Raw genomic sequence first — 57671 nt, forward strand, 5'->3', positions numbered from 1 at the left:
TAAGAAACCCTAAACTTGGCTCAGCAATCTCAAATGACTATGTGATTTCTCGCATGGCCACTTGTGATGCTGATAATCTTGGCGACTATCAGTCCATACTCACAAGCACCCACACGAATTGCTTGATTCAATTTGTTAAAGAGCGGTTGGCTAAGCGCTTTTCGTCTCAACCGAGGCGCGCATTCTACGCTTTCCTCATTTCGTGTCAAGCGTTTATTTTGAAGTATTTTGCGAGAAACCCGTTCAACTTCAAACACTTGACTCGCTGCGACCTCTCGTAGCGGGAGGCGAATCATACAGCGTTACAACCTGCTGTCAACTGCCTTTTTCACCGCTACCGATCTGACGACCGAAGCACTTCCGGAACCTTTCCAAACAATCAACTCTTTGATATTCAAGGAGTTTTTCGTTCCGATGTCGCTGGAAGTGGGGCGCATTATAAGGGGATCTGAAAGCCCGTCAACCTTTTATTTCAGGAATATGAAAAGGACCGCGTCAGGGCTACCAGGTGTTCGCCGAAAGCCTTGCAGCGCCTATAAGATCGAGCGCCGCCCGCGCGGCGCATCGCGGATGAATCCGCTCCTACATCTGTTGCAACGTGGCCATGCCTGATAGGTCATGGTAGTTAGCCTTGTTTGCACGACGCGGTTTTTCGGTGGGCATTGCCGGCGCCCCACCTGGCTTGCGCCCTGCGCCAAGGCTGGCAACCATGGCCTGACAGGTTCGGTACGTTGCAATAAATGTAGGAGCGGATTCATCCGCGATGCGCCGCGCGGGCGGCGCTCGATCTCATAGGCGGCGAATCTCTATCGGCGAACCCCCACCAGCCGTGGAACACGCCGCCACACCGGGGGTATACGCAGCACCAGGAGAAAGACCCCGATAGCGGCATACACCGCCCACTCCTTCAGGTCCGAGCGTACTATCCACAGGAAGTGCAGCAGCCCAAGCCCGAGAATCACATAAACCAGCCGGTGCAGCTTCTTCCACCGCGCCCCAAGGCGCCGCTGGCTATACCGGTTGGACGTGACCGCCAGCGCCAGCAAGCCAAGAAAACCCAATGCACCGACAATGATGTAAGGCCGCTTGCGCAGCTCGACGCCAAACTGCCCCCAGTCCAGCCCCAGGATGAACACCAGGTACGCCGTCAGGTGCAGCACTATATAAGCAAAGCACCACAGCCCCAGCTGGCGCCGTACCACGATCCACCCCGACCACCCCGTCAACCGCTGCAGCGGTGTCATGCTCAGGGTGATCAACAGGAACACCAGTGCACCCAGGCCAAGGCGATCGACCATGATCTTTCCCGGATCCGGGCCGAGCAAACCCATGGCTGCCTCATACAACCACCACACGGGAAACAGGCACCCGATCACGAAGATCGCCAGGCGCAGCCACGGATAGCGCATCAATAGTTCTTCCGCAGATCGAGGCCGGTATACAGCGACGCCACTTCATCGGCATAGCCGTTGAACATCAGCGTATCGCGCACATTGGGGCTGAACAGCCCGCTGGGCAGGCGCCGCTCGCGGGCCTGGGTCCAGCGCGGGTGGTCGACCGTCGGGTTGACGTTGGCATAGAAGCCGTACTCGTCCGGCGCCAAACCCTGCCAGGTAGTCGCAGGCTGCTCGGCCACCAGGCTGATGCGCACGATCGACTTGATGCTCTTGAAGCCGTACTTCCATGGCACCACCAGGCGCAGCGGCGCGCCGTTCTGGTTGGGCAGCTCACGGCCATACATGCCAACCGCCAGAATCGCCAGCGGGTTCATCGCCTCGTCCAGTCGCAAGCCCTCCACATACGGCCAGTCGATCAGGGCGAAGCCGGAGCGCTGCCCAGGCATGCTCTTGGAGTCTTCCAGGGTTTCGAAACGGATATAGCGCGCCTTGGAGGTTGGCTCGACCTGCTTGAGCACCTCGGCCAACGGGAAGCCCAGCCAGGGAATCACCATCGACCAGGCCTCCACGCAGCGCAGGCGATAGACGCGCTCCTCAAGCTGGTAAGGCTTGACGAAATCCTCCAGCGCATAACGCCCGGGCTTGGCCACTTCGCCATCGACCACCAGGCTCCACGGCTCGGTCTTCAGGCTGCCGGCATTGGCCGCCGGGTCGCCCTTGTCGGGCCCGAACTCATAGAAGTTGTTGTAGTGGGTCGCGTCCTTGAACGGCGTGATCGCCTCGCCGCTGACGGTGACCGCCTGCCAGCGCGTGGCGCCGAGCTTGTCGGTGAACCAGCTTGGGGCGCTGCCCGCCTCGACATCGGCATAGCGGGAAACCTCCGCCGCGGCGCCCAATCGGGGCAAGGCGCCCAGGGCTGCACCTGCAAGGCTGGCGCCCAGCAGCTTGCGACGGGAGAGGTAGAAACTTTCGGGGGTGATCTCGGACGACTTGCAGTCGCTGGATCGGGGAAGCTTGATGAGCATGGCGGCTCCACAGTACGGGTCACTGATGTACACGTAAGACTATGGAGCCGGCAGGTTATTCCGCGATTAAATCCTTGTCAGGATTTGCGACGGCGCGCCCGCAACAGAAACTGGATCGGCCCCGATGCAGCATAGGCGAGGAAGATCAGCAGCAGGATGCGCGGCGGATCGCTGAACACCACGGCGAACACCAGCACCACGGCGAGGATCGCGACAAAGGGTACGCGGCCCTTGAGGTCGAGCTCCTTGAAGCTGTTGTACTTGATGTTGCTGACCATCAGCATGCCGGCGGCAGCCACCAGCAAAGCCACCAGGAACGACAGCTTGGAACCCTGGATGCCGTAGTCGCTGAACGCCCAGACGGTACCGGCCACCACGCCGGCCGCCGCCGGGCTGGCCAGGCCGATGAAGTAGCGCTTGTCGGCGGTGCCGACCTGGGTGTTGAAGCGCGCCAGGCGCAGGGCCGCGCCGGCCACATAGATGAAGGCGACCATCCAGCCGACCTTGCCCATGTCGCCCAGGGCCCAGCCGAACGCCAGCAGCGCCGGGGCCACGCCGAAGGCGACCATGTCCGACAGCGAGTCGTACTCGGCACCGAAGGCGCTTTGCGTATTGGTCATGCGCGCCACGCGGCCGTCGAGGCCGTCGAGGACCATGGCGACGAAGATGGCGATGGCGGCGAAGGCGAAGTACTTGCTCGCCTCGCGTGGATCACCCGCGCTCAGGGCGCTCTGCGCGCTCATCGAGCTGATGATGGAATAGAAGCCGGCGAACAGGTTCGCGGTGGTGAACAGGTTGGGCAGCAGATAGATACCGCGGTGACGCACCTTGCGCCCTTCGGCGTCGTGGCCTTCTTCAACGTGCTCATCGACAGGTAGCAGGCTTTCGGCGTCGGAGGGCTTGTTCGGCTCTTCGGGACGTTCGCTCATGAAAAGTACCTTGCAACAGGGTGGAATATGTTCGACATGGGCTCTGCAAAACGGTTCTGACAGCGAGCCACTGGTCGCTTTATACCAGAAGCTGACCGCGCAAACGAAAAAACGCGGCCGAAGCCGCGTTTTTCATTATCGACGCAAGACTCAGTTCTTGGTCTTGTCGACGATCTTGTTGGCCGAGATCCACGGCATCATCGAACGCAGCTGCTCGCCGATGATCTCGATACCGTGGGCGGCGTTGTTGCGACGCTTGGCGGTCATCGAAGGATAGTTGGTGGCGCCTTCGCTGATGAACATCTTCGCGTACTCGCCGTCCTGGATGCGCTTCAGAGCGTTGCGCATGGCCTTGCGGGATTCTTCGTTGATGACTTCAGGGCCGGTGACGTACTCACCGTACTCGGCGTTGTTGGAGATCGAGTAGTTCATGTTGGCGATACCGCCTTCGTACATGAGGTCAACGATCAGCTTCAGCTCGTGCAGGCACTCGAAGTAGGCCATTTCCGGGGCGTAGCCCGCTTCGACCAGGGTTTCGAAACCGGCCTTGACCAGCTCGACAGTACCGCCGCACAGAACGGCCTGCTCACCGAACAGGTCGGTTTCGGTCTCGTCCTTGAAGGTGGTTTCGATGATGCCGGTACGGCCACCGCCAACGCCAGCGGCGTAGGACAGGGCGACGTTCTTGGCGTTGCCCGAGGCGTCCTGGTAGATGGCGATCAGGTCAGGGATGCCGCCACCTTTGACGAACTCGGAGCGCACGGTGTGGCCCGGGGCCTTCGGCGCGATCATGATCACGTCGAGGTCGGCACGCGGAACGACCTGGTTGTAGTGGATCGAGAAACCGTGGGAGAAGGCCAGGGTGGCGCCTTTCTTGATGTTCGGCTCGATCTCGTTCTTGTACAGCTGGCCTTGGAATTCGTCCGGGGTCAGGATCATGACCAGGTCGGCGGCAGCGACGGCGGTGGCCACGTCGGCTACTTTCAGGCCGTGGGCTTCTGCCTTGGCAACGGTCGCCGAGCCTTTACGCAGACCGACGGTAACGTCCACACCGGAGTCCTTCAGGTTGCACGCCTGGGCGTGACCCTGGGAGCCGTAGCCGATGATGGCGACTTTCTTGCCCTGGATGATGGAGAGGTCGCAGTCTTTGTCGTAGAAAACTTTCATGAAAATACCCCTGGTTATATCTCGGCCCCTGTGGAGCCATCGCTATTTTTGAAGTTAGATGCTGAGCACTTTGTCGCCACGGGCAATGCCGGTGACGCCACTGCGCACGGTTTCGAGAATCGATGCGGTGCCGATGGCCTGGATGAAGCTGTCCAGTTTGTCGCTGGTGCCGCTCAGTTGCACGGTGTACACGCTGGCGGTCACGTCGACGATCTGGCCACGGAAGATATCCGTGGTGCGCTTGATCTCGGCGCGCTGGGCACCGGTGGCCTTGACCTTGACCAGCATCAGTTCGCGCTCGATGTGGGCGCTTTCCGACAGGTCGACAAGCTTGACCACTTCGACCAGCTTGTTGAGGTTCTTGGTGATCTGTTCGATCACTTCGTCATGGCCAACGGTGGTCAGCGTCAGACGCGACAGGGTCGGGTCTTCGGTCGGAGCCACGGTCAGGCTTTCAATGTTGTAGTTGCGCTGGGAGAACAGGCCGACCACGCGAGACAAGGCACCGGGTTCGTTTTCCAGCAGCAGGGAGATGATGTGCCGCATGTCAGGTACGCTCCGTCTTGCTCAGCCACATGTCACGCATCGAGCCGTCCTTGATCTGCATCGGATAGACGTGCTCGGTCCGGTCGACCGCGATGTCAATGAACACCAGGCGGTCCTTCATCGCGAAAGCCTCTTCCAGTTTCGGCTTGAGGTCTTTCAGGCTGGTGATGCGAATGCCCACATGGCCATAGGCCTCGGCCAGCTTGACGAAGTCCGGCAGCGACTCGACATAGGAGTGCGAGTGGCGACCGTTGTAGGACATGTCCTGCCATTGGCGAACCATGCCCAGCACACCGTTGTTCAGGTTGACGATCTTCACCGGCAGGCCGTACTGCATGCAGGTGGACAGCTCCTGGATGTTCATCTGGATGCTGCCTTCACCGGTGACGCAAGCCACGTCCTGATCGGGGAAGTTGAGCTTGATGCCCATGGCCGCCGGGAAACCGAAGCCCATGGTGCCCAGGCCACCGGAGTTGATCCAGCGGTTGGGTTTGTTGAAGCGGTAGTACTGCGCCGCGAACATCTGGTGCTGGCCCACGTCGGAGGTGACGAAGGCATCGCCCTTGGTCACTTCGCACAGGGTCTCGATGACCTGTTGCGGCTTGATGATGTTGCCGTCGCCCTTGTCGTAGGGGAACAGCTCACCGTCGCCACGCCATTCGTCGATCTGCTTCCACCAGGCGTCGAGCGCCGCCTTGTCGGGCTGCTCGCCGATTTCCTTGAGGATGCCGAGCATTTCGCTCAATACGCTCTCGACCGGACCGACGATCGGTACGTCGGCCTTGATCATTTTCGAGATCGACGCAGGGTCGATGTCGATGTGGATGATCTTGGCATTCGGGCAGAACTTGGCCGGGCCGTTGACCACGCGGTCGTCGAAACGCACACCGACAGCGAAGATCACGTCGGCGTTGTGCATGGCCAGGTTGGCGGTGTAGCTGCCGTGCATGCCGAGCATGCCGAGGAACTGGCGGTCGGTGCCCGGGTAGCCACCAAGGCCCATGAGGGTGTTGGTGACCGGCAGGTTCAACGACTTGGCGATTTCGGTCAGGGCTTCGGAGCCGCCGCCGAGAATGACGCCGCCGCCGGAGTAGACCACCGGGCGCTTGGCCGCGAGGAGCATTTCGGCTGCCTTGCGGATCTGCCCGGAGTGGCCGCGCAGGGCCGGGCTATAGGAACGCAGCTTGACCTTTTTCGGGTAGATGTACTCGAACTTCTCGGCCGGGTTGGTCATATCTTTTGGAATGTCGACCACGACCGGACCGGGACGGCCGGACTGCGCCAGATAGAAGGCTTTTTTCAGGACTTCGGGGATTTCCGAGGCGTGCTTGACCATGAAGCTGTGCTTCACGATCGGCCGGGAGATACCGATCATGTCGGTTTCCTGGAACGCATCGGTGCCGACCATGGTGCTGGGCACCTGGCCAGACAGGATGACCATCGGGATGGAATCCATGTAGGCGGTGGCAATGCCGGTGATGGCATTGGTCGCGCCTGGGCCGGAAGTCACCAGTACCACACCGGCCTTGCCGGTGGCACGGGCGTAACCGTCCGCCATATGGGTGGCAGCCTGCTCGTGACGAACCAGGATGTGCTGGACTTCCGGTTCCTTGAACAAGGCATCGTAAACATGAAGGAGAGCACCGCCAGGGTACCCGTAGATGTGCTTAACGCCTTCGTCGCGCAAAAAGCGGACGACCATTTCAGCGCCGGATAAGAGCTCCACGTTGTTCACCTCTAAAACGCCAGAATACCGCCCTCACTGAGCGGGTCTTATTAGGTTTACTGCCAAGCAGAGCATGAGCGAACGTCAGCACTGACTGAGCAAGTATTGGGAATACCCTGGTGTGTTGCGGGCCTTCCCACCCAGCGCGAGGTAACGCGTTGCGGGGTGTTACAAGTCGGCGCGGGTGTGCGCCTCATGATCTGCTTAGCGGGTCTGCTTCTGGCAGTCCCTCTACAGCGGAATCTGGATTCTTGTGATTCGGCGCTCACAAGTCAAGAGAAATTATTGCCAATTTTTCATCAAGATGAATTCTCACCACCACTAATGGCGCGAGCAGCAGCAGGAAAAATAAGATTTCCATAAAAAAGGGCCACAATCTGCGGCCCTTGAAGGAAAAACGGTAGAAATCAGGCGGAAGGCGCGATCAATTGGTCGAAAGTTGCGAGCAAACGCCGTAGCTCGCGGCTTTGTTCCGGGCGGTCGACGAACACCGTCTCGGCCATCACCAGAATGCCCGAGGCGTTGGGCAACGGGTGCCCGTGCTCGAGGATCAGCTTCATGCGCGGCAGGAATATCCACTGCAACCACTGTTCGAAGGCCATGCGGTCCACCGCGAACGGTTCCACGCTGGCCAACGCCTCGGCACTGGGGGTGGCGTCGCTCCACCAGCCCTGGACCTTGAGCTCCTGCTCGATCAACAGCAGCTGGTCGGCAATATCGAGAATGCGCTGCTCCATCACAGGTTGACCCGCGCCTTCTGCCGCGCCAGGGCGGCACCTGCGCTGTCACCCTGTTTTTCACGGGCCTGGGCGATGGTGTTCCACAGCTGGGCCTGCAGGTCTGGGCGACCGTTGGCGTAGGTCAGGGCACGGCGCGCCAGTTGCTCGGACTGCGCGGCATCGCCCTGGGACAGACGCACCTGGGCCAGGCGGAACAACACCTGCGGCTCACGCGGGGCAATGCGCTGGGCACGCTCCAGGCTCGACGCGGCGCCGTTGAAGTCGCCGCTGCCCTGCTGCTGCTGGGCAGTGGTGAGCAAGGCCAGCACCGGGCCGTCGAGCTGCTCGTCGGCCGACAAGCCACCACTGGACGCGTTGCCACGCGGAATACCGGTCGGGGCGCTGGTCACCGGCGCCGGGTTGCTCATCGAGGCGATGTCGAACGGTTCGTCGGCAATCGGGTTGGGGTTGGTCGTGATCGGCCCACTGCTGACCGGGCCCGGGGTGATCGGACCGGTGCTGATCGGTGCGGGGCCCGTGCCTGCCGGGAACGACTGGATCGGCGCCCCGCCTGTCCCTTGCGGGATCATCACGGTGACGCCGGAGTCTTCCGGCAATGACTGGGCCTGGCTGCTGCCGCCGCTGGTCGGATAAGCCGACGTGCGGTTGGCCGAGACGCGCTCGCTGTTGGAGACCCGGGTGCTCGAATCGACCACCGGAATATTGCCACGCGGGACGCTGGTACAGCCGTGCAGAACGGTCACTGCCGCCACGGCAGGAATCCACCACTTGTTCACTTCACACCCTCTTCAGAAGCTCGCGCTCAATTCATCCAGCCCTTGACCCAGTCCATCACCTCTTCGGCCGGGTTCTGCTCGCCGCCACAAGCGGCGCCTGCGGGCGGTTCACTGCCACGAATATACGGCATCTGCACCGCTCCCGGACAGCTGCCGTCGGAACCCTGGCCGCTGTAAGGGTCGATCCAGGCCTGCACCACGTTGTCCGGCTGCGGCATATCCAGCGGCAGCGGGTCGGCCTTCTTCATGAAGCTGGTCCACACCTGCAACGCGCCGGTGGCACCGGTGAACGGCGTCTTGCCGTTGTCGTCGCGGCCCAGCCAGACCACCGCCAGCAGGTCCTGGCTGAAACCGGAGAACCAGCTGTCGCGCGAGTCGTTGCTGGTGCCGGTCTTGCCGGCCAGGGTCAGCGAGCTCGGCAGCGTGCTGTACACCGAGCGCCCGGTACCTTCACGCATCACCCGCTGCATGGCGTTCTGCACCAGGTAGATCGAGCCTGGGTCGAAGGTCTGCTGGATCTGGAACGGGTAGCGCTTGAGCGGCTCGCCTTCGGCGGTGAGCACGCTGCGGATGCCGCGCATCGGCGTATTGAAGCCGCCGTTGGCGATGGTCTGGTACATGGTTGCCACCTGCATCGGCGACATGCCGCCGGCGCCCAGCAGCATCGACGGGAACGCCTGCCAGTCGACCTGCACGCCGAGCCGGGCGATGGTCTTGATCACGTTGGGCACGCCCACTTCAAGCCCCAGCTTGGCGGTGGACAGGTTGTAGGAGTTGGCCAGGCCCTGGTACAGATAGATGGTGCCATGTGGGCGGCGGTCGTAGTTCTGCGGCCGCCATACCTGGCCATCGGCGCCTTTGACCGAGAACGGCTCGTCATGCACCCAGCTGGTGAGGGTGAACTTGCTCGGCTGTTCCAGCGCGGTCAGGTAGACCGCCGGCTTGACCAGCGAACCGATCGGCCGCACTGCATCGATGGCGCGGTTGAAACCGGCGAAGCCCGACTGACGGCTACCGATCAGCGCCTGCACCTCACCGGTTTCCGGGTTGGTGACGACCATCGCCGACTCGACTTCGTCGGCGCCCTTGCGCCCGGCCAGGCGTTTGAAGGTCTCGCTCATGGCGGTTTCGGCCTTCATCTGCAGGATCGGGTCGAAACTGGTGAAGATGCGCAGGCCTTCTTCGGTCAAGTCTTCGTCGCGGTAATCCTGGCGCAGCTGACGCTTGACCAGGTCGAGGAAGGCCGGGAACGAGCTGTCGGCCAGGCTGCCGCGCTTGGTCACGCCCAGGGGCATCTTCTTGGCCGCGTCGACCACGTCCTGAGGGGCCACGCCTTGCTCGGCGAGCAGGTCGAGCACCAGGTTGCGCCGTTGCAGGGCGCGCTCGGGGTGGCGGCGCGGGTTGTAGTATGACGGGCCCTTGACCATGCCCACCAGCAGGGCGATCTGGTGCAGCTTGAGCTCCTGCAGCGGCTGGCTGAAGAAGAACTGGCTGGCCAGACCGAAGCCGTGCACCGCGCGCTGGCCGTCCTGTCCGATGAACACTTCGTTCAGGTAGGCCTCGAGGATCTCGTGCTTGTCGTAGTGCACTTCCAGGAGCAGCGACATCATCGCTTCGGTCAGCTTGCGGCTGAGACTGCGCTCGTTGGTGAGAAAGAAGTTCTTCACCAACTGCTGAGTCAGGGTACTGCCGCCCTGGCGCATGGCGCCGGACGAAGTGTTGACCCACACCGCGCGGGCGATGGACTTGGGCGACACGCCGAAGTGGCTGTAGAAGTCGCGGTCCTCGGTGGCGATCAGGGTTTCCACCAGATACGGCGGCACCTGATCGATCTTGATCAGGATGCGGTCTTCGAGGTTCTTCGGGTAGATGCCGCCAATCATCAGCGGCTCAAGGCGCACCACGTCGAGCTTGCCGCCGTTGGCACCACTGAGGCCCGCGACATAATCGCCGGAGAAGCGCACGCGCACGAACTGCGCCGGCTCCATGCCCTCGTAGAACTGGAAGCCACGGGTATTGAGGTCGACGGTATTGCCGTTGACCGACGCCGCCCCCGGGCCGTTGGCCGCGCTTTCCCGACGGTAGCCGAGGGCATCGAGCTCGGTGAGGAAGTCGTTGCGGCTCAGCTTCTGGCCGACGAACAGCTCCAGCGGCCGGGCATACACCTTGGCCGGGATGGTCCAGCGCTTGCCGGAGAACTTCTCCTGGACAGTGGCGTCGAGGTAGACCGCGAAGCCGGCGATCAGTACCAGGCCGACCAGGCTGAGCTTGAGCGCCCAGCCCAGCCAGGCACGGGCACGGCCGGTCGGGCGTTTTTTAGGAGTGCGGGAATTTCGGGTACGAGTCATGGCGGCGGATTATACGCACTTTGGAAAAGGGAGGCAGACGCCCCTCGGCGGTTTGCAGGGACGGCACCATTGACCATAATGTTCGATTCGAATTCCCTGACCCCTGAAGGATGATCCGTGAGCCAAGCCCTGATCAGCGCGCTACAGAACCCCGCCCTCTATCCGCACCCTGTCGCGGGCTTCGAGCTCATCGAGACGCATATCTCCTGGGTCCTGCTTACCGGCGAGTTTGCCTACAAGATCAAGAAACCGATGAACTTCGGCTTCCTCGACTTCACCGGCCTCGACCAGCGCGGGCATTTTTGTAATGAAGAGCTGCGCCTGAACCAGCGCCTGACCGAAGGTCTGTACCTGGAAGTGCTGCCGATCACCGGTAGCGTCGAAGCGCCGCAGATCGACGGCGAAGGCCCGGCGATCGAATACGCGCTGAAGATGCGCCAGTTCCCCCAGGGCCAGATGCTCAGCACCCTGCAGGCCAACGGCGAGCTGAACGCCGGCCATATCGACCAGATGGCCCGGCAGATCGCCGAGTTCCACCTGCAGGCGCCCAAGGTGCCGGTCGAACACCCCCTGGGCACCCCGGACGCGGTGATGGCACCGGTGGAGCAGAACTTCGAACAGATCCGCCCGTTCCTCAGCGACAAGGCCGACCTGCAGCAACTGGACGCACTGCAAGCCTGGGCCCAGGACAGCTTCAAGCGCCTGCACGGCCTGCTCGAAGCGCGCAAGGCCAATGGCTTCATCCGCGAATGCCACGGTGACATCCACCTGGGCAACGCCACCCTGATCGACGGCCAGGTGGTGATCTTCGACTGCATCGAGTTCAACGAGCCCTTCCGCCTGACCGACGTCTACGCCGACGTCGGCTTCCTGGCCATGGACCTCGAGGACCGCGGCCTGAAGTGCCTGTCGCGGCGCTTCATCAGCCAGTACCTGGAGCTGACCGGCGACTACCAGGGCCTGGAACTGCTGAATTTCTACAAGGCCTACCGCGCCCTGGTGCGGGCCAAGGTCGCGCTGTTCAGCATGCCGGCCGAGGCCGATGGCGTGCAGCGCGCCACCACCCTGCGCACCTACCGCAACTATGCCAACCTGGCCGAGAGCTACAGCGCCATCCCTTCGCGCCTGCTGGCCATCACCCAGGGCGTCTCGGCGGTGGGCAAGAGCCACGTGGCGATGCGCCTGGTCGAGGCGCTCGGCGCAGTGCGCGTGCGCTCGGACGTCGAGCGCAAGCGCCTGTTCGGCAAGCAATCGGCGGCCGATGCTGGTCATCTGGAGGCCGGCATCTACGACAAGCAGGCCAGCGTTGCCACCTACCAGCGCCTGCACGAGCTGGCAGCGATCATCCTGCACGCCGGGTTCCCGGTGGTACTCGACGCCACCTACCTCAAGCATGAGCAGCGCAAGGCAGCGGCCGAGGTCGCCAGCGAGACCGGCGTGCCGTTCCTGATCCTCGACTGCCAAGCCCCGGACGCGGTGATCGCCAGCTGGCTGGCGCAACGCCAGGCCGAGGCCGTCGACCCGTCGGACGCCACCCTGGAGGTGGTCAAGGCGCAACAGGCCAGCCGCGATCCACTGGATGCCGAGGAACTGGCGCAAAGCACCCGCGTCGACACCCAGGACGCCAACAACATGAACAAGGTGATCGAGCAGATTCGCCAACGCCTGCCCGGCCTCTGACCCGCCAGGCGTGAAGCAGTCGACAGTTCACGCCTGAAGTCCGGTGCCCCTCCAGTGATGGCATTACAATATCATCACACCCCACGGAGGAGGCGCCGCCATGAATCAACCCCGTCAGCTGGACAACGTACTGTTTGCGATGATCCGCGACGAGAAGATCGCGGCGTTCAACCGCGAGAAGCCCACCGACTCGCTCATCGACTTTCGCGGCGGTGATTTCCGTGGCCTGGACCTGCGCGACCTGGATGTGCGTGGCATCGACTTCACCGATGCCTACTTCCGCGCCGCCGACCTGCGTGGGCTGGACCTGCGGGAAAATGGCCTGGAAGGGGCGAGCCTGGCGCATGCGCAAATCTCCGGGACGTATTTCCCGGCCGAGCTGAGTGCCGACGAGATCCTGATGTCGGTGAAGTTCGGGACGCGGATGCGTTATCGCAGCCCACGCCACGGGTAAGCGTCTGGCCTGCACAAGGCTGTGGCCACAAGCCTTGCGGGAACGGATACACGTGGGAGCGGGCTTGCCCCGCGATAGCATCAGCCCCTGCGATCGCCGTCGTGGGGCCAGCCCGCTCCCACGTTTGCCCGCTCCCGTTCAGCCAGAACGCTACATCCCGTCGGCCCCGATGGCAAAAGGCCGCGTAATCCACAACCCCCGCTACACTCCTCATTGACCTGCTCGCGATTTATCCCCACGACCCGTTCAGCCATCGCCAGGAGGCTCGATGAACGATGAATTGCAGCATCTGAAAAACCTTGGCAAGACCTCCGCGCAATGGCTGCATGCTGTCGGCATCCACAGTGCATCGGACCTGCGCCGACTTGGCGCGGTGGGTGCCTATCAGGCCGTGAGAACGCGAGGGTTCCGGGCTTCGAAGGTGTTGTTGTATGCCATCGAGGGCGCCCTGCTGGACATGCACTGGAATGACCTGCCGGTCGAACGCAAGCAGGCGTTGAACCAGCAGCTCGATGCCAAGTGCCCAGCCCAATCACAAAAGAACGAAAAATAATTGTGCAAAGACATTGACTACGAAATGAGAATCGTTATGATTATCACAACTGGTCGCGAGACCGGTTGGGTAACCTGAATGCTCCCTGGTTCGGACGCTCAGATTATCTCCTCATCAGGCTAATCACGGTTATTGACCCGGCTTTTTGCCGGGTCTTTTTTTGCCTGCGATTCAGTGGCCCTTGCGCAGCTGGGCGCAGTAGTCCTGCTCCGGTGTCGCCGGGGTGTACCAGACGAAGTCCGCCATGGCCGGCTCGACCGTTTCCCCCACTTCCGCCAGCAACAGCACCTTGTCCTCGGGCTTGGCGTCCAGGTCGGCCAGGTGCAGCGGCACGCCGAGATCCTTGCGCGCATGGTAGCTGCCAGTGAGCAACAGCGCCGGCTGCGGCGCGGCCAGCAAGCGCTCGGCGATGCGCCGGTCACGCTGCTGCTGCACCGCCAGCATCGCCGGTAGCTGGCTTTCCGGCAGCAGGTTGCAGTGGCCGGCACGCACCTGTGCCAGCAACGCCTGCACCACTGCCGGCGCATTGGAGCGCTCGCCCGGAGGTGGCGCCGGTTGGCGATAGGCTTGGCGGATTTCATCGGGCGACAGGTTCGCCGCCAGTAGCGGGTATGGCTGGCCAAGGGCCTCGCGCACGATAGGCCCGTACAGCGCCCAATCCCAGCCGGGTTGCCAGGCGAGCGCCTTCGGTAGGTCTGCTGCAGGCGTTACCTTGCCCTTCTGCGCATCGACCAGCGCCTGCTGTTGCGGCTCAAGCATTTCCAGCAGCAGGCTGCCCTGCGCGCGGCGGCTCTCCAGGGCGCGCAGCAACCAGAGCTGCAAGCGGTGGTGGTCGGGGTTGTCGTGCTTTTCACCCACCAGCACGCGTGGCGCATCGGCCAGGCGCTGGACCAACTGCCCAGGGCTCAATGCCTGGCCGGTGGACAACTCGATGATCTGCCCCAACTGGACGTTGTCGCGGCCTTCGGCCCCCTGCCAGGCAGGCACGGGTGGCAGGCTCGCCTGGCAACCGCCGAGCGCCAGCGCCAGGCAGATGGACAAGCCGGACAGCAAAGGATGGCGCATGGCGAATGGCTCCTAGCGAGTGATGATCAACGGATGGCCGCGCTCCGGGTGAGGTTGCACCAGGACGTCAATGCCGAACACCGCCCGCAGCGCCGTCGGTGTCAGCACTTGTTGCGGTGTGCCCAGTGCATGGCTGCGGCCCTGCTCCAACAAGAGAATATGGTCACAGTAGCGCGCCGCCAGGTTCAGGTCATGCAGGATCACCAGCACCGACGCGCCACGGTCGGCGAAACTGCGTACCGCCTGCAGCGTGGTGTGCTGATGCAGCGGGTCCAGCGCAGAAGTGGGTTCATCCAGCAACAGCGTGGTGCCGGGCTCGCCCGGCCACAGCTGGGCCAGCACCCGCGCCAGGTGCACGCGCTGCCGTTCCCCACCGGACAGCGCCAGGTAGCTGCGCTCGACCAGGTGCTGGGCATCCGCCGCCTCCAGCGCCGCCTCGATGATTTCCCGGTCGCGCTGACGGCCGCTGGCATGGGGCAGGCGGCCGAGGCCGACCACTTCCGCGACACTGAAGGCAAAGCCAAGGCTGGACACCTGTGGCAATACCGCCAGGCGTTGCGCCCGCGCCTGGCCCGACCAGGCGTCCAGTCCGCGCCCATCGAGCTGCACGCGCCCGGCGCTGGGCGCCAGTTCGCCACACAGCACGCCGAGCAGGCTGCTCTTGCCGGCGCCATTGGGCCCGAGCACACCGAGCACCTGCCCTGGCCGCAACGTGAGGTTGATGTCGTGCAGCACCTGGCTGCCACCACGTTTGAGAGACAGCCCTTGGACGTCGAGCATCAGTTGCGCACCTTCACCAGCAGGAACAGGAAGAATGGCGCCCCGATAAAGGCGGTGACGATGCCGATCGGCAACTCTGCCGGGGCCAGGGCCAGGCGCGCGACCAGGTCGGCGAACAGTAGCAAGGTACCGCCCGCCAGCAACGAGGCCGGCAGCAGCACCCGATGATCCGGCCCCGCCACCAGCCGCACCAGGTGCGGCACCACCAGGCCGATGAAGCCGATCAGACCGGCGGCGGCAACCGCCGCCCCTACGCCGAGCGCGGTGCAGAACACCAGCTCGCGCTTGAGCTTTTCCACCTCGATGCCAAGGTGCCGCGCCTCCGACTCGCCTAGCAGCAACGCGTTGAGCGCCTGCGCCCGGCGCGGCAGCCACAAGGCCACGGCCGCCGCCACCAGCAGCAAGGGCCACAGTCGCTCGTAGCTGGCGCCGTTGAGGCTGCCCAGGTTCCAGAAGGTCAGGGTACGCAAAGTGGCGTCGTCGGCCAGGTAAGTGAACAGGCCCACCGCCGAGCCGCCCAGCGCGGTCATCGCGATACCGGCCAGGAGCATGGTCGCCACGTTGGTCTGGCCGTCGCGGCGCCCCAGGCGATAGACCATCGCCGTTACGCCCAGGCCACCGACGAAGGCACACAACGACAACAGGTAAGGCGCAAACCAGTCAGGAATGCCGCCCAGCCAGCTGCCACCGACGATCGCCACCGCAGCCCCCAGGGCGGCGCCGCTGGCGACACCGACCAGCCCCGGATCGGCCAGCGGGTTGCGGAACAACCCCTGCATCGCCACGCCGGACAATGCCAGCACGGCGCCGACCGCCAGACCCAGCAGGGTTCGCGGCAGGCGGATCTGGCCGAGGATCATCTCGGCCTGCTCCAGGCCCTCGCCACTGACCGGCAACCCGACCAGGCGCAGGCCGGCGCGCAGGGTATCGAACAGCGGCAGGCTGACCGGCCCCAGCGCCAGCGACAGCCACACCGCCAGCAGGCACAACAAGGCCAGGGTAATGAACAACGTACGTGGACGAACCCGCGGCATCATGGATTGAGGCTGGCCTTGGCGGCGGGATAGAAGCTGGCTGCCAGCTCATGCAGGGTGGCCGGCAGGCGCGGGCCGAGGCCGCCGACCAGCAACGTCGGGTCGAGCGACAGCAGGCGCTTGTCGCGCACCGCGCGGGACGTCGCCAGGGCCGGGTTTTCCTTGATCAGTGCCTGCAAGGCCTGTTCACCGCTGAGGGCACGGTCAGAGAACACCACCACGTCCGGATTCAGCGCGGCGAGGGCTTCCACCGAGAAGTTCTTGTAGCCCTGGTGATCGGCAAGATTGCGCCCACCCGCCTGGCGCAGCACCCAGTCCCCGGCAGTGCCCTGCCCGGCGATCATCGGCTTGGCGCCGGCATGCCCGACCAGCAGCAACACCCCAGGCGCCTTCTGCCCGGCCTGGGCCTGCTCGACCTGTTTGTGCAACGCCTCCAGTTGCTGGCGGTAATCGGCGGCCAACGTCTTGGCCTTGTGCTCGTCGCCGAGCAATGCCCCCAGGTGCTTGAGGTTCTCGTCAACCGCGCCCACTTCGGCCTTGCTGGAGAACAGCTCGACCCGCACCCCGGCCTTGCGGATCTGCGCCAGCACCGGCGGTGGCCCCATTTCCTCGGTGCCCACCAGCACGTCAGGACGCAGGCTGAGGATGCCTTCGGCCGATAACTGGCGCTGGTAACCGATGCTGGGCAGCGCCTTGAGCGACTCGGGGTGCTGGCTGGTGGTATCGACGCCGACCAGGCGCTGCTCACCGCCCAAAGCGCTGATCCACTCACTCAAGGCTCCGCCGGCGCTCACCCAGCGCTGTGGCAGCTCGGCGGCCATGGTGTGGGTAGACAGGGCAAGACCGGCGCACAGGGCAATCAAGGCAGCGGGACGGCGCATCATCGGATTCCTTTGCAGAGGGCGGGCAGCACACCTTGTGGCGGGCGGCACAAGTGCGCACCATAGACAGCCTGGCGCGACGAATGCGGGCAATTTGATAATTATTCGCATTGAAGCGTCAAGCCATCCCTTTGTCACACGGCTTAACCGGAAGACTCCGCTGCGATGCATTTTCTCTGCGCCTCCAATGACCTCGCCGAGGGCCACAGCCGCGCCTTCAGCGTAGCCGGCATAGCGCTGTTCGGCGTGCGCCGCCAGGGCACGGTCCACCTCTACCGCAACCGCTGCCCGCACCGGGGCATCCCGCTGAACTGGGCGGCGGACAGCTTTCTCGATGACAGCGCGAGCCTGATCCAGTGCGCCCATCACGGGGCCCAGTTCCTGATAGAAAGCGGCGAATGCATTACTGGCCCCTGCGCGGGCGACTGGCTGGAGGCCCTGGACTGCCGGGAAGACAGCCAGGGCATCTGGTTCACGGATTGAGCAATACCGGCAGTGGCCGGTCGATGACCAGTTGTTGGGCATCCAGGCGCGTGCCATAAGCCAACACCTCGACACCTTCCGCCACCGCGGCGCGCAGTGCCTGGGCGTAGGCGGCGTCGATCTCCTGGGCCGGGCGCACGGCCTCGATGCCGGTCAGATTCACGCAATACAGCTGCACCGCGCGGATGCCCTGGCGTGCCAGGGCGGCCAGCTCGCGCAGGTGCTTGGCGCCGCGCTGGGTGACGGCGTCAGGGAACGCCGCCACGGCGGTATCGGGGTAACCAAGGGTCACGCTCTTGACCTCGACATAGGCTTTGTCGCCATTGGCGAACTCCAGGTAGAAGTCGATACGGCTACGTTCCTCGCCATACGCCACTTCACGCTTGAGCGTGGTGAACCCGGCAAGCTCCGTGATCACCCCGGCCCGCAGCGCTTCCTCCACCACCGCATTGGCGCGCCCGGTGTTGACACAGGCCAGCCGCCCCTGGGGCGTTTCGCTGATCTCCCAGGTACCGGGCAGCTTGCGCTTGGGATCGCTGGAGCGGCTGAACCAGACCTGCCCGCCCTCGCGCATGCAATTGAGCATGGAGCCAGTGTTGGGGCAGTGAATGGTCAACTGCTCGCCAGTTGCCAGCTCGATGTCGGCCAGGAAGCGTTTATAGCGGCGTAGCAGTCGCGCCTGTTCCAGTTGCGGAAACAGCATCCGTCAGCCCTGCCAGCTTTTCAGGCCACGGGCGATGCGCTGCACCGCCTCCTCCAGACGTGGCAGGTTCTGGGTGTAGGCAAAGCGCACGTGGTGGCCGGCCTGGTAACGACCGAAGTCCAGCCCCGGGGTGAATGCCAGGTGCTCGGTTTCGAGGAAGTGCCTGCAGAACGCGAAGGCATCGCCGCCGAACGCGCTGATATCGGCGTACAGATAGAAGGCGCCTTGCGGCTCCACGGCGATGCCGAAGCCCAACTCGCGCAACGCCGGCAACAGGTAGTCGCGGCGGCGGGCAAACTCGGCGCGGCGCTCCTCGAGGATGGCCAGGGTTTGCGGCTCGAAGCAGGCCAGTGCGGCATGCTGGGCCATGCTCGGAGCACTGATGTAGAGGTTCTGCGCCAGCTTTTCCAGGTCCGCCACCGCCGACGGCGGCGCCACCAGCCAGCCCAGGCGCCAGCCGGTCATGCCAAAATATTTGGAAAAACTGTTCAGGACAAAGGCCTCATCGTCGACTTCCAGCACGCTTGGCGCATCCATGCCGTAGGTGAGGCCGTGGTAGATCTCGTCCACCACCAGATGCCCATTGCGCTCGCGGGTAGCCTTGGAAAGGCTGGCCAGCTCGTTACGGTCGAGCACCGTGCCGGTCGGGTTGGCCGGCGACGCCACCAGGGCACCTACCGTGTCCTTGTCCCAGTGACGCTCGACCAGATCGGCGGTCAGCTGGTAATTGACCTCCGGCCCCACCGGCACCAGCTGCGCGCCGCCTTCGACCAGGCGCAGGAAGTGGCGGTTGCACGGGTAGCCCGGATCGGCCAGCAGCCAGTGCTTGCCCGGATCGACCAGCAGGCTGCTGGCCAGCAGCAGCGCGCCGGAACCGCCTGGGGTGATGAGCACGCGCTCGGGGTCGAGGTCCACACCGTAGCGTTGGCCATAGAACCCGGCAATCGCTTCACGCAGTTGCGGCAGCCCGCGGGCTGCGGTGTAACGGGTGTGACCATCGGCCAGTGCCCGCTGGCCCGCGGCGACGATCGGCGCGGCGGTGGTGAAGTCCGGCTCGCCGATCTCCAGGTGGATCACGTCATGGCCCGCAGCCTGCAGCTCGTTGGCGCGCGCCAGCAGGGCCATCACGTGGAAGGGTTCGATGGCGCGACTGCGCGCACTGTGTGGCTGAGCCATGGGCCTTCTCTCAATTGGGTCTAAACTGGTGATTCTACCTGTGCACCGCAGCGAACGTGCCGCCCGCCCTGCTGTCAATAGCAGGCATAGGGCGGGGTAGCGCACCCCGGATCTATCTGGTAAGTTCGGCGGCTCGCAGTCGCAGGGCCGGCGGGTGCCGGCGATGGAAGCAAGCCTGCGCATTGGATCAGATGAGTGAGAGGCGGTCTATTCATGTCCACCGTAGAAAAGCAAAAAACCAGTCAGTCCATGTACGGTGTAGAGCCCTATAAAGAAACCAAGGGCGAAGAGTACATGGGGGAGCCCATGCGCAAGCACTTCACCAAGCTTCTGGGAGCATGGAAGCTTGAGTTGATGACGAGCGTGGACCAGACCGTGACGCACATGAAGGACGAGGCAGCCAACTTCCCAGACCCGGCTGACCGTGCCAGCCAGGAAGAAGAGTTCGCCCTGGAACTGCGCAACCGCGATCGTGAGCGTAAGCTGATCAAGAAGATCGACAAGACCCTGCAGAAGATTCAGGACGAAGAGTACGGCTGGTGCGACTCCTGTGGCATCGAGATCGGCCTGCGTCGCCTCGAAGCCCGTCCGACCGCCGACCTGTGCTTCGACTGCAAGGAAATTGCCGAGAAGAAGGAAAAGACTGTCGGTAAAGGCTGATTCCAGAACCTCGCAGACGGGGCGTACTGGTTGTGGAGGCGGGCTTGCCCGCTCCTGCAATCGGTACGCCCCGTCTTCATTTATATAGCTGTGCAATCCATGAACGACTCCCGCTACATCGGCCGCTTCGCCCCCACCCCCAGCGGCTTTCTGCACTTCGGCTCGCTGGTGGCCGCCCTCGCCTCCTGGCTCGACGCCCGCGCGGTCGATGGCCGCTGGTTACTGCGCATGGAAGACACCGACCCGCCCCGGGAAATGCCTGGGGCACGCGATGCGATCCTGCAGACCTTGGAGCGCTACGGCCTGGAATGGGACGGCGAAGTGGTGTTCCAGAGCCAGCGCCACGAGGCCTATGCCGCCGTGGTCGACCGTTTGTTCAGCATGGGCCTGGCCTATGCCTGCACCTGTTCGCGCAAGCAACTGGAAGGGTACGACGGTATCTACCCAGGCTTTTGCCGTAACGCCGGGCATCCCCGGCAAGACGCGGCCATTCGCCTGCGCGTGCCGGAACTGATCTACCGCTTCACGGATCGCGTCCAGGGTACGTTCGAACAGCACCTGGGGCGCGAGGTGGGCGACTTCGTCATCCAGCGCCGCGACGGGCTCTATGCCTACCAGTTGGCGGTGATACTGGACGATGCGTGGCAGGGCGTCACCGACATCGTGCGCGGCGCCGACCTGCTGGACAACACGCCCCGCCAGTTGTACCTGCAGGAGCTGCTGGGGTTCTCGCAGCCGCGTTACCTGCACATTCCATTGATCGTGCAGCCCGACGGGCACAAGCTGGGCAAGTCGTATCGCTCGCCGCCACTTGAGGCGGACCAGGCGACGCCGTTGCTGCTGCGAGCATTGCGGGCATTGGGGCAGCAGACCGATCCGGCACTGGCGGGGGCCAGCCCGGCCGAGGTGCTGGCGGTGGCGCGCCAGCAGTGGCGGCCGGAGCACATTGCGCGGCAGATGACGGTGCCCGAGGCTGATTTGCGCTGAGGCAGTAGCTGCCCTATCGCGGGGCAAGCCCGCTCCCACGCAATCCACTTCGCGGGCTTGCCCTGCGATAGGGCCAGAACAAGCAAAACCAGGCTCAAAAGCCCAACAAATTCAAACCCTTGGCTAACAGCCCCGATTCCCGCTAGCATCGCCCCAGCCATTTGCGCCAATAATAAGTCCAAACCGCAGCGCCCAACCCATCGAGGCCAGCATGTACATCTATCGTTTGGTCCTGCTTCTGGTGGTGGGGATCTACCTGTTCTCCCCCGCCATCATGGACTGGTGGATCGAGCCGACCGGTGCCTGGTACCGTCCCTACCTGCTCTGGCTGATCCTCATCGTCGTCACCTTCATCCTGCAGAGCCAACGAGATGCCGATGAGCTTTAGCCTGACCCAGATGATCCTGATCAGCGCCGCCTACCTGCTGGTGCTGTTCAGCGTGGCCTGGATCAGCGAGCGCGGGCTGATCCCGCGGGCGATCATTCGCCACCCCCTGACCTACACCTTGTCGCTGGGCGTCTACGCCAGTGCCTGGGCCTTCTATGGCTCGGTCGGCCTGGCCTATCAATATGGCTACGGCTTCCTTGCCTGTTACCTGGGGGTGTCCGGGGCCTTCCTGCTGGCCCCGGTACTGCTCTATCCGATCCTCAAGATCACCCGCACCTACCAGCTGTCGTCACTGGCCGACCTGCTGGCGTTTCGCTTTCGCAGCACCTGGGCCGGCGCGCTGACCACCATCTTCATGCTGATCGGCGTGCTGCCCCTGCTGGCCCTGCAGATCCAGGCGGTGGCCGATTCGATCAGCATCCTCACCGGCGAGCCGGTCAAGGCGCGGGTGGCGTTCGCCTTCTGCGTGCTGATCATCCTGTTCACCATCTTCTTCGGCTCACGCCATATCGCCACCCGCGAAAAACACGAAGGCCTGGTGTTCGCCATCGCCTTCGAGTCGGTGATCAAGCTGTTGGCGCTGGGCGGTATCGGCCTTTATGCGCTGTACGGCGTGTTCGGTGGCCCGCATGGGCTGGAAGTCTGGCTGCTGCAGAACCAGACCGCCCTCGCCGCCTTGCACACGCCGTTGCAGGAAGGCCCCTGGCGCACCCTGCTGCTGGTGTTCTTCGCCTCGGCGATCGTCATGCCGCACATGTACCACATGGCCTTCACCGAAAACCTCAGCCCGCGCTCACTGGTCAGCGCCAGCTGGGGCCTGCCGCTGTTCCTGCTGCTGATGAGCCTGGCCGTGCCGCTGGTGCTGTGGGCCGGCCTGCGCCTGGGCGCCAGCACCAACCCCGAGTACTTCACCCTGGGCCTGGGCATCGCCGCCAACAACGAAGCGCTGGCGCTGCTGGCCTATGTCGGTGGCTTGTCGGCCGCCAGCGGGCTGATCATCGTCACCACCCTGGCGCTGTCGGGCATGGCCTTGAACCACCTGGTGCTGCCGCTGTACCAGCCGCCGGCCGAAGGCAATATCTACCGCTGGCTGAAGTGGACCCGCCGGGCGCTGATCGTCGCCATCATCACCGCCGGCTTCGTCTTCTACCTCACCCAGAACAACCACCAGAGCCTGGCCAACCTGGGCATCGTCGCCTTCGTCGCCACCTTGCAGTTCCTGCCCGGGGTGCTTTCGGTGCTGTACTGGCCGACCGCCAACCGACGAGGGTTCATCGCCGGCCTGCTGGCCGGCATGCTGGTGTGGATGGTGACCATGCTGCTGCCGCTGCTGGGCAACCTGCAGGGCTTCTACATCCCGTTGCTGGACATGATCTACGTGCTGGACGACACCAGCTGGCACATGGCGGCCATCGCCTCGCTTGCGGCCAACGTCCTGCTGTTCACCCTGATTTCGCTGTTCACCAATGCCAGCAGCGAAGAGGTCAGCGCCGCCGAGGCCTGCGCGGTGGACAACGTGCGTCGCCCGCAACGCCGCGAACTGCATGCCGCCTCGCCCCAGGAGTTCGCCACCCAGCTGGCCAAGCCGCTGGGCGCCAAGGCTGCGCAAAAAGAGGTGGAGCAGGCCCTGCGCGACCTCTACCTGCCCTTCGACGAGCGCCGCCCCTATGCCCTGCGGCGCCTGCGCGACCGCATCGAGGCCAACCTGTCCGGCCTGATGGGGCCGAGCGTGGCACAGGACATGGTCGAGACCTTCCTGCCTTACAAGTCCGGCAACGAGAACTACGTCACCGAGGACATCCACTTCATCGAGAGCCGCCTCGAGGACTATCACTCGCGCCTGACCGGCCTTGCCGCCGAACTCGACGCCCTGCGCCGCTATCACCGCCAGACCCTGCAGGAACTGCCCATGGGCGTGTGCTCGCTGGCCAAGGACCAGGAGATCCTGATGTGGAACAAGGCGATGGAGGAGCTCACCGGCATCGCCGCCAAGCATGTGGTCGGCTCGCGCCTGGTGACCATCGCCGAACCCTGGCGCGGCCTGCTGCAAGGCTTCATCAACGTGCCCGACGAACACCTGCACAAGCAGCGCCTGGTCCTCGATGGCCAGCCGCGCTGGCTGAACCTGCACAAGGCGGCCATCGACGAGCCGCTGGCCCCGGGCAACAGCGGCCTGGTGCTGCTGGTCGAGGACCTCACCGAGACCCAGGCGCTGGAGGACAAGCTGGTGCATTCCGAGCGCCTGGCCAGCATCGGCCGCCTCGCCGCGGGCGTGGCCCACGAGATCGGCAACCCGATCACCGGCATCGCTTGCCTGGCGCAGAACCTGCGCGAAGAACGCGAGGGCGACGGCGAGATCATCGAGCTGTCCAGCCAGATCCTCGAGCAGACCAAGCGCGTGTCGCGCATCGTCCAGTCGCTGATGAGCTTCGCCCACGCCGGCGGCAGCCAGCAGAACAGCGAGGAGCCGGTGTGCCTGGCCGAGGTGGCGCAGGATGCCATTGGTCTGCTGGCGTTGAACCGGCGCAATTTCGAAGTACAGTTCTTCAACCTCTGCGACCCGCAACACTGGGTCGAGGGCGACCCGCAACGCCTGGCCCAGGTGCTGATCAACCTGCTCTCCAACGCCCGCGACGCCTCGCCGCCCGGCAGCGCCGTGCGCGTGCGCAGTGAGATCAACGAGCACACCGTCGACCTGGTGGTCGAGGATGAAGGCAGCGGTATTCCGAAAAGCATCATGGACCGCCTGTTCGAACCCTTCTTCACCACCAAGGACCCGGGCGAAGGAACCGGACTGGGGCTCGCTCTGGTCTATTCCATCGTGGAAGAGCATTATGGGCAAATCACCATCGACAGCCCGGCCGACATCGAGCGCCAACGTGGTACCCGGATCCGCGTGACCCTGCCCCGGCATGTCGTAGCGACGTCCCCTGAAATTCGAGACCGTCGAGAGAATTGAATCAATGCCGCATATTCTGATCGTCGAAGACGAAACCATCATCCGCTCGGCCCTGCGTCGCCTGCTCGAGCGGAACCAGTACCAGGTCAGCGAAGCCGGCTCGGTGCAGGAAGCCCAGGAACGCTTCAGCATTGCCACCTTCGACCTGATCGTCAGTGACCTGCGCCTGCCGGGTGCCCCGGGTACCGAGCTGATCAAGCTCGGCCAGGGCACGCCGGTACTGATCATGACCAGCTACGCCAGCCTGCGCTCGGCGGTGGACTCGATGAAAATGGGCGCGGTGGACTACATCGCCAAGCCCTTCGACCACGACGAGATGCTCCAGGCCGTGGCACGTATCCTGCGCGACCGGGTGAACGCCCCGGCCTCGGCGCCGGCCGGCGAGCCCCGGGCCGCCAATGGCAAGGCCAGCACGGACAAGGCCAGCCCCGCCGCCGCCAACGGCGAGATCGGCATCATCGGCTCCTGCCCGCCGATGCAGGACATGTTCGTGAAGATTCGCAAGGTCGCGCCAACCGACTCCAATGTGCTGATCCAGGGCGAGTCCGGCACCGGTAAAGAGCTGGTCGCCCGCGCCCTGCACAACCTCTCGCGCCGGGCAAAGGCACCGATGATCTCGGTGAACTGCGCGGCGATCCCGGAAACCCTCATCGAGTCGGAACTGTTCGGCCACGAGAAGGGTGCCTTCACCGGCGCCAGCGCGGGTCGGGCGGGGCTGGTCGAAGCCGCCGATGGTGGCACCTTGTTCCTCGACGAAATCGGCGAGCTGCCACTGGAAGCCCAGGCCCGCCTGCTGCGGGTGCTGCAGGAAGGCGAGATCCGCCGGGTGGGTTCGGTGCAATCACAGAAGGTCGACGTGCGCCTGATCGCGGCCACCCACCGCGACCTGAAGAACCTGGCCAAGGCCGGGCAGTTCCGTGAAGACCTGTACTACCGCTTGCATGTGATCGCCCTGAAATTGCCAGCCCTGCGCGAGCGCGGCAGCGACGTCAACGAGATCGCCAATGCCTTCCTTGCCCGCCAGAGCGCACGGATCGGCCGCGACGACCTGCATTTTTCCCACGATGCCGAGCAAGCCATCCGCCATTACAGCTGGCCGGGCAACGTGCGCGAGCTGGAAAACGCGGTGGAGCGCGCAGTGATTCTCAGCGAAAGCGCGGAAATTTCCGCCGACCTGCTGGGCATCGACATCGAGCTTAGCGACCTGGAAGACGACGACATGCTGGACAATCTGCCGGCGCTTGCCAGCAGCAACAGCGCCAGCCATGAGCCGACCGAGGACCTGTCGCTGGAGGATTACTTCCAGCACTTCGTGCTCGAGCACCAGGACCACATGACCGAAACCGAACTGGCCCGCAAGCTGGGCGTCAGCCGCAAATGCCTGTGGGAACGCCGCCAGCGCCTGGGCATCCCGCGGCGCAAGAGCAACGCCACCAGCGACAACTGATCCAGCCTGGATACATCGCGGGGCAAGCCCGCTCCCACAGCGCGTGGGGGCAGGCTTGCCCCGCGGTCGTTAGGGGGTAACACATCAGTTACCGCAAAAATCTGTTACCTACCCTGCCGGGCGTAACATCCCCCGAGGCGTAAGGTAACGAAATTTCTACATTTGCCCCGCGGCAAAACCTGCCTGAAGCGCTGAAACCCCCGATTTCATTGGGTTTTCAAAAGTTGGCACGGCACCTGCTATATGTCTGGTACAAGAACAATAACAAGCACTGCAACTCAGAATAAGAACAAGACGAAACGGCTCACGCACAATAAAAACAAGACGGCGGAGGCGCAGCTAACTGATTCTTTTGGAGAGGCGTTGTGTTTGGGGCTTGCCCCACGATCAGGCAGAGAACAACAAAAACTGCACTCAAAAGCAGCACCTGAACTGATTGGATCGACAGATCAACATCAACTCGGCGACCAAAGCAATCCGTTTGCTCTTCACCCCCGGTTTGGGGGTCGTCCACAAGCTTCGAGATTTGTGGACAGGGCATTCAACAAAAACAAGAAGCCCGGCAGAAGAACAATAAGAGCACGCAACGACTTGATGGGGAGCTTCGGCTCCCCATGTCGTTTCTCACTTCTGCATCACGCTTGGCACACCGCCTACACCATTCCCCCAGTAAATGCTAGAATCCCCGCCCATCATGCGGCCATTCTCCTATCCTTGGCCGATCATTCCTTCAAACAGTGCATCCCATGCTGAAGAAGCTGTTCCAGTCGTTCCGCCCGCCCGTTCGTGGCCAGCACCACAGGCGCACCACGCCTGAAGTGATCAACAAGAGCCAGCACTCGCTGCAGCGCAGCCAGTTCAGCCGCCATGCCGTGGGCATTGTCGAGCGCCTGCAGGCGGCCGGTTACCAGGCCTACCTGGTCGGTGGCTGCGTGCGCGACCTGCTGCTGGGCATCACGCCCAAGGACTTCGACGTGGCCACCAGCGCCACCCCCGAGCAGATCCGCGCGGAGTTCCGCAACGCCCGTATCATCGGCCGGCGCTTCAAGCTGGTCCACGTGCATTTCGGCCGTGACATCATCGAGGTCGCCACCTTCCGTGCGCCCCACTCCGATGACGACCAGTCCGATAGCCACCGTTCGTCGCACAATGCCAGCGGTCGCATCCTGCGCGACAACGTGTACGGCACTTTGGAAGAAGACGCGCAACGCCGCGACTTCACCATCAACGCCCTGTACTACGACCCGGTCAGCGAGCGCATCCTCGACTACGCCAACGGTGTCCACGACATCCGTAACCGGCTGCTGCGCCTGATCGGCGATCCGCCCCACCGTTACCAGGAAGATCCGGTACGCATGCTGCGCGCCGTGCGCTTCGCCGCCAAGCTGGACTTCGGCATCGAGAAGCACACCGTGCAGCCGATCCGCGAGCTGGCGCCGATGCTGCGCGACATCCCACCCGCGCGCCTGTTCGAGGAAAGCCTCAAGCTGTTCCTCAACGGCCAGGGGGCGATCACCTTCGAGATGCTGGTCGACCTGCAACTGTTCGAGCCATTGTTCCCGGCCAGCAGCCATGCCTTGGAAGAACGTCCGAGCTACACCCACAGCTTGATCAGCCAGGCATTGGCCAACACCGACCTGCGCGTCAAGCAGGGCAAGCCGGTGACACCCGCCTTCCTGTTCGCCGCGCTGCTCTGGCCAGCCCTGCCAAGCCGCGTACTGTACCTGCAGAGCCAAGGCGTGCCGCCGATCCCGGCCATGAACGGCGCGGCCCACGACCTGATCGCCGAACAGTGCGCACGCATCGCCATCCCCAAGCGCTTCACCCTGCCGATCCGCGAGATCTGGGACATGCAGGAGCGCCTGCCACGGCGCAGCGGCAAGCGCGCCGACATGCTGCTCGACAACCCGCGTTTCCGCGCCGGCTACGACTTCCTGCTGCTGCGTGAAAGCGCCGGCGAGGAAACCGATGGGCTGGGCCAATGGTGGACCGACTACCAGGACGCCAACGACAGCCAGCGCCGCGACATGATCCGCGAACTGGGCAACCGTGACGACGCCGCTGGCGCCGGTGCCGGCCCACGCAAGCGCAAACGCAGTGGCGGCAAGCGCAAGCGTGACGACGAGCAGGCGTGGGACTGAGCATGACCACCCGTGCGTACATCGGCCTGGGCAGCAACCTGGATGAGCCCGCCGAGCAGCTGCGCAGCGCCCTGCAGGCGCTGGACCTGATCGCCGAGACGCGCCTGACGGCGGCCTCGGCGCTCTACACCAGCGATTCGCTGCTGCCGGGCCAGCCACGCTACACCAACGCCGTGGCGGCCATCGACACGGCACTGACACCGCTGGACCTGCTGGACGCCCTGCAGGCCATCGAAAACGGCCAGGGCCGCGTACGCAAGGAGCGCTGGGGCCCACGCACCCTCGACCTGGACATGCTGCTGTTCGGCGACCAGGTCATCGATGCGCCGCGCCTGAAAGTGCCGCACTACCACATGCACGCCCGCCCCTTCGTGCTGTACCCGCTCGCCGAGCTGGTGCCCGCCAGCTTCCGCCTTGCCGACGGCCGCCCCCTCGCGCAACTGCTCGAGGACTGCCCGTTCGTCGGCCTGGAACGCCTGTAAATCGGGCGTTTCAGACGGCGGTAACGCCAGTAACACCCACGCCGTAACAATGCGGTAACACGGCTGGTTGACTTCCCCCACCTCGCTCACGACTATAGGCGTCCCGCGGCGCTACTGTGCCGCAATCACCCATTTAGGCTCGGACGGATCTGTGCCCGAACATCACGACCGATGATGTGCCGCTCCGGAAGATGAATACACGCGTTGTACGCAGTTGTTGTTCACAGCGCCTGAACGAGGACTCCCCTACATGCCTGAAGTAACCCTGACCACCCTGCACGGCCTGAAGGCCAAGGGTGAAAAAATCACCATGCTGACCTGCTATGACGCGACCTTCGCCAAGGCAGCCAGCCAGGCCGGCGTGGAAGTGCTGCTGGTGGGCGACTCCCTGGGCATGGTCCTGCAGGGCCATGACAGCACCCTGCCCGTCACCAACCGTGACATGGCCTACCACACCGCCTGCGTCAAACGCGGCAACGATGGGGCGTTGATCCTCGCCGACCTGCCGTTCATGGCCCACGCCACACCCGAGCAGGCTTTCGCCAACGCCGCCGAACTGATGCGCGCTGGCGCCCACATGCTCAAGATCGAAGGCGCCGCCTGGCTGGGCGAGACCATCCGCCTGCTGGCCGAACGCGGCGTGCCGGTGTGCGCGCACATGGGCCTGACCCCGCAGACGGTCAACGTGCTGGGCGGCTACAAGGTCCAGGGGCGCCAGGAAGCCCAGGCACGGCAGATGCGCGCCGACGCCATCGCCCTGGAACAGTCCGGCGCGGCCATGCTGTTGCTCGAGTGCGTACCCAGCGAGCTGGCCGCGGAAATCTCCCAGGCCGTGAGCATTCCGGTGATCGGCATCGGTGCCGGCAGTGCCACTGATGGCCAGGTGCTGGTGCTGCACGACATGCTCGGGCTGTCGCTGAGCGGCCGCGTGCCGAAGTTCGTGAAGAACTTCATGGCCGGCCAGCCGGACATCCAGAGTGCCCTGGCCGCCTATGTCCGCGCGGTCAAGGAAGTCAGCTTCCCCGGCAGCGAACATGGGTTCAGCGCATGAATACCGTCAAGACCGTCCGTGAGCTGCGCGCCGCCGTGGCCCGCGCCCGCGGCGAAGGCAAGCGCATCGCCTTCGTGCCGACCATGGGCAACCTGCACAGCGGCCACGCCGCCCTGGTGACCAAGGCCGCCCAGCGCGCCGACTTCGTGGTCGCCAGCATCTTCGTCAACCCGTTGCAGTTCGGCGCCGGCGAAGACCTGGACAAGTACCCGCGCACCCTCGCCGCCGACCAGGAGAAACTGCTCCAGGCCGGCTGCCACCTGCTGTTCGCCCCGACCGTCGAGGAGATGTACCCCGATGGCATGACCGTGCAGACCCGCGTCAGCGTGCCGCAACTGTCCGAAGGGCTGTGCGGCGCCAGCCGTCCTGGCCACTTCGAAGGCGTGGCGACCGTGGTCAGCAAGCTGTTCAACATGGTCCAGCCGGACCTGGCCGTGTTCGGCGAGAAGGATTTCCAGCAACTGGCGGTGATCCGCGCCATGGTCCGCGACTTGAACATGCCGATCCAGATCATCGGCGAGCCGACTGTGCGCGCCGAGGATGGTCTGGCGCTGTCATCGCGCAATGGCTACCTGACAACAGAACAGCGTGCCGCCGCCCCGGCGCTGTACCGTGTGCTGAGCGCCATGGCCGACGCCTTGCGCCGCGGCCAGCGCGACTACGCGGCGCTGATCGCCGAGGGCCAGGCGCAACTCGAAGCCGCCGGGTTCCGTAAGGATTACCTGGAAGTACGCCACGCCGTCACCCTGCGCCCGGCGCAGGTCGATGACCGTGACCTGGTGGTGATCGCCGCAGCTTACCTGGGCAACACCCGGCTGATCGACAATCTCTATCTGCACCTCGAAGAGCAGACCGCCTGAGCTCGACGCGTGGGAGCGGCTCAACGTCGCCCCACGCGTGCCCTGGGTATCAGGTCAGTGACAATTTTTAATCCGCGCCGCCCGCCTCCCCCCATTCCCGCCTTGGCGCCAATGCCTATAATGTCCAGCTTGCAACCGGCAATGACTGCCGCTGTCCAAGCCTGACCATGCAACAAGGAAACCACCCGCAATGGCGTATTACCGTACCCCCCACGATGTGACGGCGCTGCCCGCCTGGCAGGCGCTCCAGCAACACCGCGACGCCATGCAGGGCTTCAGCATGCGCGAAGCCTTCGCCGCCGACGGCAAGCGCTTCGACCAGTTCTCCTTGAGCAGCTGCGGCCTGTTTCTCGACTACTCGAAGAACCTGATCACCGAGCAGACCCGAGACCTGCTGGTCAACCTGGCCAAGGAAGTCGACCTGGAAGCAGCCATCAAGTCGATGTTCAGCGGCGAGATCATCAACGCCTCCGAAGGCCGCCCGGTGCTGCACACCGCCCTGCGCCGCCCGGTCGGCGACAAGCTCAGCGTGAACGGCGTCAACGTGATGCCTGAAGTGCACAAGGTGCTCAACCAGATCACCGAACTGGTCGGGCGCATCCACGACGGCCTGTGGCGCGGCTACAGCGAGAAGCCGATCACCGACGTGGTCAACATCGGCATCGGCGGCTCGTTCCTTGGCCCCGAGCTGGTCTCCGAGGCTCTGCTGCCCTACGCCCAGCGCGGCGTGCGCTGCCACTACCTGGCAAACATCGACGGTAGCGAGTTCCATGAACTGTCGGCCAACCTGCGCGCCGAGACCACCCTGTTCATCGTGTCGTCGAAGTCGTTCAACACCCTCGAAACCCTGAAGAACGCCATGGCCGCGCGTACCTGGTACCTGGCCCAGGGCGGATCGGAAGCCGAGCTGTACCGCCACTTCATCGCCGTGTCGAGCAACAAGGCCGCGGCCGTGGCCTTCGGCATCCGCGAAGAGAACATCTTCCCGATGTGGGACTGGGTGGGCGGGCGTTACTCGCTGTGGTCGGCCATCGGCCTGCCGATCGCCCTGGCCATCGGCACCGCCAACTTCAAGGAGCTGCTGTCCGGCGCCTACACCATGGACCAGCACTTCCAGACCGCGCCGTTCGAGAAGAACATGCCGGTGCTGCTGGCCTTGCTGGGCGTGTGGTACGGCAACTTCTGGGGCGCCCGCAGCCACGCGATCCTGCCGTACGACCACTACCTGCGCAACATCACCAAGCACCTGCAGCAGCTGGACATGGAGTCCAACGGCAAGAGCGTGCTGACCGATGGCACGCCGGTACAGACCGAAACCGGCCCGGTGATCTGGGGCGGCGTCGGCTGCAACGGCCAGCACGCCTACCACCAGCTGCTGCACCAGGGCACCCAGCTGATCCCGGCCGACTTCATCGTGCCGGTGGTGAGCTTCAACCCGGTGGCCGACCATCACCAGTGGCTGTACGCCAACTGCCTGTCGCAGAGCCAGGCGCTGATGCTCGGCAAGACCCGCGAGGAAGCCGAGGCCGAACTGCGCGCCAAGGGCCTGAACCAGGACGACATCGCCAAGCTGGCGCCGCACAAGGTGATCCCGGGCAACCGCCCGAGCAACACCTTGGTGGTCGAGCGCATCAGCCCGCGCCGCCTTGGCGCGCTGGTGGCAATGTACGAACACAAGGTGTTCGTGCAGAGCGTGGTCTGGGGCATCAACGCCTTCGACCAGTGGGGCGTGGAGCTGGGCAAGGAACTGGGCAAGGGCGTGTACCAGCGCCTGGTCGGCGCCCAGGAAGACAGCGCCGAGGATGGCTCGACCCAAGGCCTGATCAACTACTTCCGCGGCCGTCACCGCGGCTGATCGACCTGTAGCCGTCAATCGCGGGGCAAATCGCATCGGTGCGCCGATGCGGCTTGCCCCGCGATGCTTTCCGCCCGGGAACACCCCCACCTTCTACACTGTCCATCGAATAGCCGTTGCAGTCCCTCGCCCCTAACAAGAGCAGGACCACCCGCCATGTTCGATATCCGCGACTATCCCGAGGCACTGGCCGTCAGCCAGGCCGCCACACTCTCTGACGACGACTACCGCCGCCTCTATCGCCAGTCGGTGGACGACCCCGACACCTTCTGGGCCGAGCAGGCCAAGCGCCTGGACTGGATCAAGCCCTGGTCGAGCGTGCAGCAATGCGACCTGAAGACCGGCACGGCGCGCTGGTTCGACGGCGCCCAGCTGAATGTCAGCCATAACTGCATCGATCGCCACCTGGCGACGCGCGGCGAGCAGACCGCCCTGCTCTGGGAGGGCGACGATCCCAAGGACAGCAAGGCCATCAGCTACCGCGAGCTGCACCGCCAGGTGTGCCGGCTGGCCAATGCCCTGAAAGCCCGGGGTGTGAAGAAAGGCGATCGGGTATGCATCTACATGCCGATGATCCCCGAGGCCGCCTATGCGATGCTCGCCTGCACCCGCATCGGCGCCATTCACTCGGTGGTGTTTGGCGGCTTCTCCCCCGATGCCCTGCGCGACCGTATCCTCGACGCCGATTGCCGCACCGTGATCACTGCCGACGAAGGGGTGCGCGGCGGCAAGCGCATACCGCTCAAGCAGAATGTCGACAAGGCGCTGGCCAGCTGCCCGGCCGTCAGCAGCGTGCTCGTGGTCAAGCGCACCGGCGGCGACGTCAGCTGGAGCGAAGGCCGTGACCTCTGGTACCACGAGGCAACGGCAAAGGCCGGTGACGACTGCCCGCCCGAACCGATGAACGCCGAGGACCCGCTGTTCATCCTCTACACCTCCGGCAGCACCGGCAAACCCAAGGGCGTGCTGCACAGCACCGCCGGCTACCTGCTGCAGGCCACGATGACCTTCAAAGTGGTGTTCGATTACCGCGACGGCGAAGTGTTCTGGTGCACCGCCGACGTCGGCTGGGTCACCGGCCACAGCTATATCGTCTATGGCCCGCTGGCCAACGGCGCGATCTCGCTGATGTTCGAGGGCGTGCCCAACTACCCCGACACCTCGCGTTTCTGGCAGGTGGTGGACAAGCACCAGGTGAACATCTTCTACACCGCTCCCACCGCGCTCCGAGCCCTGATGCGTGAGGGCTCGGAGCCTCTGGAGAGTACATCGCGCCAGAGCCTGCGCCTGCTCGGCAGCGTCGGCGAGCCGATCAACCCGGAGGCTTGGGAATGGTACTTCAAGGCGGTCGGGCAGAAACGCTGCCCCATCGTCGACACCTGGTGGCAGACCGAGACCGGCGGCATCATGCTCACGCCTCTTCCCGGCACACAAAGGCTCAAGCCCGGTTGCGCCACCCAACCGATGTTCGGCGTGCAGCCGGTGCTGCTGGATGAAAAAGGCAAGCTCATCGAGGGGCCAGGCGCCGGCCTGCTGGCGATCAAGGCCAGCTGGCCCGGGCAGATCCGCAGCGTCTACGGCGATCACCAGCGCATGGTCGACACCTACTTCAAGCCCATGCCCGGCTATTACTTCACCGGCGACGGCGCCCGCCGCGACGCCGACGGCGACTACTGGATCACCGGGCGCATCGACGACGTGATCAATGTCTCCGGCCACCGCATCGGCACCGCCGAGGTGGAGAGCGCACTGGTGCTGCACGACAGCGTCGCCGAAGCGGCGGTGGTCGGTTATCCCCATGACCTCAAGGGCCAGGGCGTCTATGCCTTCGTCACCCCCATGAACGGCATAGAACCGGATGATGCGCTCAAGGCCGAACTGCTGGCCCTGGTCAGCAAGGAAATCGGCAGCTTCGCCAAGCCCGAGCTGATCCAGTGGGCGCCCGCCCTGCCCAAGACCCGCTCGGGCAAGATCATGCGGCGCATCCTGCGCAAGATCGCCTGCAACGAGCTGGATAACCTGGGAGATACGTCCACACTCGCCGACCCTAGCGTGGTCCAGGGGCTGATCGACAAACGTCTCAACCAGTAGAACCCTCGGGGCGGCCACCACCACCGCCCCGATCATCCTTTACCGCATTGACATATCGGTAAATCCCGATATTATCGCGCCATGGAACTGCTCGACATATTCAAGGCACTCTCGAACCGTACCCGTCTCGAGATCCTCAAAGGCCTGAAAGACCCGGTGAAACACTTTCCTCCTCAGGACGAAGGTGACGTTCATACGGTGGGCGTCTGTGTGAGCAGCATCCAGGAAGGCGTGGGGCTATCGCAGTCGACGGTATCCGACTACCTGGCCATCCTGCAGCGCGCAGGCCTGGTCGAAGTCCGGCGCATTGGCCAGTGGACCTATTACAAGCGTAACGAAGCCGCCATCAGCGCGCTCGCCGAGCTGATCGGGAGTGAGTTGTAGGTTTTTACTTTTACCTCTATATATCGACTTTTCTCGATATCCCGTTTTACCGAACTCAAGAGGCAACAACTGCGGCATCTGGCAGGTGCCGAGGCATAGAACAGCATCTTCATTCCACTTCATACATCGATATTTCTCGATATCCCTTTTTACCGAAGCGAGGAAACACCATGAAAGCGTTGATACTGGATTCCTTTGGCGGCACGGACGCATTCGCCTATCGCGATGTCGTCAAACCGGTGCCGCAGGCCGGACAGGTACTGGTCCGGGTGCATGCCACCTCCATCAACCCGCTGGATTACCAGGTCCGGCGTGGCGACTACCCCGACCTGGTGCCTCTCCCGGCCATTACCGGGCACGACGTGTCCGGCGTCGTCGAAGCCGTCGGGCCGGGTGTGACCGCGTTCAGGCCGGGCGACGAGGTTTGGTACACACCGCAGATCTTCGACGGGGCGGGCAGCTATGCCGAGTACCACGTCGCCGCCGAAGGCATCATCGGCCTGAAGCCGCCTTCGCTAAGCCACCTGGAGGCAGCCAGCCTGAGCCTGGTCGGCGGCACGGCCTGGGAGGCCCTGGTAGTGCGTGCGGCGCTCAGGGTGGGCGAGCGCATCCTGATTCACGGCGGCGCAGGTGGTGTCGGCCACGTGGCGATCCAGCTGGCCAAGACCATGGGCGCCAGGGTGTTCACCACCGTGCGCGAGGCCAACGCCGAATTCGTGCGGCAAATGGGCGCGGACGTGGTCATCGATTATGAGCATCAGGATTATGTCGAGGTCGTCCTGCGGGAAACCGGGGGCCAAGGTGTCGACGTGGTCTTCGACACCATTGGTGGCGATACCCTGGCACGCAGCCCAGACGTCCTGGCGCAACTGGGGCGCGTGGTGTCGATCGTGGACATCGCGCAACCGCAGAACCTGATCCAGGCCTGGGGCCGCAACGCGAGTTACCACTTCGTCTTCACCCGGCAACACCGCGGCAAGCTCGACGAGTTGAGCGCGCTGGTCGAGCGCGGGCAACTGAAGCCACACGTGGGCGCCGTCTACCCCCTCGCTGAGGTTCCCCTCGCCCATGCCCGGCTGCAAAGCGCCAACAATGGCCTGCAAGGGAAGATCGCCATTGCGGTCGCGCCCATGGCCGATCTCGCCAGCATTTGAGGCGCCTGCCACCCTTCTCGACTTCAAGGACCGCCATGATCTACGAAATCGCCCTGCTTCCCGTACGCCCAACCCACGTCGACGACTTCCGGCACGCGTTCGCCGAGGTCGCCCCTTTGCTCAGCCGAGCCAAGGGTCACGTCAGCCATATGCTCGCGCAAGGGGTCGAGAGCCCCCATCAATTCAACCTGATCGTGCAATGGCAAACACTCGAGGACCACGCGCCGGGTTTCGAGGCCAGTGAAGACCACCAGGTCTTCATGGCCCGGCTGACACCATATTTTTCCGAGGAGCCCACGGTTTATCATGTACAGGGCGGCGCGTTCGAAACGCACGCGCCCACCAGCCCGGGCAGTGCCCGACTGGACGACAATCGCCCAACCTCATAGAAGGCCGCCATGGCGGCCAGCACAGGTCGCCATGGAAGCCTTGCGTCGCCGCATCGAAACCCAAGTCATGAGCCTCACCGGGCTGGCCCTAGGCCAGCTCGACCTGGAGTCGCCCAAGGGCGATCCCGGCCTGTTTGGCCCACAGAGCATCAGCTGGCAGGTGCATGGCGACTTTCCCAGCATGCTGGTGGGCGGCATCAGCGCGCTGATGCTGCAACTGCTGCATCCGCTGGCCCTGGCCGGGGTCTGGGACCATTCGAACTTTCGTCAGGACCTGCTCGGCCGCCTGCGGCGCACCAGCCAGTTCATCTCCGGCACCACCTTCGGTTCGACCCGTGATGCCGAGTGGCTGATCGACAAGGTCCGCACCATCCACCTCAAGGTGGTCGGCACCGCCGCCGATGGCCGCCCCTACGCCGCCAGCGACCCCGACCTGCTGACCTGGGTGCATGTGGCTGAAGTCAGCAGCTTCCTCGCCGCCCACCTGCGCTACCGCAATCCTGGCCTGGCGCGTAGCGCGCAGGACGCCTACTACAACGAGATAGCCCTGATCGCCGAGCGCCTGGGCGCGCGCGACGTGCCCCGCTCCTGTGCCGAGGTGGATGCCTACCTGCAGCGCATGCGCCCGCAGTTGCGGTGCGATGCGCGCAGCCTCGAGGTGGTCGATATCCTGCTCAAGGCCCCGGCCCCCAGCCGTCTGGCCGAACCAGTAGGCAAGCTGATGCTCAAGGCCGGCATCGACCTGTTGCCGGACTGGGCCAGCGCAATGCTCGGCCTGCACCAGGGCGCGGTAGAGCGGCACATGATCCGCCTGGGCCTGGGCAACACCGCGCCAGTGCTGCGCTGGGCCATGCGCAATGGCTCGGCCCAGCGCGCCAGGCGGCGCATGGGCGTCGAATGAGGTATTTTGGTCCGTTCATCGGAACCGATTTAACGTGCCATACTCCAAGCACTCCAGCCTGATACAGACGAAGCGACACATGCCCAAAGGATTGACCCGCGCCCTCGGCGCACTCGTGGCCCTCGTGGCCCTGTACAGCCTGCTCGGCTTTTTCATTCTCCCCGGGATCGCCCTGCGCATCGCCAACCAGCAATTGGCGCAGTACGCCACGGTGCCGGCACACCTGCAGCGCATCGAGCTCAATCCGTTCAGCCTCGAGCTGACCCTGTGGGGCCTGCAGATCGGCGAGCCAGGCAAGGAGCAGGTCGGCTTCGAGCGCCTCTACGCCAACCTGTCCCTCGACAGCCTGTGGACCAAGGCCGTGCGCCTGGACGCGGTGGAGCTGGACAAGCCGCGCACCGAGCTGCTGTTCGCCAAGGACGGCAGCCTCAACCTGGCCCAGCTGTTCAAGCTCCCGCCCAGCGAGCCCAAGGCCGAGGAACCGCCAAGCGACCCGTTCCCGCTGCGCATCGCCAGCATCAAGCTGAGCGAGGGCTACCTGCACTTCCAGGACCTGCGCCCGAGCGAGCCGATCGAGTTTCTCTACGACTCGATGAACCTGGAACTGAAGAACCTCAGCACCCTCCCCGACGACAACGCCGACATGACCCTGGTGGCCAACGGCCCGGCGGGTGGGCGCATCGACTGGACCGGCACTCTCAGCCTGACGCCGATCGCTTCCGAGGGCACGCTGAAAGTCACCGACGGCAAGATGAAGCTCTTCTGGCCTTACGTGCGCGACGCCGTGCCGCTGGTGCTGGAAGACGGCATGGTCAGTCTCGACACCCACTACAAGCTCAACCTTTCCAAGGAAACCGAACTGCTGCTGGACAACACTTCGGTGCGGGTCGCGCCCTTCGCCATCAAGGCCCCGGATGGTCGCCCACTGGCGCGCCTGGCCAGCCTGGAGGTGAGTGAAACCTCCATCGACCTGGCCAAGCAACTGGTAACCATCGGCAAGATCCGCAGCGACAAGCTGGAAACCTGGGCAGCCCTGGAGAAGGACGGCCAGCTCGACTGGCAGAAGCTGTTCGCCAACCAGCCGGCCAAGGCCACGCCAAAGGAAAAGGCCGAGCCCGCCGCCGCCGAGCCAACCCCGGAAGAACAGGCTGCCAAAGAGCCGAGCAAGCCCTGGCAGGTCCTGCTCAAGGACGTGCAGGCGCGCAACTACATGGTCCACCTGGCAGACCGTAGCCAGAAAGAGCCCGTGGCCCTGGATGTCGGCCCGCTCAACCTCGACCTGCAGAATTTCGACAGCCTCAACCAGTCGCCCTTCACCCTCAAGCTCGACACTGGCGTGGGCAAGCAGGGCAAGCTGCAGGCCGCAGGCCAGGTCAACCTGGCACCGGTCTCGGCCAAGCTCGACGTTACCACCCGCGATATCGACCTGCGGGTGGCGCAGGCCTACATCAGCCCGTTCATCCGCCTGGAACTGCGCAGCGGGATGCTTTCCAGCGACCTCAAGGTCGATCTGAAGAGTACCGAGCCACTGGCCTTCAGCATTACCGGCAAGGCCCAGGCCAACCAGTTGCATACACTGGACACCATCAAGAACCGCGACTTCGTCAAATGGCAGCAGGTCAACGTCGATGGCCTGTCGTACGTGCACGGCGACGCACTGTCCATCGACAAGGTGACACTGCTGCAACCCTACGCACGCTTTATCATCAACGAAGACCGCACCACCAACGTCGACGACCTGCTGATCCCGCAACCCGCCGACAAGCCTGCCACGGCCCCGAGCAAGCCCGCCGCTGCCGGTAGCGGCAAGGAACTGGGCATCCGCATCGGCCAGATCAGCATCAACGACGGCTCGGCCAACTTCGCCGACCTGACCCTGACGCCTAACTTCGCCACCGCGGTACAGCAGCTCAACGGCCAGATCGGCACCATCGACAACCGCAAGCCGCTCCCGGCCAAGGTCGACATCAAGGGCAAGGTGGACCGTTACGCGCCTGTGACCATCAAGGGCGCGCTCAACCCGTTCAACCCACTGGCCAGCCTCGACATTGCCACCAGCTTCAAGCGTGTCGAGCTGACAACCCTGACGCCCTACTCCGGCAAGTTCGCCGGTATGCGCATCCGCAAGGGCCGGTTGAACCTCGATCTGCATTACCTGATCACCAACGGCCAGCTCAAGGCCGAGAACAAGGTGGTGATCGAGCAACTGCAGCTGGGCGAGAAGGTCGACAGCCCGGATGCCGTGGACCTGCCGATCCGCCTGGCGGTGGCCTTGCTCAAGGATACCGAAGGCAGGATTTCCATCGAGCTGCCGGTGTCGGGCGACCTCAACAACCCACAGTTCAGCGTGATGCCGATCGTCTGGCAGACCCTGCGCAACCTGGTGCTGCGCGCGGCGCAGGCGCCGTTCAAGCTGCTTGGCGGGCTGGTCGCCGGTGGCGGCGCGGAAGATCTGGGCAATGTCTCGTTCGCGCCGGGCTCCAGCGACCTCACCCCCGACGTGCAAACATCCCTGGACAAGCTCGCCTCGGCCCTCAAGGAACGCCCCGAGCTGCGCCTGGAAATCGAAGGCACGGCGGCCCAGAGCAGTGACGGCCCGTTGATCGCCCAGCAGCGCCTGGAGCGTGAATACCAGGCCACCTGGTACAAAATCCTCCAGCGTCGGGGCGACAAGGTGCCCGCCAATGCTTCGTTGCTGGTGGTGGACGACAGCGACAAGCCGGCGATGCTCGAGGGCATCTACCGTACCCGCCTGAAACAGCAGCCCCCGGCTGAATGGCAGGACCTGGGCCGTGACGAGCGCAGCGCCAAGCTGCGCGAGGCGGTGATCAAGTCCTGGGCGGAAAGCGCCGTGTTGCTGCGCAACCTGGGCCAGGAGCGGGCCAGCAGCATCAAGGACTACCTGGTGGACAAGGGCCAGCTGGAAGATGACCGGGTGTACTTCATCGACACCAACCTCGGCCAGGCCGAGAGCGATGGCCGCGTGGTGACGCCGATGCACCTGGATGCCGAGTAACCCTCGACCGAGTCGCCCTCATCGCCGGCAAGCCGGCTCCCACAGATACAGCACCGGACCTCTGTGGGAGCCGGCTTGCCGGCGATGAGGCCAGCGCAGGCGATAGATACGGTCAGGCCAGCCGCTGCCCCGATACCGCCGGGTGATACAGCGGCTGCACCTTGTTCCCCGCCGGGTCCAGCAAATGGAAGCTGCGCGCGCCATCGCCGTGATTGAACGGGCGATCCAGCAGCGTCACGCCATGGGCCTTGAAGTACTGATACCAGGCCTCCAACTCTTCCACGCTGTCGACGATGAACCCATAGTGATCCAGGGTCTGCAGCCCGTTGGCCGCACCTGCGCCGCGCCCGAGCGACAGGTTGTCGTTGCCGCAGGTGAGGTAGACCAGGTCTTCGTTGGCACGGTTGAGCACTTCCATGCCCAGCACATCCACGTAGAAGCGCTCGCACTCCTCCAGGTTGGGGACCAGCAGGGCGATGTGCCGCAAGCCATTGAGACGGCCTGGGCGGGCAGGTAGATCGGACATGAGCGCGGCTCCTTTTTTGTATACAATTCATAATAGAATTTAAAACAAAAGGAACGTCATGTGTACTGCCTATTTATCAAGACGCGCGTGAAACCCGGCACCGCCGATGCCTTCCTGGCAGCCATCAATGCCAACGCCGCAGCGTCGGTCGCCACCGAGCCGGGTTGCCTGGTATTCGATGTCTCGCAGGATCGGGAGAATGCCGATGTCATCTACCTGTACGAGATCTACCAGGACGATGAGGCGTACGAGGCGCATACCCGGACCGCGCATTTTCGCGACAGCCGCCCCTTGGTGGAGCCGCTGATCGAAGAGCAGGTGTGTTTCGAGAGCGATGTGATCGCCCGGAACCCGGTGGACTGAAGCCGCTTTCCTGAATGCCAATAGAAAAGCCCCGGCGAATGCCGGGGCTTTTGCTTGAAGGGGTGGCCAAATCCTTTTGGCCGACGGGACAATCCTTATTCGGCTTTCAGGCCATCAGCCGAGACGGCCTGTACGCCCTTGATCTTCTTGGCGATGGCAACCGCCATTTCCTTCTGCGCATCGGTAATGGCCACGTCCGAGGACAGGGACACTACGCCTTTGTTGGTTTCAACCTTGATGTCACTGCCCGGCACGCCTTTCTCGGTCATCAGGTCAGCCTTCACCTTGGTGGTGATCCAGGTGTCGGAAGTGGCTTCCTTGGCTTTGGTCACCTCACCGGCCGCAAGCGTCATCGGGGCCTGGGTGGACTGGGCAGCAAAAGCTGCGTTAGCCATGGTCAGGGTCAGAGCGGTAGCAGTAGCGGCAGCAATGGCGAACTTCTTCATGTGAGTCACTCCTGTTTTTTCGAAAGGTCTGCGCCTTGGTTCCTGGCGTCAGGTAGTAAGGTAGTTGCAGGGGCTGTGCCAGTTTTTGCACGCCCTATAAAACCTTTAAAATCAATTGGTTAAACAAATCAATCAGAAGTTAGTACCGTGCATTTTGCAATCCCGGGAAAAAAGCCACGTGCAAGATGCATGCTCTCAACTATTTTGCGGCAGGCATAAAAAAAGGACCCCGAAGGGTCCTCCTTTCAGCCTCGAAAGGCTTAGACGCCCGATGCCTTGGCAGCGGCAACGTCCTTGATCGACAGCTTGATACGGCCGCGGTTGTCCACGTCCAGTACCAGTACTTCGACTTCCTGGCCTTCTTTCAGCACGTCGGTGACCTTCTCGACGCGAGCATCGCTCAGCATGGAGATGTGCACCAGGCCGTCCTTGCCCGGCAGGATGTTGACGAAGGCACCGAAGTCGACGATGCGCTCGACCTTGCCGACGTAGATCTTGCCGATCTCGGCTTCGGCGGTGATGCCCAGGATGCGCTGCTTGGCAGCGTCCGCGGCTTCCTTGGTTTCGCCGAAGATCTTGATCGAGCCGTCGTCTTCGATGTCGATCGAAGCCTTGGTCTCTTCGCAGATGGCGCGAATGGTGGCGCCGCCTTTGCCGATGACGTCACGGATCTTGTCGGTGTCGATCTTCATCGCGATCATGGTCGGCGCGTTGGCCGACAGCTCGGTACGCGACTCGCCGATGATCTGGTTCATCTGGCCGAGGATGTTCAGGCGCGCTTCCAGGGCCTGGCCCAGGGCGATTTCCATGATCTCTTCGGTGATGCCGTTGATCTTGATGTCCATCTGCAGCGCGGTGACGCCTTTGGCGGTACCGGCTACCTTGAAGTCCATGTCGCCGAGGTGGTCTTCGTCACCCAGGATGTCGGTCAGTACGGCGAACTTCTCGCCTTCCTTGACCAGGCCCATGGCGATACCGGCAACCGGCGCCTTCATCGGTACGCCCGCGTCCATCAGCGCCAGGGAGGCACCGCAGACCGAAGCCATGGAGCTGGAGCCGTTCGACTCGGTGATTTCCGATACCACGCGGATGGTGTACGGGAACACGTCGGCGGCCGGCAGCATGGCCTGCACCGAACGACGGGCCAGACGGCCGTGGCCGATTTCACGACGGCCAGCACCGCCCATGCGACCACATTCACCTACCGAGAACGGCGGGAAGTTGTAGTGCAGCATGAAGGGGTCTTTCTTCTCGCCTTCGAGGGTGTCCAGCAGCTGGGCGTCACGGGCGGTACCCAGGGTCGCGACGACCAGGGCCTGGGTTTCGCCACGGGTGAACAGGGCCGAACCGTGGGTCTTCGGCAGAACGCCGACTTCGATGTTCAGCGGGCGCACGGTCTTGGTGTCGCGACCGTCGATACGTGGCTTGCCGTTGACGATGTTTTCGCGAACGGTGCGGTATTCGATCTCGCCGAAGATGTCTTTCACTTCGCCAGCCGACGGCTGGCCTTCTTCACCGGAGAACTTGGCGATCGCCTGATCGCGCAGCTCGCCCAGGCGCGCGTAGCGGTCGGCCTTGACGGTGATGGTGTAGCCCTGCGACACCGCTTCGCCGAACTCGGCGCGGATGGCGTTGAACAGCTCGGTGTTGGCAACGGCAGGTTTCCAGTCCCAGGTCGGCTTGGCGGCTTCGGCGGCCAGCTCTTTGACAGCCTTGATCACAGCCTGGAATTCGTCGTGGGCGAACAGTACGGCGCCCAGCATCTGGTCTTCGGTCAGCTCTTTGGCTTCCGATTCAACCATCAGTACGGCCGACTCGGTACCGGCAACGACCATGTCCAGGCTCGAGGCGGCCTGCTGCTCGTAGGTCGGGTTCAGCAGGTAGCCGGTGCTTTCGTGGAAGGCAACGCGGGCGGCGCCGATCGGGCCTTCGAACGGAATGCCCGAGATGGCCAGGGCAGCCGAGGTACCGATCATCGCAGCGATGTCCGGATCGGTCTTCTTACTGGTGGAAACCACGGTGCAGACAACCTGCACTTCGTTCATGAAACCTTCAGGGAACAGCGGGCGGATCGGGCGGTCGATCAGGCGCGAAGTCAGGGTTTCTTTTTCGGATGGGCGGCCTTCACGCTTGAAGAAACCACCTGGGATCTTGCCAGCGGCGTAGGTCTTTTCCTGGTAGTGCACGGACAGCGGGAAGAAGCCCTTGCTCGGATCGGCATGCTTGGCACCGACCACGGTCACCAGCACGGTGACATCGTTGTCGACGGTGACCAGCACGGCGCCGGTGGCCTGACGGGCAATGCGGCCCGTTTCGAGGGTAACGGTCGATTGACCGAACTGGAATTGCTTGATTACCGGGTTCACGGTTTCCTACCTTTTTCAGTGGCTCTTGGGGGAACTGGTTCTTGCGAATTCTTGGGCAGAACGGGGAATCGGCCCCATTGACCGTCCAGATACAACACGAGGCTGGGAGCCTGGCGCCGGGCGGATAAACCGCTCGGCACACCAGGCTGCCAACCTCGCAGATCGCGCGGCGTGTCCGACGGCGACGCTGGCAGGCAGCGTTGCCGAAGAATGCGACACACCATGCAACACCACTGGCCAGGCCGCTATTAGCGACGCAGGCCCAGGCGACCGATCAGGGCGCTGTAACGAGTGGTGTCTTTACCCTTCAGGTAATCCAGCAGCTTACGACGCTGGTTGACCATACGGATCAGACCACGACGGGAGTGGTGGTCTTTTTCGTTGGCCTTGAAGTGGCCTTGCAGCTTGTTGATGTTGAAGGTCAGCAGGGCAACCTGTACTTCCGGGCTACCGGTGTCGCCGGCGGCTTGCTGATAGTCTGCAACGATCTGAGCTTTTTCTTCGACGCTGAGGGCCATTTGGCTTCTCCTGATAAACGGATCCCGCAAGCGGGGTCCAATAGGCCAGGGACTGGATCCCTGTATTAATAAAAAGAGTAATGACCGTGCCTACTGACAGCCATCCTCGAATCCGCAGGGCAAAGCGTTGACCTCGCCCTGTGGTATCGGTCATTCCGACCGAATCAGTCGACGCGGCGCAATGCGCCCGTCTTCGCTCACCTCACCGATACCGATGAAGCGGGCATTGTGATCCTGTACGCGGACCATGCCGAATTGCGGCGCGTCCGGCGCACGTACTGCCTGGCCATGTAGCCAATAGAACGCGCTGTGCTCGGACAATACCACCAATGGCCAGTCCTGCAAGCCGCTGTCCGAGGGCATCAGGAAGCGATCGAGCGCTTCGTTGCCACCTTCGGCGTGAGCCTGTTCCAGCTCTTCGAGCGTGACAGTCTGGGCCAGCTCGAAGGGGCCGGCCTGGGTGCGGCGTAGCTCGGCGACGTAGGCACCACAGCCCAACGCCTCGCCCATATCCTCCACCAGGGTGCGAATATAGGTTCCCTTGCTGCAGCCAACCGACAGGCGTGCCCGGGTGCCTTCGCACTCCAGCAGGTCCAGCCGGCCAATAGTAACAGAACGCGCCTCGCGCTCCACTACCTCTCCTGCGCGCGCCAGTTTGTACAGCGGCTGGCCGTCGCGTTTGAGGGCCGAGTACATCGGCGGCACCTGCTGGATTTCACCGCGAAAACGCGGGATGACCGCTTCGATGTCGGCGCGACCAACGGTCACGTCGCGGGTCTTCAGCACTTCGCCTTCGGCGTCCCCGGTGGTGGTGGTCTGGCCCATCTGCATCACTGTCTCGTAGCCCTTGTCGGAATCGAGCAGGTACTGCGAGAACTTGGTGGCCTCGCCAAAGCACAGCGGCAGCACGCCGGTGGCCAGCGGGTCGAGGCTGCCGGTGTGGCCGGCCTTCTCGGCGTTGAGCAGCCAGCGGACCTTCTGCAGGGCAGCGTTGGAGGTGAACCCCAGCGGCTTGTCGAGCAGGATGATGCCGCTGACGTTGCGGCGGATACGTTTGACCTGGGCCACCGCTTACTCCTTGGTGTCCGGCGCGTCGGCATCCTGGTGCTGGCGGTCTTCGGCCACCGCACGTTCGATCAGCGCCGACAGATGCACACCGCGGCTCACGCTTTCATCGAAGTGGAAATGCAGCTGCGGCACGCTGCGCAGTTGCATCGAGCGCCCCAGGTGCAGACGCAGGAAGCTGGCGGCGCTGTTCAAGGCCTTGAGCGACTGCTTGACGGCGTCCGGGGTTTCTTCGCCCATGACGGTGATGAACACCTTGGCATGGCCGAGGTCACGGCTGACGTCGACGGCGGTGATGGTCACCAGGCCGACACGCGGGTCTTTGACTTCACGGCGGATCAGCTCTGCAAGCTCACGCTGCATCTGATCACCGATACGTTGGGTACGGCTGTATTCTTTTGCCATTCTTGCTACCTGTATCTTAAAGCGGCAAACGCCCGGTCAAGCTCGAAGCCTGACCGGGCGCTACCTTCAGAGGTTCAGGCAACCGCCCTGGGGCGGGGCCTGCACCACGCTCGGCCCTTACAGGGTACGAGCCACCTGGACTTTCTCGAACACTTCGATCTTGTCGCCGACCTTGACGTCGTTGTAGCTCTTGACGCCAATACCGCACTCCATGCCGTTGCGTACTTCGGACGCATCGTCCTTGAAGCGACGCAGCGACTCCAGCTCGCCTTCGAAGATCACCACGTCGTCGCGCAGAACGCGGATCGGACGGTTGCGGTACACGGTACCCTCGATGACCATACAGCCAGCGATGGCGCCGAACTTCGGCGAACGGAACACGTCACGGACTTCGGCGACACCCAGGATGTTCTCGCGAACATCGCTGCCGAGCATGCCGGTCAGGGCTTTCTTGACGTCTTCGATGATGTCGTAGATCACGTTGTAGTAACGCATATCCAGACCTTCCTGCTCGACGATCTTGCGCGCGCCGGCATCGGCACGCACGTTGAAGCCGAACAGTACAGCGTTGGACGCCAGCGCCAGGTTGGCGTCGCTTTCGGTGATACCACCGACGCCGCCACCGATGACGCGAACCTGAACTTCGTCGTTGCCCAGGCCGCCGAGCGAACCTTGCAGCGCCTCGAGGGAACCGCGCACGTCGGTCTTGAGGACGATGTTGAGGGTTTTCTTCTCTTCCTGACCCATGGTCTCGAAGATGTTTTCCAGCTTGCCGGCGTGAGCACGGGCCAGCTTGACCTCACGGAACTTGCCTTGACGGAACAGCGCAACTTCACGCGCTTTCTTCTCGTCGGCAACCACCGACATCTCTTCGCCGGCATCCGGCGTACCGTCCAGGCCGAGGATCTCGACCGGGATCGACGGGCCGGCTTCCTTCACAGGCTTGCCGTTCTCGTCGAGCATGGCACGCACGCGGCCATAGTTGGAGCCGACCAGAACCATGTCGCCCTGACGCAGGGTGCCGTCCTGAACCAGGATGGTCGCCACCGGGCCACGGCCCTTGTCCAGACGCGACTCGACCACGACACCACGACCAGGGGCGGTCGGGGTAGCCTTGAGTTCGAGAATCTCGGCCTGCAACAGGACAGCTTCGAGCAACTCGTCGACGCCGGTACCCATCTTCGCCGAAACCTTGACGAACGGGGTATCACCACCCCACTCCTCGGAGGTCACGCCTTCGACGGACAGCTCGTTACGGATGCGGTCGAGGTCTGCGCCTGGCTTGTCGATCTTGTTCACTGCAACGACCAGCGGTACGCCAGCTGCCTTGGCATGCTGTACGGCTTCGCGGGTCTGTGGCATCACACCGTCGTCCGCCGCCACCACCAGGATGACGATGTCGGTCGCCTTGGCACCACGGGCGCGCATTTGCGTGAACGCAGCGTGGCCAGGGGTGTCGAGGAAGGTGACCATGCCACGGTCGGTTTCGACGTGGTAGGCACCGATGTGCTGGGTGATACCACCGGCCTCGCCAGCAGCAACCTTGGCACGACGGATGTAGTCGAGCAGCGAGGTCTTGCCGTGGTCGACGTGGCCCATGACGGTCACGACCGGCGCACGAGAGGTGGTCTCGCCTTCGAACTTCAGCGATTCGGCCAGGGAGTCTTCCAGGGCAGTGTCGCTGATCAGGGTTACCTTGTGGCCCAGCTCTTCTGCTACCAGCTGAGCGGTTTCCTGGTCGAGCACCTGGTTGATGGTGACCGGAGTCCCCATCTTGAACATGAACTTGACCACTTCAGCGCCCTTGACGGACATCTGGTTAGCCAGATCGGAGACAGTGATGGTCTCGCCGATCGCCACGTCACGGATAACCGGGCCAGTCGGGCTCTGGAAGCCATGCGCATTGCGCTTCTTGCCTTTACCCTTGCCACCGCGACGACGGAAACCATCGCTTTCTTCATCGGTGGTACGCGGCGCGGCGCGCGGAGTCGGAGCCTTTTCCTTCTCCTTGACCTTGACCTTGACCGACATGCGCGGCGCTTCGCCACGGCCGGCGGTAGCTTGGCCACCACCGCGACGATCGTCATCACGGGTGCGGCTTTCGTTACGACGGGTCTCGTCCTTCTTGCGCTCGGCAGCACGCGCAGCGGCGTCTTCGGACACCGGTGCGTTGGCCACTACCGGGGCAGCAGCAGGTTCAGCCTTGGCCACTGGCGCAACGGCCGGAGTTTCAGCGGCCTGACGGCGTGCCTGCTCCTCGTTACGCTGGCGAACTTCGGCTTCAATTTTGTCGCGGGCTGCGTTTTCAGCCGCACGGCGCTCTTCCTGTTCGCGTTTCTGCTCAGCCTGGATCTCTTCCGGGCTGCGCTGCACGAATACCTTCTTCTTGCGTACTTCTACGCTGATGCTTTTGCTACCGGCGACACGCAGAGTGCTGGTGGTCTTGCGCTGCAAGGTAATCTTGCGCGGTTCTTCCGCCTTGCTCTTGTGGCTGCTCTTCAAATGAGTCAGCAGGGTCTGCTTCTCATTGTCGGTCACTACCTGACCGGCGTCGGTGTGCGGCAGACCTGCCTCACGCATCTGCTGCAGCAGGCGCTCTACCGGTGCCTCGACCTCTTGGGCCAGTTCTTTCACCGTGACTTGCGTCATGCACTTCTCTCCTCAGGCCGCGCCTAATTACTCGAACCAGTGGGCTCGGGCGGCCATGATCAACTTGCCGGCACGCTCTTCGTCGATGCCGTCGATGTCGAGCAGGTCGTCGATCGACTGCTCGGCCAGGTCTTCGCGGTTAACCACGCCGCGCACCGCCAGTTCCGCCGCCAGGTCCTTGTCCATGCCCTCAAGGGAGAGCAGGTCTTCGGCCGGATGGGCGTCTGCCAGTTTTTCTTCGGTAGCGATGGCCTTGGTCAACAAACGGTCCTTGGCTCGAGCGCGGAGCTCATTGACGATTTCCTCGTCAAAGCCATCGATGTTGAGCATTTCTTCCAACGGTACGTAGGCAATTTCTTCGAGGCTGGTAAAGCCTTCGTCGACCAGCACTTGTGCCAGCTCCTCGTCGACTTCCAGTTCCTCGACAAAATTACGCAGGATGTCGCCGGTTTCAGCTTGCTGCTTGGCCTGGATGTCCTTCTCGGTCATCACGTTCAGGGTCCATGCGGTCAGCTGGCTGGCCAGGCGGACGTTCTGGCCACCACGGCCAATCGCCTGGGCCAGGTTGTCCTCGGCAACGGCGATATCCATCGCATGGGCGTCCTCGTCAACGATGATCGCGGCAACCTCTGCCGGCGACATGGCGTTGATGACGAACTGCGCCGGGTTCTCGTCCCAGAGGACGATATCCACACGCTCACCACCCAGCTCGCCGGATACGGCCTGGACGCGCGAACCACGCATGCCGATACAGGCACCCTGCGGGTCGATGCGCTTGTCCTTGGAGCGGACGGCGATCTTGGCACGCGAACCCGGATCACGGGAGGCGGCCATGACTTCGATGAGGCCTTCGGCGATTTCCGGCACTTCGATGCGGAACAGCTCGATCAGCATCTGCGGCGCGGTGCGCGACAGGATCAGCTGCGGGCCGCGGTTCTCGGTGCGGATTTCCTTGAGCAGCGCACGCAGGCGCACGCCGACACGGAAGGTCTCACGGGGAATGATGTCTTCGCGCGCCAGCAGCGCCTCGGCGTTGTTGCCCAGGTCGACGATGACGTTGTCGCGGGTGACCTTCTTGACAGTACCGGAGATGATCTCGCCCACGCGCTCGCGGTAGGCATCGACCACCTGGGCGCGTTCGGCCTCGCGGACCTTCTGCACGATGACCTGTTTGGCGGTCTGCGCGGCGATGCGACCGAACTCGATCGACTCGATCTTCTCTTCGATCACGTCACCGATCTTGGCATCCGGGTGCGTGTCCTGGATCTTTTCCAGCCAGGTCTCGATCGCCGGATCGTCCAGGTCGTTTTCATCGACCACGGTCCAGCGGCGGAAGGTCTCGTAGCTACCGGTGTGGCGGTTGATTTCCACACGCAGGTCGACTTCGTCCTCAAAACGTTTTTTGGTTGCAGTGGCCAGGGCCACTTCCAGCGCTTCGAAAATGACGCCTGGCGGTACACCTTTCTCGTTGGATACCGATTCAACAACCAGCAGTACTTCTTTGCTCATCGTACGCCTCGCCTTGCGCAAGCCATTGGCCCCGGAACATCCGCCGGGCCCGGCACGTCTCAGTCAAAACTGGGAATAATATTGGCCTTGTCGATCGAGTCGATCGGCAACAGGAACTCGTGCTGGTCTACCTGCACCACCACATCCTGTTCCTCCACACCGCGGAGAAGGCCCTGGAAGTTACGACGGCCCTCGAAGGGCGTACGCAGCTTGATCTTCACCTGCTCGCCGGCATGCGCTGCAAACTGTTCTAAGGTGAACAGCGGGCGGTCCATGCCTGGAGAGGACACCTCGAGGGTATATTCAGAGCTGATCGGATCTTCCACATCGAGGATGGCGCTGGCCTGACGGCTGACGGCTTCGCAGTCTTCCACCAGGATGCCGCCTTCCTTGTCGATATAGATACGCAGTACCGAATGCTTGCCTTGGGAGACGTATTCGATCCCCCAGCATTGGTAGCCCAGGCCCTCGACAACCGGGGCCAACAAGGCCTGCAACTGTTCTAGCTTGCTCGACACCTGAACCCCCTCGTGCATGCTGTGCAAATAAAAAATGGGCGAAGCGCCCATCCCTGAAAGCGCCGTTGGACAACGACGCCAAAACTGTTCGGCTAGCAAAAAGCCCCTGAAAAGGGGCTCTGCTGAAGCTGGTTGCGGGGGCTGGATTTGAACCAACGACCTTCGGGTTATGAGCCCGACGAGCTACCAAGCTGCTCCACCCCGCGACAAAGCTGGGGCGAAAGTATAAGACTGAACCCTTTGCTGGGTCAATCCGACCTCCACCTGCAAGAAAGCCCGCTAAAGCGGGCTCTCATGCTTCAATTGGTACCGAGAAGGGGACTCGAACCCCTACACCCTATGGGCACAACCACCTCAAGGTTGCGTGTCTACCAATTCCACCACCTCGGCAATACTACATTTGAAACCCGTTACTGCTGCTCTTTGGCTGGAGGAGGTACATCACCAGAGTTGGTGGTTTCACTCTTCTGCTGCTGGAGCACCGGTACATCATCATTGACTGCCGGCTTTTGCTCTTTGACTTCCAGCACTGCTGGATTTGGCAGACCAGCTTGAGTCAGCTGGTGAGCCTGCTGCTTGGCGAAGTATCCTAACCCAAGTGCAGTCAAAAAGAAAGTGGCGGCAAGTATAGCAGTAACTTTACTCAAAAAGGTAGCGGAACCTTGGCTTCCGAACACAGTATTTGAAGCACCTGCGCCGAAAGATGCACCTGCTTCCGCACCTTTACCCTGCTGCAACAACACCATGACTACCAGTGACAGTGCTGCCAACAGATGAAAAACAACTACGACTGTTTCCAGCATTTTTCAGTTTCCTGCGGCGCGACAAATTGCACCGAATTCGTCTGCATTCAGGGACGCTCCACCAATGAGCCCCCCATCGATATCCGGCATGCCGAACAGTTCGGCCGCATTAGCCGCCTTCACGCTGCCGCCGTAGAGAAGCTGCACCTTGCGGGCAACTTCGGCGTCCTTTTCCGCCAACTGCTTGCGGATGGCTGCATGCACATCCTGCGCTTGCTGGGGCGAGGCCGTCAAACCTGTACCAATGGCCCATACAGGCTCATAGGCAATTACTGCATTGGCAAAAGCGGTGATACCGAACGTGTCGATTACACTGCTTAGTTGACGCCCTACAACTTCGAGCGTCTTGCCTGCCTCACGCTCGGCGAGAGTTTCCCCTACACAGAGCACTGGCGTCAAACCACTTTTCTGTGCGGCTGCAAACTTTTGATTCAGCACTTCGTCACTTTCGCCGATAATCTGGCGACGCTCCGAATGGCCGATCAACACCAACTTGCAACCGACTTCTGACAACTGACTCGGTGCAACTTCACCGGTCAGTGCGCCCTGCTCGGGCTGTACCGCAGAATTCTGTGCTCCAACGATGATCCCCTTGCCTTTCAGCCCATCAACAACTTCATTGATGAACAGGGCCGGTGGAAACACCGCGACTTCGATACCGTCGGGAATGAGCATTTTGCCCAACCCCTGAGTCAGCTCAGCGACGCTGGCGCGGGTACCGTGCATCTTCCAGTTACCAGCTACCATGGGGCGACGCATGCTTTACCTCGTCGGTCAAAGTGGGCGCAGATCTTACCCAACCCGATCTGCGCTGGCAAGCCTCTTTCAGGCACAAACTTCTTCAACGAGTTTGGCCAGGGCTTCGGCATGGCCGCGCACCTGGGTTTCGTCGTCACCCTCTACCATCACCCGCACCAACGGCTCGGTACCCGACTTGCGCAGCAGCACACGGCCGCGACCCGCCATGGCCTCGGTCGCCTTGGCGCTGGCCTCCTTGACCAAAGGGTTTTCCAAGGGATCGCTCTTGCCCGCGGCGAAACGCACGTTGATCAGCACCTGAGGGCATTTGCGCACCGCCTGGCGTGCCTGGGCAAGGTTCTCGCCTCGGCGCTTGAGCGCCATCAGCACCTGCAGCGCGGCGATGATCGCGTCTCCCGTGGTGGTGTGGCTACCGCAGACGACATGCCCGGAATTTTCGCCACCCAGCAGCCATTCGCGCTCGAGCAGCTCGGCCATCACGTAGCGATCACCCACCTTGGCGCGCACGAACGGAATATCAAGCTCCTTGAACGCCAATTCCAGGCCCAGGTTGCTCATCAACGTACCGACCACGCCGCCTTGCAGCTTGCCGCGCTCCTGCAAGTCGCGGCCAATGATGAACAGCAACTCGTCGCCGTCGACGATAGTGCCGGTGTGGTCGACCATCAGCACACGGTCACCGTCGCCGTCGAAGGCGATGCCGATGTCCGCATGCCCGACCAGCACCGCGGCCTGCAGCGACTCGATATGGGTCGAACCACAGCCCTCGTTGATGTTCAGGCCATCTGGCGCTGCGTGCAGTACCGTGACTTCGGCACCGAGCTCACGGAACACGCTCGGCGCGACCTTGTAGGTGGCGCCGTGCGCGCAGTCCACCACGATCTTGAGGCCATCGAAGCTGGTGCTACTGGGCACGCTGCTCTTGCAGAACTCGATATAGCGCCCCGCCGCGTCGTTTATACGCGAAACCTTGCCCAGCTTGCTGGACTCGACAACGGTCATCGGCTGGTCGAGCAGTTCCTCGATCATCAGCTCGACTTCATCCGGCAGCTTGGTACCGGCGCCGGAGAAAAACTTGATGCCGTTGTCATCATGCGGATTGTGCGAGGCGCTGATGACGATACCCGCTTCAGCATGGAAAGTGCGCGTCAGGTAAGCGATGGCAGGCGTCGGCATCGGCCCGAGCAGCATCACATCGGCGCCGGCCGCAGACAGGCCGGCCTCCAGCGCGGACTCGAACATGTAACCCGAGATACGCGTGTCCTTGCCGACCAGCACTCGGCAATTTCCCTGCTTGCGGAAGGCCATGCCCGCCGCCCAGCCGAGTTTCAGCATGAAGTCCGGGGTGATGGGGAATTGGCCAACGCGACCACGGATACCATCGGTACCAAAGTATTTTCTGCTCATAGTGACTCCAATGTTCTTATTCGGCGTTCTGCACGGCCGCGATCATGCGCACCACGTCGACGGTTTCCGCCACGTCATGCACCCGCAGGATGCTCGCACCCTTGGTCATGGCCAATGCCGCCAGCGCCAGGCTACCGTAGAGGCGCTCACCAACGGGGCGACCCAGCGCAAGGCCGATCATGCTCTTGCGCGAGACGCCCACCAGAAGCGGCCTCCCGAGGCGATAGAGCGCTTCCATGTGTTTGAAAAGGCTGAGGTTGTGCTCGAGGGTCTTGGCAAAGCCGAACCCCGGGTCGAGGAGGATGCGTTCAGCCCCGATGCCAGCCGCCGCGCAGGCGGCCATACGCTGTTCAAGATAGCGCGTAACATCGGCTGTCACATCTTCATACTGCGGATTGTCCTGCATGTTGCCCGGCTCGCCGCGCATGTGCATGAGACACACCGGCAAGCCGGTGTCCGCCGCCGCATCCAGCGCACCGTCGCGCTCCAGGGCGCGCACATCGTTGATCAAGCCAGCGCCGAGGCGCGCGGATTCGCTCATGACCGCAGGCGTGGAGGTATCGACCGAGATGACCACGTCGAGCCGGCTGTTGATCGCTTCGACGATCGGCGCGACGCGTTCCAACTCCTCGAGCGGGGATACCGCTCGCGCACCAGGCCGGGTGGACTCGCCTCCGACATCGATCAGCGTAGCACCCGCTGAAACCATGGCTTCAGCATGACGCAGGGCCTCGTCGCGCTGATTGAAGCGCCCACCATCGGAGAACGAGTCTGGGGTGACGTTGAGAATACCCATGACATGGGTACGGGACAAATCAAGAACCCGGTTGCCACAAGGCAACCGGGCCGGGTACTGCTTAGAGCTCATAGATGCCCTTAGTGTTGAGCCGCTGGACCGCCGATCGGCGACTCCGGACGATCATCCTGGGAAGCCTGCTTGCCAGAGGTCCCGGCATCGTTGTCCCAGTCACGTGGCTCACGCGGAGTGCGGCCAGCCATGATGTCGTCGATCTGGTCGGCATCGATGGTTTCGTACTTCATCAATGCCTCGGCCATGGCGTCGAGCTTGTCGCGATTGTCGGTGAGAATCTGCTTGGCCGTGGCATAGCACTGGTCGATGATGCTGCGCACTTCGGAGTCGATCATCTTCGCCGTCTCGCCGGAAACGCTGGCATGCTGGCTACCCGCGCTGCGGCCGAGGAACACCTCGCCCTCTTCTTCGGCGTACATCAGCGGCCCGAGTTTTTCGGACAGGCCCCACTTGGTGACCATGTTCCGGGCAATCTGGCTCGCACGCATGATGTCGTTGGAGGCGCCAGTGGTCACACCGTCGAAGCCCAGGGTCATCTCTTCAGCGATACGACCGCCGTAAAGCGAGCAGATCTGGCTGATCAGCGCACGCTTGGACAGGCTGTAACGGTCTTCTTCCGGCAGGAACATGGTCACACCCAGGGCACGACCACGCGGAATGATCGACACCTTGTACACCGGATCATGCTCGGGGACGACACGGCCGACGATGGCGTGACCAGCTTCGTGGTAAGCGGTGTTCTGCTTCTCTTTCTCGGACATGACCATGGTCTTGCGCTCGGCGCCCATCATGATCTTGTCCTTGGCCAGCTCGAACTCCTTCATCTCGACCACGCGCTTGCTGGAACGGGCAGCGAACAGCGACGCCTCGTTGACCAGGTTGGCCAGGTCGGCACCGGAGAAGCCAGGGGTACCGCGGGCGATGACCGCCGCGTTGACGTTCTCGCCGATTGGCACCTTGCGCATGTGCACTTTGAGGATCTGCTCACGACCACGGATGTCCGGCAGGCCGACCACCACCTGGCGGTCGAAGCGGCCCGGGCGCAGCAGCGCCGGGTCGAGCACGTCAGGGCGGTTGGTGGCGGCGATGACGATGATGCCATCGTTCATCTCGAAGCCATCCATTTCGACCAGCAACTGGTTCAGGGTCTGCTCACGCTCGTCGTGACCGCCGCCCATGCCGGCGCCACGGTGGCGGCCGACGGCGTCGATCTCGTCGATGAAGATGATGCATGGTGCGTGCTTCTTGGCCTGCTCGAACATGTCGCGCACGCGGCTGGCACCCACGCCGACGAACATCTCGACGAAGTCGGAACCGGAAATGGTGAAGAACGGCACCTTGGCTTCGCCGGCGATGGCCTTGGCCAGCAGGGTCTTACCGGTACCGGGCGGGCCGACCATCAGCACACCGCGGGGGATGCGGCCACCCAGGCGCTGGAACTTGCCAGGGTCACGCAGGAACTCGACCAGTTCGCCAACTTCTTCCTTGGCCTCGTCGCAACCGGCAACGTCAGCCAGGGTAGTCTTGACCTGGTCTTCGGACAGCAGGCGCGCCTTGCTCTTGCCGAAGCTCATCGGGCCGCCTTTACCACCGGCACCGCCCTGCATCTGGCGCATGAAGAACATGAACACGGCGATGATCACCAGAATCGGGAAGCTGGCGACCAACAGTTGCGTCCAGATGCTCTGCTGCTCAGGCTGCTTGCCTTCGACGGTGACGTGGTTATCGACCAGGTCGCCGATCAGGCCGTTATCGGTGATGGCTGGGCGGACGGTCTTGAAGTTGTCGCCGTCGGTGCGCTTGCCGGTAATGATGTAGCCGTCGACGGTCACGCGCTCGACCTTGCCATCCTTGACCTGCTGGATGAAGTCGGAATAGTTGAGGGTCTGCGGCTCGTTAGGGCTCGAGAAGTTGTTCATCACCGTCACCAGGACGGCGGCGATGATCAACCAGAGGATCAGATTCTTTGCCATGTCGTTCAATTCGCTACCCTCTGAGGCCGGCGCACGACGCAGCCGTGCCTCGCATGATATTCATCGCCCTAACTTACTACATTACCCACGCATCCGCAGGCACCGTCTGTAACCCTTTGTGAAAGCTAGACTACACGAAGTTCGGACGATCCAGACGGAGCCGCCGATTGGAAATAACTATCGGCAACCCCGCAGCACGCCTTTCACGCTCCCTTGAAACCCTTGCCCAACAGGTACTGTTCGCGGGAACGATCCCGCGAGGACGACGGCTTGCGCATCTGCACCTTGTCGAACTTGCTGCGCACGTCCTTCAGGTACATGTCGAAACCCTCGCCCTGGAAGATCTTGATCAGGAAATCCCCGCCGGGCTTGAGCACGCGGGTCGCCAGATCCAGGGCCAGTTCGCAGAGGAACATGGCGCGCGGCATGTCCACCGCGGGCGTACCACTCATATTGGGGGCCATATCGGAAATCACAAGGTCTACGTGCGAATCACCGACCGCCTGCAGGATCTGCTGCAGCACTTCGTCCTGGGTAAAGTCGCCCTGGATGAAGGTAACGTCCGGGATCGAGTCCATTTCCAGGATGTCCGAGGCGATCAATCGCCCTTGGCCACCAATCAGACGACTGGTCACCTGCGACCAGCCCCCTGGCGCTGCGCCGAGGTCGATCACGCTCATGCCGGGGCGGATCAGGCGGTCTTTTTCCTGGATCTCCAGCAGTTTGTAGCTCGCACGCGAGCGGTAGCCATCCTTCTGCGCCTGTTTCACAAAAGGATCGTTGAAATGCTCTCGCAGCCAGTTTGCGCTGCTTTTGGAACGTTGTACCACGGGGCACCTCGATGATATGCGTCGTGTTTGACTGGGCGGAGCCAGGGGCCCTCGGGTAAAATGCCCGTCAATTTTACAGAATCAGACGAAAAGGGTCAGATTATGCCGCTCAATAACGAGCAGAAGAAGCAATACAAGTCCATTGGTCATGACCTGAAGCCGGTCCTGATCGTTGCTGGCAACGGTGTGAACGAAGGCGTCGCCGCCGAACTGGAGCGCGCCCTGGCCGATCACGAGCTGATCAAGGTCGAAATCCGTTCGGAAGACCGTGAAGAGCGCGCCGCTGCGATCGCCGAACTGTGCAAGGTCGGCCGCGCCGAGCTGGTGCAGACCATCGGCAAGAAGGCGCTGATCTACCGCAAGAACCCACAGCCGAACAAGCAGCTGTCCAACATCCACCGCTTCAAGTAACGGTGGCGCCGATCAGTGGCGCGCCTAGCGCGCCCTGACCGGAACCGGCTGGGCCACCAGCACGATGCCGGAGAAGCCCAGCAC

General features: G+C 63.2%; 53 protein-coding genes and 2 tRNA genes (1 of these 55 running past the window's edge). 22 read left to right on the forward strand and 33 right to left on the reverse strand.

Features of this window, described 5'->3' with window-relative positions; all coding sequences use genetic code 11:
- Positions 1 to 806: 806 nt before the first annotated feature.
- The 9 genes from msrQ to mrcB all read right to left on the reverse strand — a co-directional run bounded on the left by msrQ (position 807) and on the right by mrcB (position 10654).
- Positions 807 to 1409, reverse strand: coding sequence for a protein-methionine-sulfoxide reductase heme-binding subunit MsrQ (gene msrQ / locus ACVWY1_RS12800; RefSeq protein ID WP_457378369.1), 603 nt, complete (start codon positions 1407 to 1409; stop codon positions 807 to 809).
- Positions 1409 to 2422 (reverse strand): protein-methionine-sulfoxide reductase catalytic subunit MsrP, encoded by a 1014-nt coding sequence (gene msrP / locus ACVWY1_RS12805; RefSeq protein WP_457378370.1) that lies wholly within the window; start codon positions 2420 to 2422, stop codon positions 1409 to 1411. The genes msrQ and msrP overlap by 1 nt, the downstream gene beginning before the upstream one ends.
- Before the next feature lie 77 nt (positions 2423 to 2499).
- Positions 2500 to 3351, reverse strand: a complete 852-nt coding sequence (gene pssA, locus ACVWY1_RS12810; RefSeq protein ID WP_028691215.1) for a CDP-diacylglycerol--serine O-phosphatidyltransferase — start codon at positions 3349 to 3351, stop codon at positions 2500 to 2502.
- 150 nt (positions 3352 to 3501) lie between these two features.
- Entirely contained in the window at positions 3502 to 4518 is a 1017-nt protein-coding gene (gene ilvC / locus ACVWY1_RS12815) for a ketol-acid reductoisomerase (protein ID WP_027917653.1), read from the reverse strand.
- Positions 4519 to 4572: 54 nt separating this feature from the next.
- Positions 4573 to 5064 carry an acetolactate synthase small subunit gene (gene ilvN / locus ACVWY1_RS12820; RefSeq protein WP_003250040.1) on the reverse strand — a complete coding sequence of 164 codons (492 nt, stop codon included), beginning with the start codon at positions 5062 to 5064 and terminating at the stop codon, positions 4573 to 4575.
- Position 5065: 1 nt separating this feature from the next.
- Positions 5066 to 6790: an acetolactate synthase 3 large subunit gene (locus ACVWY1_RS12825; RefSeq protein WP_102683220.1), complete on the reverse strand. Its 1725-nt coding sequence runs from the start codon at positions 6788 to 6790 to the stop codon at positions 5066 to 5068.
- Positions 6791 to 7197: 407 nt separating this feature from the next.
- Complete coding sequence (locus tag ACVWY1_RS12830; protein ID WP_102683217.1) at positions 7198 to 7530, reverse strand: YqcC family protein; 333 nt, start codon at positions 7528 to 7530, stop codon at positions 7198 to 7200.
- Complete coding sequence (locus ACVWY1_RS12835; protein ID WP_102683216.1) at positions 7527 to 8306, reverse strand: tetratricopeptide repeat protein; 780 nt, start codon at positions 8304 to 8306, stop codon at positions 7527 to 7529. Before ACVWY1_RS12835 ends, ACVWY1_RS12830 begins: the two co-directional genes overlap by 4 nt.
- 26 nt (positions 8307 to 8332) lie before the next feature.
- The gene (gene mrcB / locus ACVWY1_RS12840) at positions 8333 to 10654 is read right to left on the reverse strand and encodes a penicillin-binding protein 1B (RefSeq protein WP_457378371.1); all 2322 of its coding nucleotides are present in this window, start codon (positions 10652 to 10654) and stop codon (positions 8333 to 8335) included.
- Positions 10655 to 10771: 117 nt separating this feature from the next.
- On the opposite strand from mrcB, the gene ACVWY1_RS12845 reads away from it, so the two are divergent.
- The 3 genes from ACVWY1_RS12845 to ACVWY1_RS12855 all read left to right on the forward strand — a co-directional run bounded on the left by ACVWY1_RS12845 (position 10772) and on the right by ACVWY1_RS12855 (position 13341).
- Positions 10772 to 12334: a bifunctional aminoglycoside phosphotransferase/ATP-binding protein gene (locus ACVWY1_RS12845; protein WP_102683214.1), complete on the forward strand. Its 1563-nt coding sequence runs from the start codon at positions 10772 to 10774 to the stop codon at positions 12332 to 12334.
- A 100-nt stretch (positions 12335 to 12434) separates the two neighbouring features.
- Positions 12435 to 12788, forward strand: coding sequence for a pentapeptide repeat-containing protein (locus ACVWY1_RS12850; RefSeq protein ID WP_102683213.1), 354 nt, complete (start codon positions 12435 to 12437; stop codon positions 12786 to 12788).
- A gap of 268 nt (positions 12789 to 13056) precedes the next feature.
- Positions 13057 to 13341, forward strand: coding sequence for a TfoX/Sxy family protein (locus tag ACVWY1_RS12855; protein ID WP_046854091.1), 285 nt, complete (start codon positions 13057 to 13059; stop codon positions 13339 to 13341).
- Between the two features lie 171 nt (positions 13342 to 13512).
- On the opposite strand, the gene ACVWY1_RS12860 is transcribed toward ACVWY1_RS12855, so the two are convergent.
- From ACVWY1_RS12860 to ACVWY1_RS12875, 4 genes are read right to left on the reverse strand one after another with little or no spacing between them, the layout of a single operon-like run.
- Positions 13513 to 14406 carry a ChaN family lipoprotein gene (locus ACVWY1_RS12860; protein ID WP_457378372.1) on the reverse strand — a complete coding sequence of 298 codons (894 nt, stop codon included), beginning with the start codon at positions 14404 to 14406 and terminating at the stop codon, positions 13513 to 13515.
- 12 nt (positions 14407 to 14418) lie between these two features.
- Positions 14419 to 15186, reverse strand: coding sequence for a heme ABC transporter ATP-binding protein (locus ACVWY1_RS12865; RefSeq protein WP_457378373.1), 768 nt, complete (start codon positions 15184 to 15186; stop codon positions 14419 to 14421).
- Complete coding sequence (locus tag ACVWY1_RS12870; RefSeq protein WP_172670917.1) at positions 15186 to 16169, reverse strand: FecCD family ABC transporter permease; 984 nt, start codon at positions 16167 to 16169, stop codon at positions 15186 to 15188. Before ACVWY1_RS12870 ends, ACVWY1_RS12865 begins: the two co-directional genes overlap by 1 nt.
- Positions 16170 to 16219: 50 nt before the next feature.
- On the reverse strand, positions 16220 to 17104 hold the full coding sequence (locus ACVWY1_RS12875; RefSeq protein ID WP_267302379.1) for a heme/hemin ABC transporter substrate-binding protein: 885 nt from the start codon (positions 17102 to 17104) through the stop codon (positions 16220 to 16222).
- A 162-nt stretch (positions 17105 to 17266) separates the two neighbouring features.
- On the opposite strand from ACVWY1_RS12875, the gene ACVWY1_RS12880 reads away from it, so the two are divergent.
- Entirely contained in the window at positions 17267 to 17584 is a 318-nt protein-coding gene (locus ACVWY1_RS12880; RefSeq protein WP_457378374.1) for a Rieske (2Fe-2S) protein, read from the forward strand.
- Here the strand turns inward: ACVWY1_RS12880 and sfsA are convergent.
- Positions 17574 to 18287 carry a DNA/RNA nuclease SfsA gene (sfsA, locus tag ACVWY1_RS12885; RefSeq protein ID WP_457378375.1) on the reverse strand — a complete coding sequence of 238 codons (714 nt, stop codon included), beginning with the start codon at positions 18285 to 18287 and terminating at the stop codon, positions 17574 to 17576. The two genes, ACVWY1_RS12880 and sfsA, sit on opposite strands and share 11 nt — an antisense overlap.
- Positions 18288 to 18290: 3 nt before the next feature.
- On the reverse strand, positions 18291 to 19463 hold the full coding sequence (locus ACVWY1_RS12890; protein ID WP_457378376.1) for a pyridoxal phosphate-dependent aminotransferase: 1173 nt from the start codon (positions 19461 to 19463) through the stop codon (positions 18291 to 18293).
- A 213-nt stretch (positions 19464 to 19676) separates the two neighbouring features.
- Here ACVWY1_RS12890 and dksA point away from each other — a divergent pair, with 213 nt between their 5' ends.
- The 16 genes from dksA (at position 19677) to ACVWY1_RS12970 (ending at position 40228) form a co-directional block, all read left to right on the forward strand.
- On the forward strand, positions 19677 to 20123 hold the full coding sequence (gene dksA, locus ACVWY1_RS12895; protein ID WP_046854085.1) for an RNA polymerase-binding protein DksA: 447 nt from the start codon (positions 19677 to 19679) through the stop codon (positions 20121 to 20123).
- 99 nt (positions 20124 to 20222) lie between these two features.
- On the forward strand, positions 20223 to 21110 hold the full coding sequence (gluQRS, locus tag ACVWY1_RS12900) for a tRNA glutamyl-Q(34) synthetase GluQRS (RefSeq protein ID WP_277502136.1): 888 nt from the start codon (positions 20223 to 20225) through the stop codon (positions 21108 to 21110).
- A gap of 211 nt (positions 21111 to 21321) precedes the next feature.
- Positions 21322 to 21498: a hypothetical protein gene (locus ACVWY1_RS12905; RefSeq protein WP_003250005.1), complete on the forward strand. Its 177-nt coding sequence runs from the start codon at positions 21322 to 21324 to the stop codon at positions 21496 to 21498.
- Positions 21482 to 24457 carry a sensor histidine kinase gene (locus ACVWY1_RS12910; RefSeq protein WP_172670868.1) on the forward strand — a complete coding sequence of 992 codons (2976 nt, stop codon included), beginning with the start codon at positions 21482 to 21484 and terminating at the stop codon, positions 24455 to 24457. Before ACVWY1_RS12905 ends, ACVWY1_RS12910 begins: the two co-directional genes overlap by 17 nt.
- A gap of 4 nt (positions 24458 to 24461) precedes the next feature.
- Complete coding sequence (locus ACVWY1_RS12915; protein ID WP_110701728.1) at positions 24462 to 25904, forward strand: sigma-54-dependent transcriptional regulator; 1443 nt, start codon at positions 24462 to 24464, stop codon at positions 25902 to 25904.
- A 746-nt stretch (positions 25905 to 26650) separates the two neighbouring features.
- Positions 26651 to 28045, forward strand: coding sequence for a polynucleotide adenylyltransferase PcnB (locus tag ACVWY1_RS12920; RefSeq protein ID WP_457378377.1), 1395 nt, complete (start codon positions 26651 to 26653; stop codon positions 28043 to 28045).
- Between the two features lie 2 nt (positions 28046 to 28047).
- Positions 28048 to 28527: a 2-amino-4-hydroxy-6-hydroxymethyldihydropteridine diphosphokinase gene (gene folK / locus ACVWY1_RS12925; RefSeq protein ID WP_111533410.1), complete on the forward strand. Its 480-nt coding sequence runs from the start codon at positions 28048 to 28050 to the stop codon at positions 28525 to 28527.
- Between the two features lie 250 nt (positions 28528 to 28777).
- Positions 28778 to 29578, forward strand: a complete 801-nt coding sequence (gene panB, locus ACVWY1_RS12930; protein WP_102683204.1) for a 3-methyl-2-oxobutanoate hydroxymethyltransferase — start codon at positions 28778 to 28780, stop codon at positions 29576 to 29578.
- A complete protein-coding gene (gene panC, locus ACVWY1_RS12935; protein ID WP_198754608.1) occupies positions 29575 to 30438 on the forward strand; it encodes a pantoate--beta-alanine ligase in 864 nt (287 codons plus the stop codon). The genes panB and panC overlap by 4 nt, the downstream gene beginning before the upstream one ends.
- 190 nt (positions 30439 to 30628) lie before the next feature.
- A complete protein-coding gene (gene pgi, locus ACVWY1_RS12940; protein ID WP_038706862.1) occupies positions 30629 to 32293 on the forward strand; it encodes a glucose-6-phosphate isomerase in 1665 nt (554 codons plus the stop codon).
- A gap of 156 nt (positions 32294 to 32449) precedes the next feature.
- Positions 32450 to 34384 carry an acetate--CoA ligase gene (gene acs, locus ACVWY1_RS12945; protein WP_277502137.1) on the forward strand — a complete coding sequence of 645 codons (1935 nt, stop codon included), beginning with the start codon at positions 32450 to 32452 and terminating at the stop codon, positions 34382 to 34384.
- Between the two features lie 81 nt (positions 34385 to 34465).
- Positions 34466 to 34768 (forward strand): ArsR/SmtB family transcription factor, encoded by a 303-nt coding sequence (locus ACVWY1_RS12950; RefSeq protein WP_277502138.1) that lies wholly within the window; start codon positions 34466 to 34468, stop codon positions 34766 to 34768.
- 170 nt (positions 34769 to 34938) lie between these two features.
- Positions 34939 to 35922: a zinc-dependent alcohol dehydrogenase family protein gene (locus ACVWY1_RS12955; RefSeq protein ID WP_277502139.1), complete on the forward strand. Its 984-nt coding sequence runs from the start codon at positions 34939 to 34941 to the stop codon at positions 35920 to 35922.
- Positions 35923 to 35957: 35 nt separating this feature from the next.
- Entirely contained in the window at positions 35958 to 36311 is a 354-nt protein-coding gene (locus ACVWY1_RS12960; RefSeq protein WP_277502140.1) for an antibiotic biosynthesis monooxygenase family protein, read from the forward strand.
- Positions 36312 to 36342: 31 nt separating this feature from the next.
- Entirely contained in the window at positions 36343 to 37212 is an 870-nt protein-coding gene (locus tag ACVWY1_RS12965; protein ID WP_457378378.1) for an oxygenase MpaB family protein, read from the forward strand.
- Between the two features lie 79 nt (positions 37213 to 37291).
- A complete protein-coding gene (locus ACVWY1_RS12970; protein WP_277502142.1) occupies positions 37292 to 40228 on the forward strand; it encodes a DUF748 domain-containing protein in 2937 nt (978 codons plus the stop codon).
- A 112-nt stretch (positions 40229 to 40340) separates the two neighbouring features.
- Here the strand turns inward: ACVWY1_RS12970 and ACVWY1_RS12975 are convergent, their stop codons facing one another.
- A complete protein-coding gene (locus ACVWY1_RS12975) occupies positions 40341 to 40754 on the reverse strand; it encodes a VOC family protein (protein ID WP_046854071.1) in 414 nt (137 codons plus the stop codon).
- Positions 40755 to 40814: 60 nt separating this feature from the next.
- Here ACVWY1_RS12975 and ACVWY1_RS12980 point away from each other — a divergent pair, with 60 nt between their 5' ends.
- A complete protein-coding gene (locus ACVWY1_RS12980) occupies positions 40815 to 41117 on the forward strand; it encodes a putative quinol monooxygenase (protein WP_457378379.1) in 303 nt (100 codons plus the stop codon).
- A 95-nt stretch (positions 41118 to 41212) separates the two neighbouring features.
- Here the strand turns inward: ACVWY1_RS12980 and ACVWY1_RS12985 are convergent, their stop codons facing one another.
- The 16 genes from ACVWY1_RS12985 to rlmE all read right to left on the reverse strand — a co-directional run bounded on the left by ACVWY1_RS12985 (position 41213) and on the right by rlmE (position 57176).
- Positions 41213 to 41563: a BON domain-containing protein gene (locus ACVWY1_RS12985; protein WP_102683196.1), complete on the reverse strand. Its 351-nt coding sequence runs from the start codon at positions 41561 to 41563 to the stop codon at positions 41213 to 41215.
- Positions 41564 to 41823: 260 nt separating this feature from the next.
- The gene (gene pnp / locus ACVWY1_RS12990; protein WP_023629334.1) at positions 41824 to 43929 is read right to left on the reverse strand and encodes a polyribonucleotide nucleotidyltransferase; all 2106 of its coding nucleotides are present in this window, start codon (positions 43927 to 43929) and stop codon (positions 41824 to 41826) included.
- Positions 43930 to 44177: 248 nt separating this feature from the next.
- Positions 44178 to 44447, reverse strand: coding sequence for a 30S ribosomal protein S15 (gene rpsO, locus ACVWY1_RS12995; protein ID WP_023629335.1), 270 nt, complete (start codon positions 44445 to 44447; stop codon positions 44178 to 44180).
- Between the two features lie 150 nt (positions 44448 to 44597).
- Positions 44598 to 45515, reverse strand: a complete 918-nt coding sequence (gene truB / locus ACVWY1_RS13000) for a tRNA pseudouridine(55) synthase TruB (RefSeq protein WP_046854068.1) — start codon at positions 45513 to 45515, stop codon at positions 44598 to 44600.
- Between the two features lie 3 nt (positions 45516 to 45518).
- Entirely contained in the window at positions 45519 to 45917 is a 399-nt protein-coding gene (rbfA, locus tag ACVWY1_RS13005) for a 30S ribosome-binding factor RbfA (protein WP_023629337.1), read from the reverse strand.
- Positions 45918 to 46034: 117 nt separating this feature from the next.
- Positions 46035 to 48566, reverse strand: coding sequence for a translation initiation factor IF-2 (infB, locus tag ACVWY1_RS13010; protein WP_102683195.1), 2532 nt, complete (start codon positions 48564 to 48566; stop codon positions 46035 to 46037).
- A gap of 27 nt (positions 48567 to 48593) precedes the next feature.
- Positions 48594 to 50075 carry a transcription termination factor NusA gene (gene nusA, locus ACVWY1_RS13015; protein ID WP_038706865.1) on the reverse strand — a complete coding sequence of 494 codons (1482 nt, stop codon included), beginning with the start codon at positions 50073 to 50075 and terminating at the stop codon, positions 48594 to 48596.
- 59 nt (positions 50076 to 50134) lie between these two features.
- Positions 50135 to 50593: a ribosome maturation factor RimP gene (gene rimP, locus ACVWY1_RS13020; RefSeq protein ID WP_038707604.1), complete on the reverse strand. Its 459-nt coding sequence runs from the start codon at positions 50591 to 50593 to the stop codon at positions 50135 to 50137.
- Between the two features lie 129 nt (positions 50594 to 50722).
- A tRNA-Met gene (locus tag ACVWY1_RS13025) sits at positions 50723 to 50799 on the reverse strand.
- Between the two features lie 98 nt (positions 50800 to 50897).
- Positions 50898 to 50983, reverse strand: a tRNA-Leu gene (locus tag ACVWY1_RS13030).
- A gap of 20 nt (positions 50984 to 51003) precedes the next feature.
- Positions 51004 to 51396 (reverse strand): preprotein translocase subunit SecG, encoded by a 393-nt coding sequence (gene secG, locus ACVWY1_RS13035; RefSeq protein WP_457378380.1) that lies wholly within the window; start codon positions 51394 to 51396, stop codon positions 51004 to 51006.
- 3 nt (positions 51397 to 51399) lie between these two features.
- Positions 51400 to 52155 carry a triose-phosphate isomerase gene (gene tpiA / locus ACVWY1_RS13040; protein WP_277502144.1) on the reverse strand — a complete coding sequence of 252 codons (756 nt, stop codon included), beginning with the start codon at positions 52153 to 52155 and terminating at the stop codon, positions 51400 to 51402.
- Between the two features lie 66 nt (positions 52156 to 52221).
- Positions 52222 to 53562 carry a phosphoglucosamine mutase gene (gene glmM / locus ACVWY1_RS13045; RefSeq protein WP_110701750.1) on the reverse strand — a complete coding sequence of 447 codons (1341 nt, stop codon included), beginning with the start codon at positions 53560 to 53562 and terminating at the stop codon, positions 52222 to 52224.
- A gap of 16 nt (positions 53563 to 53578) precedes the next feature.
- Positions 53579 to 54430, reverse strand: a complete 852-nt coding sequence (gene folP / locus ACVWY1_RS13050) for a dihydropteroate synthase (protein ID WP_457378381.1) — start codon at positions 54428 to 54430, stop codon at positions 53579 to 53581.
- An 8-nt stretch (positions 54431 to 54438) separates the two neighbouring features.
- The gene (gene ftsH, locus ACVWY1_RS13055; protein WP_038706866.1) at positions 54439 to 56346 is read right to left on the reverse strand and encodes an ATP-dependent zinc metalloprotease FtsH; all 1908 of its coding nucleotides are present in this window, start codon (positions 56344 to 56346) and stop codon (positions 54439 to 54441) included.
- A 203-nt stretch (positions 56347 to 56549) separates the two neighbouring features.
- Complete coding sequence (gene rlmE, locus ACVWY1_RS13060; protein ID WP_011532133.1) at positions 56550 to 57176, reverse strand: 23S rRNA (uridine(2552)-2'-O)-methyltransferase RlmE; 627 nt, start codon at positions 57174 to 57176, stop codon at positions 56550 to 56552.
- 102 nt (positions 57177 to 57278) lie between these two features.
- Between rlmE and ACVWY1_RS13065 the strand changes: the two genes are divergently transcribed.
- The gene (locus tag ACVWY1_RS13065; RefSeq protein ID WP_027595032.1) at positions 57279 to 57587 is read left to right on the forward strand and encodes a YhbY family RNA-binding protein; all 309 of its coding nucleotides are present in this window, start codon (positions 57279 to 57281) and stop codon (positions 57585 to 57587) included.
- A gap of 24 nt (positions 57588 to 57611) precedes the next feature.
- Here ACVWY1_RS13065 and ACVWY1_RS13070 read toward each other — a convergent pair whose 3' ends face one another.
- Positions 57612 to 57671 carry the end of an MFS transporter gene (locus ACVWY1_RS13070; protein ID WP_102683190.1) on the reverse strand. It continues 378 nt past the right edge of the window, so the window shows 60 of its 438 coding nt (coding positions 379-438); its start codon lies off the right edge, out of view; its stop codon occupies positions 57612 to 57614.

The sequence above is a fragment of the Pseudomonas sp. TE6288 genome (assembly GCF_054062095.1).

Coding starts and splice junctions, on each gene's coding strand:
- ACVWY1_RS12875 (WP_267302379.1), bottom strand. CDS start 17,104: ATGATGCGCCGTCCCGCTGCCTTGATTGCCCTGTGCGCCGGTCTTGCC.
- ACVWY1_RS12850 (WP_102683213.1), top strand. CDS start 12,435: ATGAATCAACCCCGTCAGCTGGACAACGTACTGTTTGCGATGATCCGC.
- ACVWY1_RS12865 (WP_457378373.1), bottom strand. CDS start 15,186: ATGCTCGACGTCCAAGGGCTGTCTCTCAAACGTGGTGGCAGCCAGGTG.
- ACVWY1_RS13065 (WP_027595032.1), top strand. CDS start 57,279: ATGCCGCTCAATAACGAGCAGAAGAAGCAATACAAGTCCATTGGTCAT.
- infB (WP_102683195.1), bottom strand. CDS start 48,566: ATGACGCAAGTCACGGTGAAAGAACTGGCCCAAGAGGTCGAGGCACCG.
- ACVWY1_RS12975 (WP_046854071.1), bottom strand. CDS start 40,754: ATGTCCGATCTACCTGCCCGCCCAGGCCGTCTCAATGGCTTGCGGCAC.
- ilvN (WP_003250040.1), bottom strand. CDS start 5,064: ATGCGGCACATCATCTCCCTGCTGCTGGAAAACGAACCCGGTGCCTTG.
- ACVWY1_RS12955 (WP_277502139.1), top strand. CDS start 34,939: ATGAAAGCGTTGATACTGGATTCCTTTGGCGGCACGGACGCATTCGCC.
- tpiA (WP_277502144.1), bottom strand. CDS start 52,155: ATGCGTCGCCCCATGGTAGCTGGTAACTGGAAGATGCACGGTACCCGC.
- ACVWY1_RS12910 (WP_172670868.1), top strand. CDS start 21,482: ATGCCGATGAGCTTTAGCCTGACCCAGATGATCCTGATCAGCGCCGCC.
- ACVWY1_RS12905 (WP_003250005.1), top strand. CDS start 21,322: ATGTACATCTATCGTTTGGTCCTGCTTCTGGTGGTGGGGATCTACCTG.
- ACVWY1_RS12855 (WP_046854091.1), top strand. CDS start 13,057: ATGAACGATGAATTGCAGCATCTGAAAAACCTTGGCAAGACCTCCGCG.
- ACVWY1_RS12960 (WP_277502140.1), top strand. CDS start 35,958: ATGATCTACGAAATCGCCCTGCTTCCCGTACGCCCAACCCACGTCGAC.
- ACVWY1_RS12950 (WP_277502138.1), top strand. CDS start 34,466: ATGGAACTGCTCGACATATTCAAGGCACTCTCGAACCGTACCCGTCTC.
- ftsH (WP_038706866.1), bottom strand. CDS start 56,346: ATGGCAAAGAATCTGATCCTCTGGTTGATCATCGCCGCCGTCCTGGTG.
- gluQRS (WP_277502136.1), top strand. CDS start 20,223: ATGAACGACTCCCGCTACATCGGCCGCTTCGCCCCCACCCCCAGCGGC.
- acs (WP_277502137.1), top strand. CDS start 32,450: ATGTTCGATATCCGCGACTATCCCGAGGCACTGGCCGTCAGCCAGGCC.
- glmM (WP_110701750.1), bottom strand. CDS start 53,562: ATGAGCAGAAAATACTTTGGTACCGATGGTATCCGTGGTCGCGTTGGC.
- secG (WP_457378380.1), bottom strand. CDS start 51,396: ATGCTGGAAACAGTCGTAGTTGTTTTTCATCTGTTGGCAGCACTGTCA.
- rbfA (WP_023629337.1), bottom strand. CDS start 45,917: ATGGCAAAAGAATACAGCCGTACCCAACGTATCGGTGATCAGATGCAG.
- panB (WP_102683204.1), top strand. CDS start 28,778: ATGCCTGAAGTAACCCTGACCACCCTGCACGGCCTGAAGGCCAAGGGT.
- sfsA (WP_457378375.1), bottom strand. CDS start 18,287: ATGCTGTTTCCGCAACTGGAACAGGCGCGACTGCTACGCCGCTATAAA.
- msrP (WP_457378370.1), bottom strand. CDS start 2,422: ATGCTCATCAAGCTTCCCCGATCCAGCGACTGCAAGTCGTCCGAGATC.
- folK (WP_111533410.1), top strand. CDS start 28,048: ATGACCACCCGTGCGTACATCGGCCTGGGCAGCAACCTGGATGAGCCC.
- ACVWY1_RS12985 (WP_102683196.1), bottom strand. CDS start 41,563: ATGAAGAAGTTCGCCATTGCTGCCGCTACTGCTACCGCTCTGACCCTG.
- rpsO (WP_023629335.1), bottom strand. CDS start 44,447: ATGGCCCTCAGCGTCGAAGAAAAAGCTCAGATCGTTGCAGACTATCAG.
- panC (WP_198754608.1), top strand. CDS start 29,575: ATGAATACCGTCAAGACCGTCCGTGAGCTGCGCGCCGCCGTGGCCCGC.
- nusA (WP_038706865.1), bottom strand. CDS start 50,075: ATGAGCAAAGAAGTACTGCTGGTTGTTGAATCGGTATCCAACGAGAAA.
- ACVWY1_RS12880 (WP_457378374.1), top strand. CDS start 17,267: ATGCATTTTCTCTGCGCCTCCAATGACCTCGCCGAGGGCCACAGCCGC.
- pgi (WP_038706862.1), top strand. CDS start 30,629: ATGGCGTATTACCGTACCCCCCACGATGTGACGGCGCTGCCCGCCTGG.
- ACVWY1_RS12920 (WP_457378377.1), top strand. CDS start 26,651: ATGCTGAAGAAGCTGTTCCAGTCGTTCCGCCCGCCCGTTCGTGGCCAG.
- ACVWY1_RS12965 (WP_457378378.1), top strand. CDS start 36,343: ATGGAAGCCTTGCGTCGCCGCATCGAAACCCAAGTCATGAGCCTCACC.
- folP (WP_457378381.1), bottom strand. CDS start 54,430: ATGAGCTCTAAGCAGTACCCGGCCCGGTTGCCTTGTGGCAACCGGGTT.
- ACVWY1_RS12915 (WP_110701728.1), top strand. CDS start 24,462: ATGCCGCATATTCTGATCGTCGAAGACGAAACCATCATCCGCTCGGCC.
- ACVWY1_RS12860 (WP_457378372.1), bottom strand. CDS start 14,406: ATGCGCCATCCTTTGCTGTCCGGCTTGTCCATCTGCCTGGCGCTGGCG.
- ilvC (WP_027917653.1), bottom strand. CDS start 4,518: ATGAAAGTTTTCTACGACAAAGACTGCGACCTCTCCATCATCCAGGGC.
- ACVWY1_RS12970 (WP_277502142.1), top strand. CDS start 37,292: ATGCCCAAAGGATTGACCCGCGCCCTCGGCGCACTCGTGGCCCTCGTG.
- mrcB (WP_457378371.1), bottom strand. CDS start 10,654: ATGACTCGTACCCGAAATTCCCGCACTCCTAAAAAACGCCCGACCGGC.
- msrQ (WP_457378369.1), bottom strand. CDS start 1,409: ATGCGCTATCCGTGGCTGCGCCTGGCGATCTTCGTGATCGGGTGCCTG.
- dksA (WP_046854085.1), top strand. CDS start 19,677: ATGTCCACCGTAGAAAAGCAAAAAACCAGTCAGTCCATGTACGGTGTA.
- ACVWY1_RS12890 (WP_457378376.1), bottom strand. CDS start 19,463: ATGGCTCAGCCACACAGTGCGCGCAGTCGCGCCATCGAACCCTTCCAC.
- pssA (WP_028691215.1), bottom strand. CDS start 3,351: ATGAGCGAACGTCCCGAAGAGCCGAACAAGCCCTCCGACGCCGAAAGC.